This window comes from Micromonospora sp. NPDC000316 (genome assembly GCF_042898885.1).
GTDB lineage: Bacteria > Actinomycetota > Actinomycetes > Mycobacteriales > Micromonosporaceae > Micromonospora.
This window is the reverse complement of record NZ_JBIAZG010000016.1, coordinates 1-56146: the sequence shown is the minus strand read 5'-3', so window position 1 is coordinate 56146 and position 56146 is coordinate 1. Positions and strand designations below refer to the sequence as shown.

Here is a 56146-nt window from a genome sequence, read left to right as displayed (position 1 = left end):
CCCGGCCCGGACGCAGCGCCACGCCGATGACTGTCGAGTCGGCCGGTCTTCAGGCCCGCACCACCGGCAGATCCAGCACCTCGTCGATCCCGCGGCGCGGGGTGGGCCGGCCCGGCTGGCCGTACCCGATGCGCAGCACCATCTGCGGCGCGCCGAACCGCCCCAGCGACAGCCGCAACTGCTCCCGCGCGGTGGGCACCTCGATCGGCTGGGACAGCATCGACACGCTCAGCCCGGAGTCCGTGGCGGTGAGCAGTATCCGTTGCAGGGCCTGACCGGCGACCACCTGGTCGACGGCCGTGCTACCCACCGATCCGAGCACCCCCACCAGCGGCTCCGGCTCGAAGTCCCGCCCCGGGGCCCGGTCGCGCCCGCCGAAGCCCCGCGCCGGCAGCACGTCCTGTGGTTCGCTCTGCGGGCCGCCGGCCGAGGCGGGCACGCCGTCCGGCGCGGGCTCCCGGCGCAGCCAGGCCTCGCGTTCCGTCCGGTAGGCGGGGTCGCGTTCCAGCACCCGGTGTGCGCTGCGGGCGACCTCACCGAGGGCGGTCACCGCGCTCACCCCGATCAGCAGTTCCAGCCAGCACTGTTCGGCGCGGGCCGCCTCGACGAGCCGCCAGCGGACGTCGGACGGCACCGGGTCGGGCCAGAACGGCATCCGGTTGCTGAACCGGTGCGGGATGGCCGCGTGCAGGCTCTGCTCGGTGGGGGTGGGGCGACGCGGCAGGTCCGGCACCAGCCGGGCCAGCAGGTCCGGCTCGGACGGGTCGGGGCGCAGCCGCACCTGGGCCGGCATGCCGGCGACGGCCAACGCCAACCGCAGGTTGAACAGCGCCGCGCCGCAGGCGACCCGGGCGCCCCAGCCGCTCGGGTCGGTCGCCGGCAACCGCCGGGCCGGGTCGACAAGCACCTCGATGCCTCCGTCGCGCAGCCGCAGCCGCCACGGCTGGGTGTTGTGCAGCGACGGTGCCCGGACCGCGTCGACGGCGGCGGCCCGCAGGTGGTCCGCGGTGTAGCCGATGTCCATGGCGGTGCTCCCTTCCCGGTGGGCCGACGGCGGGGAGACGCCGCGACCGCTGACACCTCTACGGTCCGCCGTGGGGTGCCGGCCGAGCAGGGCCTTACGTCCCGATCCGGTGGGCCCGACCGACCCTGCCGGGGCCGTCCCACACGCCGCCGGGACGGGGGTACGGCGGGTCGGGACCTTCGGCCCGTGCAGCCGGCCCTCGACACCTGTAGAAACGAGGGATGATCCGCGTCTTCCTGCTCGACGACCACGAGGTCGTCCGTCGTGGCCTGGCCGACCTGCTGCAGAGCAGCGGCGACATCGAGGTGGTCGGCGAGTCCGGTTCGGCACAGGAGGCGGCGCGCCGCATTCCGGCGCTGCGGCCCGACGTGGCGATCCTCGACGCCCGCCTGCCCGACGGCAATGGCATCGACGTGTGCCGGGACGTCCGCGCCGTCGACTCGTCCATCAAGGGTCTGATCCTCACCTCGTACGAGGACGACGAGGCGCTGTTCGCGGCGATCATGGCGGGGGCCGCCGGGTACGTGCTCAAGCAGATCCGCGGCACCGACCTTGTCGACGCGGTGCGCCGGGTGGCGGCCGGGCAGTCGCTGCTCGACCCGGCGATCACCGCGCGGGTGCTGGAGCGCATCCGCAACGGCGTCGAGCAGCCCCGCGAGTTGAAGTCGCTCACCGAGCAGGAGCGGCGGATCCTGGAGTACGTGGCGCAGGGGCTGACCAACCGGGAGATCGCCGGGAAGATGTTCCTGGCGGAGAAGACGGTGAAGAACTACGTCTCCAGCGTGCTGGCCAAGTTGGGCCTGGAGCGCCGGACCCAGGCGGCCGTGCTGGCTACCCGCCTGCTCGGCAAGACGCCCTGACCTGACCTCCGGTGCCGGTCAGTCGCGTAGCGGCACCGACCAGCACAGCTCGGTGCCGTGCGGGTCGACCTGGCGGATCGTGAAGGTGCCGGCGAGGCGCTCGGCACGCTCCCGCAGGTTGACAAGCCCACCCCTGGCGGCTGCCGGGTCGCAGCCCACCCCGTTGTCGGTGACCGTGAGGGTGACCTGGCCGTCGGCGACGCGTATGGCCACGGCGACCTGGGTGGCCTGCGCGTGGCGGACCGCGTTGGACAACGCCTCGCGCAGCACGGCGGTGAGGTCGGGGCGGATCGCGTCCGGGACGGCGCTGTCCACCGGCCCGGTCAGCTCCAGGTGCGGTCGGTGGCCAAGTGACTCGGCGGCGGCCTCGATCGCCTCACGGATCTCGGTGCGCAGCGCCGCGGACATCGGCGTACGCAGCTCGAAGATGGTCCGGCGGATGTCGCGGATGGTCGCGTCGAGATCGTCGACGGCCGCGTTGATCCGGTTGGCCACCTCCGGGCGGCCCATCGGGGCGGCGCTCTGCAGTTGCAGGCCGGTGGCGAAGAGCCGCTGGATCACCACGTCGTGCAGGTCCCGAGCGATCCGCTCGCGGTCCTCCAGGACCACAAGCAGCTCCCGCTCCTCCTGACCGCGCGCTCGCTCCATGGCCAGCGCGGCCTGCCCGGCGAAGCTGCCCAGCAGGGCCACGTCCTCGGCGCTGGTGCCGCCGCCGCGCTCCGCCGCGTGGGCCACGATCAGCACACCGTGCAGCGTCTCGGCGGTGGCCAGCGGCGAGATCGTCGCCGGGCCGGTGCGCAGCAGCGCCGGCCACGGCGCGGCGTGCGCCAGGTCGTCCACCTGGTCGTGCCGGCCCTCGGCCACCGCCGTGCCGAAGCTGGTCTCGGCGGCCGGCAGGACGGCGCCGACAAGCGCCCGTGCCTGCTCGTCGGCGCCGTCGACCACCTCGACGGTGAACTGGTCGGTGTCGGTGTCGTGCAGCAGCACAAGCGCCAGCTCCGCCTCGGCGACCTCCCGGGCGCGGCGGGCGACGAGCGTCAACGCGTCGGTGCGGCGGACCTCACCGAGCAGCACCGTGGTGATCTCGGCGGTGGCGGCCAGCCAGCGTTCCCGCCGGTGCGCCAGGGCGTAGAGGCGGGCGTTCTCGATGGCCACGCCGGCGGCTGCGGCGAGCGCGACGACGATCTCCTCGTCGTCGTCGGTGAACTGCGCGCCGCCCTTCTTCTCGGCCAGGTAGAGGTTGCCGAACACCTGCTCCCGGATGAGCACCGGCACGCCCAGGAAGGTGTGCATGGGCGGGTGGTTGGCCGGGAAGCCGTAGGAGAGCGGGTGCTGGGTGATGTCCGGCATCCGCAACGGCCGGGGGTCGTCGATGAGCAGGCCGAGCACACCCCGCCCGTGCGGCAGGTCACCGATCTGCTCGTGCTGTTCGGCGGTGATGCCGTGCACGATGAAGTCGTGCAGCAGGCGGTCCGGGCCGACCACGCCCAGCGCGCCGTACCGGGCGCCGACCAGCTCGCAGGCCGCCTGCACGATGCGTTGCAGGGTGGTGCGCAGATCCAGGTTGGTGCCGATGCCGACCACCGCGTCGAGCAGCGCCCGCAGCCGTTCCCGGCTGGTCATCACCTCACCGACCCGGTCCAGCATCTCCTGGAGCAACTCGTCGAGGCGTACCCGGGACAGCGGGCTCAGCCCGAGCGACGGCGTCACCGGGAATTCCGGGCGGTGCGGCGGATCGATGCTGGTCACCGAATGATCATACGGGCGGTGTCGTCTTCGCTGTCGCGTGCTCAGCCCAGCTTGTCGCGCACGGCGGAGGTGTCGACCACCTGCTCGGTGGCCAGTCGCGGGGTGCGCGGTGGGCCGGCGACCGCCGGGTCCGCGATCCCCAACCGCAGCACGAGGTACGGGTAGCCCATCCCGGCGAGGGTCTGACGCAGGGTCTGTCGGGTGGCCGGAACCTCCACCACGGCGCTGAGCGGCACCACCGACACGCCGAGCCGGGTGGCCGTCAGCCAGGCGGCGGACAGTGCCTCGCCGGCGCGCAGCCAGCTGTCCGGCTCGTCCTCGTCGCCGTACAGCAGCCCGTACGCCGCCGCACGGTCGTGGCCGGGGCCGACCGGCAGGCTTCCGGGGCGGCCGAAGTCGCGGGCCGGCACGGTGGTCTGCGGCTGCTGCTCGGGCAGCACGTCGGCCGGCAGCCCGGTGCCGGTGCCGGCTTGGCTGGTCCAGTACGCCAGCTCGGCGCGCAGCTCCTGGTCTTCGGCCTCGACCGTGTCGGCGCGCCCGGCCGTGGCCGCCAGCTCCAGCACCTGGTCCTGGTTGAGGATCTGTAGCCGGCAGCCCTCGGCGGTGACCGCCCGGGTGATCTCGTCGAGCGCGGCCGGAGGCACGGGTTCGTTGCCGACCGGTCGTCGGTCGGTGTGCCGCACCGACATGCACTGCACCATCCGCATGGCGTCCGGATCGGCTGTGGTGTGGCTCAGGTCGGTCAGCCGGGCCATCAGCTCGTGGTCGCCCGGGTCGGGCATCCGATGTACCACCGCGCGCCAACCCTCCGCCTCCAGCGCCACCCGGGCGTGGTGCAGGGCGGTACCGCAGCTGATCGCGAGCAGCCGGCCCTCCGGGTCGGTGGCCGTCAGCCGCCGGTCCGCCACCGTACGCAGCTCCAGGGCGTCGGGCAGCACCCGCCAACGCCACGGCTGCGTGTTGTGCACCGAGGGCGCGTGCCCGGCGGTCGCGGCGGCCTCCGCGAGTGCGGTGGTCAGCTGACGTTCCTGACTCATTCTCACGACCTTTCGTCTTCTGCCATCGTGCCTCACCATGCGGTACCCGCGTGGCTCGCCGCTCCATCCTGTGACATGCGGCGGCGTCCCGCACGGGCCGCAGGTCCCGACCCCGCCGGGTCGTCACGCCCGCACTCGGGGCGGGTCTTGCTGCCCGCCGGTCGCCCCGCGCGTCGTTCCCCTGCCTGATCGCCGGGGTGCCGGCGGGCCCGCGAAATGCGCGGTGCCCGGTCCGGGACGGTCGTGGCCTGCGACGATGCGAAGGTGAGCGCGGAGTCAACGGAGTGTGTGCCGGAACAGCCGGCCCGACGCCGCATCCGACGCTGGTGGACGTGGACGCCGCTGGTTGGGCTCACCGCCGCCGTGCTGGCGGGTGCGGTGCTGCGGATCGCCGGTCGGGCCGGCGCGGCCGACCTGGTCTGGGCGGCTGTCACGGTTGCCGCGCTGCTGCCCGCGGCCTGGTCGATGCTGAGGGCGCTGTGGCACCGGCGCTTCGGCGTGGACGTGATCGCCGTGCTGGCCCTGGCCGGCGCGCTCGGGGTCGGGGAGTACCTGGCCGGGGCGGTGATCGCGGTGATGGTGGCGACCGGACGGTCGTTGGAGGCGTACGCGCAGCGTCGAGCCACCCGCGACCTGCGGGCCCTGCTGGAGCGTGCACCGCGTACCGCGCGTCGGCGTGGGCCGGGCGGCGCTATCGAGGTGGTGCCGCTGGACCGGGTGGTGGTGGGGGACTTGTTGCTCGTCGGCCCGGGGGACGTGGTGCCTGTCGACGGGACCATCGACGAGGCGGCCACCCTGGACGAGTCGGTGGTGACCGGGGAGTCGCGGCTGGTCCAGCGGACGGCCGGTGCGGCGGTGGCAAGTGGTGTGGTCAACGCGGGCGCCGGGTTCGGCATGCGGGCTACGAAGAGCGCGGCGCAGAGCACCTACGCCGGGATCGTCCGGCTGGCCGAGGAGGCGACCGCCCACCAGGCGCCGATGGTCCGACTGGCCGACCGGTACGCCGTCGCGTTCGTGCCGTTCACGCTCGTGCTGGCCGGGTTGGCGTGGCTGCTCTCCGGCGATCTCGTCCGGGCGGTGTCGGTGCTTGTGGTGGCCACGCCCTGCCCGCTGCTGCTGGCCACCCCGATCGCGATCGTGTCCGGGCTGTCACGGGTGGCCCGGCGCGGGGTGCTGGTCCGCGACGGCGGCGCGCTCGAACTGCTCGGGCGGGCTCGCACCCTGCTCGTGGACAAGACCGGCACGCTGACGGCGGGGCGTCCGCGCGCCGCCGAGACGGTTGTCGCGCCGGGCGGCGACCGGGACGAGGTGCTGCGGCTGGCCGCCTCGGTCGAGCAGCTCTCCCCGCACGTGCTGGCCGCCGCGCTGGTCCGGCAGGCCGGCGAGCGGGGGCTGACGCTTACCGAGCCGACCGAGGTGACCGAGGAGCCGGGCGTGGGGGTCAGCGGCCGGGTCGACGGGCGGCTGATCCGAGTGGGCCAGTTCACCGGCGAGCTGCCCGACTGGGCGGACCGGACGCGCGCCCGTACCGAGCTGACCGGCTGGTCCACCGTGTGGGTGAGCGACGACGACGGCCCGCTCGGCGCGATCCTGCTGGAGGATCCGGTGCGCCCCGACGCCCGCCGGACCGTCCGGCGGCTGCGCGCGGCGGGTCTGCGGCGCATCGTGATGGTCACCGGCGACTGGCCGGCCACCGCCGCCCGGGTCGCCGAGGTGGTGGGTGTCGACGACGTGCTCGCCCGCTGCACGCCGCAGGAGAAGGTGGACCGGGTCCGGGCCGAGGCCGACCGGGCGGTCACCGTGATGGTCGGCGACGGGGTGAACGACGCGCCGGCGCTGGCCCAGGCGCACGTGGGTGTGGCGATGGGCGCGACCGGTGCGACCGCCTCGGCGGACGTGGCCGACGCGGTGCTCACCGTTGACCGGTTGGACCGGCTCGCCGACGCGGTGGAGATCGCCAGGTACGCCCGCCGGATCGCCGTGCAGAGCGCCACAGTCGGAATGGGGCTCGCGGTGCTGGCGATGGTCGCGGCGGCGTTCGGCCGGCTGCCCCCGGTCGCCGGCGCGTTCCTCCAGGAGGGCATCGACGTGCTTGTCATCCTCAACGCGCTGCGCGCCCTCGGCGGCGGGTTGCGGCACCGGGACGTCCCGCCGCGTACCCGGGAGCTGCTCGCCCGCTTCGCCGCAGAACACCAGGGGGTACGCGACGTGCTGGCCGGGCTGCGCGACACCGCCGACCTGGTCGCCACCGACCCGGCCTCGCCGGCGTGCCTGCCGGCGGTACGGGAGACGCACCGCCGGCTGACCGACCAGGTGCTGCCGCACGAGGCTGCCGAGCAACGGCAGCTCTATCCGGCGCTGGCCGACCCGCTGGGCAGCGAGTCGGCGACCGCGACGATGAGTCGGGCGCACGTCGAGATCCGCCGCCAGGTCGACCTCCTCGGGGCCCAGCTCACCCAGACCGCCGACGGCCGGCTGCGACCGGACCAGGTGCCCGACCTGCTGGCCACCCTCTACGGGTTGGACGCCCTGCTCCGACTGCACCTGGCCCAGGAAGAGGAGGAGTTCTTCACGCTCGACCCGTCCGACCAGCCGGAGCACCGCTGATCGGCGCGCCCGGCCCCGCTCAGCGTTCCCGGACCACCGCGACCGGGCACTGGGCGTGCTGGATCACCTGTTGGCTTACCGAGCCGAGCAGCATCCCCGCCAGCCCGCCCCGGCCCCGGCTGCCGACAACTACCACCCGCGCGTCGCGACTCGCCTCGATCAGCATCGCCGCCGGGCTGCCCGGAACCAGGTCGACTGTCACGTCGAGTTCGGGGAACGTCTGTCGCCACGGCTCCAGCGCCGCCTCCACCGCCGCCCGCTCGTCGGGCACTCCGGCTGCGCCGCCGGGACCCGGGGTCCAGGCGTGCAGCACCCGCAGTGGCACCCGCCGCTGGGCCGCCCGTTCGGCCGCGAAGCCGAGCGCCACGAGCGACGGCTCCGAGCCGTCCACGCCGACCGCCACCAGGCCGTCCGGCCCGCTGGCGGTCCCGTCGCGGACCACCACGACCGGGCAGTGCGCGTGCGCGGCGACCGACACCGCAGTCGACCCGGCCAGCAACCCACCGAAACCGCCGTGGCCCCGGCTGCCGAGCACGAGCATTCCGGCGTCGGCCGAGCGCTCCTGCAACACCAGAGCCGGCGGCCCGTCGTACACCTGGCCGGTGATTGTCAGCCCGGGGTGCTTGGCGGCGGCGTCCGCCGCGGCCTTGTGCACCAGGTCGTCGACCTGCCGTCGAGCGGTGTCGTCAGGCCAGACGCCGGGCGCCACGCCCGGGCCGACCCAACTGGCCACTGTCAGCCATTCGAAGACGTACGCCAGCCGCACCGGTTGGCCGCTGTGCTCGGCCTCCGCCAGTGCCCAGTCCAGGGCCACCGACGCGTCGGTGGAGCCGTCGTAGCCGACCAGGATCTCCGCGTCACGCACGTCGTCCTCCTCAGCGATTTGTCGGATCGGTTTCACGGACCCAACGCCATTCCGCCACCTGCGGGTCGTCCTCGCCGTGCTCGCGGGTGTAGTCGCGGGCCGACTGCCGGGCGTCGACCATCCGCTGGCGCAGGTGCGCCGCGCGGGCGGCCAGCCCCGGCACCCGGTCGATGACGTCGATGACCAGGTGGAACCGGTCCAGGTCGTTGAGCATCACCATGTCGAACGGGGTGGTGGTGGTGCCCTCCTCCTTGTAGCCGCGCACGTGCAGGTTGTCGTGGTTGGTACGCCGGTAGGTGAGCCGGTGGATCAGCCACGGGTAGCCGTGGTAGGCGAAGATGATCGGCCGGTCGGCGGTGAAGATGGTGTCGAACTCGTTGTCCGGCAGGCCGTGCGGGTGTTCGGTGTCCGGTTGCAGGCGCATCAGGTCGACCACGTTGACCAGCCGCACCTTCAGCTCCGGCAGGTGCTGGCGGAGCAACTCGGCGGCGGCAAGCGTCTCCAGCGTCGGCACGTCGCCGCAGCAGGCGAGCACGACGTCCGGCACGCTGCCGCTGTCGCTGCTGGCCCATTCCCAGATGCCCAGGCCGCGGCGGGTGTGCTGGATCGCCTCGTCCAGGGTGAGCCAGTTCGGTGCCTGCTGCTTGCCGGCCACCACCACGTTTATGTAGTGCCGGCTGCGCAGGCAGTGGTCCATGGTGGCGAGCAGGGTGTTCGCGTCCGGCGGCAGATACACCCGCACCACTTCGGCCTTCTTGTTGACCACGTGGTCGATGAAGCCCGGGTCCTGGTGGGAGAAGCCGTTGTGGTCCTGCCGCCACACGTGGCTGGAGAGCAGGTAGTTGAGCGAGGCGAGCGGCTGCCGCCAGGGGATCGCCCGGGTCACCTTCAACCACTTGGCGTGCTGGTTGAGCATCGAGTCGACGATGTGGATGAACGCCTCGTAGCTGGTGAACACCCCGTGCCTGCCGGTCAGCAGGTAACCCTCCAGCCAGCCCTGGCACAGGTGCTCGGAGAGCACCTCCATCACCCGGCCGTCGGGGGACAGGTGGTCGTCGCCGGGCAGCGTGCCGGCCATCCAGGCCCGGTCGGTGACCTCGAAGGCGGCGCCCAGCCGGTTGGAGGCGACCTCGTCCGGGCCGAACAGCCGGAACGTCTCCGGGTTGGCGGCGATGACGTCGCGGATCCACGGGCCGAGCACTCCGGTCGCGCCGGCCATCGGCGCGCCGGGCTCGTCGACCTCGACACCGTACGGTCGGAAGTCCGGCAGGGTCAGGTCGCGCAGCACCAGGCCGCCGTTGGTGACCGGGTTGGCGCTCATCCGCCGGTCGCCGCGCGGCGGCAGCGCCCGCAACTCGTCCACAGGCGCGCCGGTGGCGTCGAACAACTCCTCGGGCCGGTAGCTGCGGAGCCACCGCTCCAACTCGGCGAGGTGCGCCGGGTTGTCGCGAACCTGCGACAGCGGCACCTGGTGGGCGCGGTAGGTGCCCTCCACCTGGATGCCGTCGACCTCGCTCGGCCCGGTCCAGCCCTTCGGCGTCCGCAGAATGATCATCGGCCAGCGGGGGCGTTCGAATGCACCGCCGGAGCGCGCCTGGCGCTGGATCGCGGCGATCTCGTCCAGTGCCTGGTCCATTGTGGCGGCGAGCGTGCGGTGCACCACTGCCGGGTCGTCGCCGGCCACCACGTACGGCTGGTAGCCCGAGCCGCGCAGGAGGGCCAGCAGGTCCTCCTCGGGGATCCGGGACAGCACTGTCGGGTTGGCGATCTTGTAGCCGTTGAGGTGCAGGATCGGCAGGACCGCGCCGTCGCGCGCCGGGTTGAGGAACGCGCTGGACAGCCAACTGCCGGCAAGCGGCCCGGTCTCGGCCTCGCCGTCGCCGACCACGCAGGCCACCACGAGATCCGGGTTGTCGAACGCGGCGCCGTAGGCGTGACTCAGGGCGTACCCCAGCTCACCGCCCTCATGGATCGAACCCGGCACGTCCGCCGCGACATGGCTGGGGATGCCGCCGGGAAAGGAGAACTGCCGGAACAGCCGGGCCATCCCTGCCTCGTCGTACGCCACGTCGTGGTAACGCTCGGACCAGGTGCCCTCCAGCCACGTGTTGGCCACGATGGCGGGGCCGCCGTGCCCGGGGCCGGTGATCAGCATGGCGTTCAAATCACGCTCGACGATCACCCGGTTGAGGTGCGCGTAGATCAGGTTGAGCCCGGGGCTGGTGCCCCAGTGGCCGAGCAGCCGCGGCTTGATGTCCTCGGGGGTCAGCGGCTCCCGCAGCAGCGGGTTGCCCAGCAGATAGATCTGCCCGACGGTGAGGTAGTTCGCGGCGCGCCAGTAGGCGTCCAGTCGGCGCAGTTCGTCGTCGGCGAGGGGGCGGTGGGCGTCGAGAGCGGTGTCCATGATGCTGCCTCTCGCGGTAGGGGTGGGCGTCCGGCCTTCAGCCTCGCCGTTGTCGATGCCCCAGGGTCAGGGCCGATGGTCCCGGGCCGGGTGGGCGTCGGTCCCGGCGAGCGGTATTTCGGCCAGGCCGCGGACGATGACCACGGGGGCGGGGGAGTGGTAGAGCAGGGACTGGGCGACCGCGCCCAGCATGGCGCGGCCGGGTTCGTCGCCCCGGGCGGCGACAAGCGCCATCTGCGCCGATCGGGACATGTCGATCAGCACGCGTCCGGGGTCGCCGCGGACGACGCGACACTCGGTGGGCACTCTGGGGTGGTGGCCGGCATGGCGGTCCATGGCGTCGCTGAGCTCCTCGGCGACCGCGTCGGTGTCCTCGTCGCTCTCCACCACGCGCAGCGCCAGCAGGCGTGTGTTGCGCCGGGACGCGCACTCCAGCGCCCAGCGCAGGGCGAGGTGGGAGCTGGGCGAGCCGTCCACGCCGACCAGGACCGGCCCCTCCGGTGGGGGTTCGCGGCGGACCACCAGCAGTGGGCAGCCGGCCCGGGCGGCCAACTGCACGGCGGACGTCTCGGCCGGGATGTTCTGCCCGCTGCCGGCCATCCCGCTGTCACCGACCGCCAGCAGGAAGGCCGTCTCGGAGCGGCGGATGAGGGTGGGCAGCATGGCGCTCTCGACGATCTCGGCGCGGACGGTAAGGCCCGGCTCGACCTGGTGGGCGAGCTGGGCGGCCTGGGTGATCAGGCTTTCGGCCCGCTGCCGGGGAGTGGCGACGGTGTCCGCCGAGAAGGCCGCGTTCCAGTCGAAGGTGTGCAGCAGGTGCAGTGGCCGGCCGTGTCCGGCGGCCTCCTGTGCGGCCTGCTCGACGACCGGCAGGTCGCGGTCCGAGCCGAGGCCGACGAGCACCTCCGCGTCGGCGGATGCCGCCATCCGATATCACCTCCCGGGCGTCGCGCCCGGCACGACCACGCTGTCTTTCACCGAGGGTAGTCGGATGGTCGTGGTAGCGGGCCGGATCGCTGTCGTTGCCGAGCGCATCGTCAACCGGGGTTGACAGAGGTGGTGGTGTCAACGTACGTTGACGGCATGAGCCAGGCGACAGAACTCGCGGCAGCGGCAGGCAGCACCGACCCACGGGTCGGGCTCCGCGCCGTCCGCGCGCTGCGCCGGCTGCTCGAGCGGCTTGAGGTCGTCCAGGTGGACAACGCCCGTCGACAGGGCTGGTCCTGGCAGGAGATCGCCGACGCGCTCGAGGTCAGCCGGCAGGCGGTGCACAAGAAGCACGCCGGACGACCGGCGGTCAACTCATCCTGGGAGGCGTGATGTTCGAACGATTCACCGACCGGGCGCGGAGCGTGGTGCGGCGGGCAGTGGAGGAGGCGCGGGACGAGGGCCAACGGCCGGTCGGCACAGAGCACCTGCTGCTCGCCCTGCTCGCCGACGACGCCGGCCTCGCCAGCCGGGTGCTCGCCGACGCGGGCGTACGCGCCGACGACCTCCGCGATCGGATCCGGCGGCACACCGCCACAGGTGGCGCCGGCCTCGGCGACGCGGACGCCGCAGCCTTGCGGGAGATCGGCATCGACCTGGCCGCGATCGTCGCCCGCATCGAGCAGTCCTTCGGCCCGGACGCGCTGCGCGAGGCCGTGCCGGCGCCACGCCGACGCTGGGGGCGCAAGGTGCACCTCGGTGGGCCGTTCTCGCCCCGGTCCAAGAAGGCGCTGGAGCTGTCGCTGCGCGAGGCGCTGCGGCTGCGCCACCGACACATCGGCACCGAGCACATCCTGCTCGGGGTGCTCCGCGAGGGCAACGGGCTGGGCGCCCTGGTGCTCACCGAGTCCGGGGTGGACCTCGACGACCTGCGCCGACGGGTGGAGACCGCGCTGCGGGCAGCGGCCTGACCGGGGCGGCGTTTGAAACCTGTCTGTGGCACTTCCGACGCCGCCGCGTCTGCGGGTCGCTGACACCGCCCCGGTGCTGCACACTGACGCCGTGGATGCTGGACAGGACAGGCGCCCCGCAGGCGGCGACGGCGGGCTGCGCTCGGCCGTGGTGGTCAACCCGGTGAAGGTCGACGATCTCGACGAGCTGCGCCGCACCGTCAACGACGCCCTGGCGGCCGCCGGCTGGCCCGAGCCGCAGTGGTTCGAGACCACCGTCGACGACCCGGGTCGGGGGCAGACCGAGCAGGCCGTCAAGGCCGGCGTGGACCTCGTCTTCGCCTGCGGCGGCGACGGCACGGTGATGTCCTGCGTCAGCGCCCTTGTCGGCACCGACGTGGCCCTCGCCGTGCTGCCGCAGGGCACGGGCAACCTGCTCGCCGCCAACCTCGGCCTCTCCACCGACCTCGCGGCCGGGCTGGAGGTCGCCATCGAGCGGGGTCGGCGACTGCTCGACGTCGGCGCGGTCGAGGACCGCTACTTCACAGTGATGGCCGGCATGGGCTTCGACGCCCAGATGCTCGCCGCCACCAACGAGACCACAAAGGCCCGCATCGGCTGGCCCGCGTACGTGGTGGGCGCCGCCCGGCACCTGCGCGACCGGCCGATGCGGGTGCAGATCCGCATCGACGACCGTCCGCCGCTGCGCCGCCGGGCCCGCTCGGTCCTGATCGCCAACGTGGGCCGCCTCCAGGGCGGGGTACGCCTGCTCACCGAGGCCGAGCCCGACGACGGCTGGCTCGACGTCGCCGTGCTCACCCCGCGCAACCTGCGGCACTGGCTGGCGCTCGGCTGGGCGGTGATCCGCCGCAGCGGCGAGGTGCCGCGGATGGAGGTGTTCCGCGCCCGGCGGGTGGTGGTCACCAGCAACCGGGACCAGCCCCGGGAGCTGGACGGCGACCTCATCTCGCCCGGCCGGCAACTACGGGCCGACGTCCGGCCGCAGGCGCTGTGGCTCTGCGTCCCGCAGCCCGAGGACGCCCCCGACCTGGCCGTCGACGTCGAGGGCGCCGGGGAGCGGGGCGAGCAGCTGATCGAGGAAGCGCGCCGTGAGTAGCACCCGGATCGTGCCGGAGACCCGGCTGATGGCAGACGAGGAGCTGTCCGCCGACGACGCCTGGCACACACTGCGCCGCCAGGGCGGCTGGCACCTGCTGCGGGACGCCTTCATCCGGTTCCGCTACGGCGACGGGTTCAGCCACGCGCGGGCCTTCGCGTTGCAGCTCTGCCTCGCCGTGGTGCCGTTCCTGATCGCCCTCACCGGCCTGATCAGCGAGCTGGGCGTCGAGGAGGGCGGCCGGGTGGTGGCCGACACCGTGCTGGCCCTCACCCCCGGCCAGAGCGAGCAGATGGTCGCCGAGCTGCTCGGCGAGGGCGAGCGTGTCGAGGACGCCGGGGAGTTGGCCCTCACCCTCGGTCTGCTCACCGGGCTGGTCGCGCTGACCACCACGATGGCCCAGATCGAACGCGGCGCCAACCGCATCTACGGTGTGGAACGAGACCGCCCGGCGCTGCGCAAGTACGTCCGCGCCGCCGTGCTCGCCGTCACCGCCGGCCTGCCCGCGTTGGCCGGCTTCCTGATCCTGGTCGGCGGCGGCGCGATGGGCGATTCGGTGCGCACGCACTACGAGTGGGGCGCGGTCGCCAACGCCATCTGGGACGTGGTCCGCTTTCCGCTGAGCCTCGGGCTGACCGTGCTCGCCGTGGCCGTGCTGTTCCGGCACGCGCCGCGCCGTAACCAACCCGGCCTGTCCTGGCTGTTCTTCGGCGCCGGCATCGCCACGGTCCTGTGGTGGCTGGCCAGCCTGCTGCTCGCCGCGTACGTGCGGTTCAGTGACGACTTCGGGCAGACCTACGGCGCGTTGACGGGCATGATGGCGCTGCTGCTCTGGGCCAACCTGACCGGCATGGCGCTCTTCGGCGGGCTGTCCTTCGCCGCCCAACTGGAGGCGGTGCGCATCGGCGCGCAGGAACCCGCCCAACCCGACCTGTGGGAGCCCGAGGCGGACCGCGCCGAGCTGCTCGACACCGGCGACATGACCGCCCTCTAGCCCGCCCCGACCCCACCCCACGTGTACGCGTGGCGCGGATCGGGTAAAGCGCCTCGCCAGAGACGACAAGGGAGGTGCGGGGTGACCGCGGTCAAAGAGGTGGCGCGGCGTCCGATCGGTCATTTCGCCGAGCGGAGCATCGCTGGCCTGGTGGCGGTCACCGGCGCCGGGGTGGCCTTCGGGCTGCTGTTGTTGCTCGTGCGGGTGCGCTGGAGCCCGTTGCAGGACGCCGACCACGCCGTCGCCGAGTGGTTCAACTCGCTCGTGGCCCCGCACCACCCGCTTGTCACAGTGCTCCAGGCGGTGACCGACCTGGGCGGCCGGCCGATCCTCATCTGGTTCGTCACCATCGCCGTGGTCGGGCTGCTGATCCGGCGGCAGCCCCGGCTGGCCGTCTATCTGATCATCACCGGCGTCGGCGGCCTGATCCTCGACCCGTCGCTCAAGGCGCTTGTCGGCCGGCTCCGCCCGGTGGTGGACGTGCCGATCGCCAGTGCTCCCGGCAACAGTTTCCCGAGCGGGCACGCGCTCGGCTCGTTCGTCGCGTACGGGGCGCTGCTGTTGGTGTTCCTGCCGGCGATGGCGCCCCGCTGGCGTAAGCCGGCGATCGTCGGCGTCGGCGTGCTCGTGGCGCTGATCGGGCTCACCCGGATCGCGCTGGGCGTGCACTTCGTGTCCGACGTGCTCGCCGGCTGGCTGCTGGCCGCCGCCTGGCTCGGCGTGACCGCGTACGCCTTCCGGCTGTGGCGCCGCGAGCGTGGCCGGCCGGTGGCGCCGCTGACCGAAGGGCTGGAGCCGGAGGCCGGGCACGACATCGCACCCGCCCCGGCCGAGGAGCACGTGCTGGCCCACCCCCGCTCGGCGGTGGCCGAACTGCTTGTCGGCTGGGTGCTCGTGTTCGGCGCGCTGTACGCCTTCGGCACGTACGTCAGCTACCACGCCAAGGGCACCTTCTTCGACACCCTCGACACGGAGGTGCCGCGCTGGTTCGCCGACCACCACACCGAGATGCTCACCGAGGTGAGCTGGTGGTGGAGCAAGTTCGGTGACACCCACGCGATCCTGCTCATCTCGCTCGTGTTCTGTCCGCTGGTGCTGGCGGTGTGGCGGCGCTGGCGTCCCGTGCTGTTCGTGGCGCTGGCGATGATCGGCGAGCTGACCCTCTTCCTCGCCTCGGCCCGCGTTGTCGACAGGCCGCGCCCGGCCGTGGAGAACCTGGACGGGCCGATGCCCACCTCGTCGTTCCCGTCCGGGCACATCGCGGCCACGATCTGCGTGTGGCTGGCGATCACCGTCATCGTGTTTCCGCGTACCGACCGCTGGTGGCGTTGGATCTTCGTGGCGCTGGCCGTGATCATGCCGGTCGGGGTGGCCACCTCCCGGATGTACCGGGGCATGCACCACCCCACCGACTTCATGGGCGCGATAGTGCTCTCCGCGCTCTGGATCGGGCTGCTCTATCTCGTCATCCGCCCGAACGCCGACCTGAAGGAAGGCAACACGCCCGCCATCGAGTCGGAGGACGTCGACACCCTCGACGACGAGCTGGCCCGAGCCGGCCGGCCCGACTGAGCGTCGCCGTGCTGCGGGTGCTGACCTGGAACATCCGCACCGGCGGTCGGGACGGTGGCGACCCCGGCCGGCTGGATCGGGTGATCGAGGTCGTCGAGGAGCAGGCGCCGGATGTGCTGGCGCTTCAGGAGCTGCGTGGCTTCGACCGGGGCGGGCTCATGGCCGAGGTGGCCGGCCGACTGGGCATGACACCCCACCTGGCCCGCTCCTGCTTTGGCCAGCCCGTGGCGGTGCTGGTCCGGCCACCGCTGCACGTCCTCGACGCGGGCACGCTGCGCCGGCCGTTCCACCACGCCGCCGCCCGCGTCGTGGTGTCGACAGCGGCAGGCCCGCTGACAGTGCTCGGCACCCACCTCTACCCGTACTCCGGGGGACGCCGACGGATGGAGGTCGACTGGCTGGTGGCGGCGGCACGCCGTGCACCGGGGCCTCTGGCGCTGCTCGCCGGTGACCTAAACTCGCTCGACCCGGGCGTCGACCACACCGCCCGCCTGGCCGGGATGCCCGACCTCTACCGGCGGCGGCACCTGCGGCGGCGCGGCGGCGCCGTCGACACCCGCGCGATCGGCCGATTGCTGGACGCCGGGCTTGTCGACCTCTGGCCCGCGGCCGCCAACGGCGCACCGGAGGCCGACGGTCTCACCGTGCCCACCCGGTTCGGCGGGGACGAGTTCGCCGGGATGCGACTGGACTACCTGTTCGGCACCCCGGCGCTGGCCGGGCGGATCCGGGGCTGCCGGGTGATCCGGGGCGGGGCGGCCGACACCGCCTCCGACCACTATCCGCTGCTTGCCGAGCTGGCCCTGGACCCGGCGCCCCACTGATCGGCGACACGACCCGGATTCGGACCGTGGCGCGGCCCGGTTACCGTGCCCACCGTGAACGACCGCCGCATTGATCCGTCGCCCGACCACGGGGGACCGTACACAGTGGGTGGTCCGGCAGCCCGCCCGCCGGCTCCCGTCGAGGTGGAGCCGACAGTCGTCGCGCTCTCGTGGGTAGTGGCCGTCGCGCGGGGTGTGGCGCTGGTCGTGGTTCTTCCGGTACGCCTGCTCTGGGAGCTGATCGCGACCTCCGGCCGGCTGCTGCAACGCCACGTTCTCGACCCGACCGGTCGGTTCCTGCGCCGCTGGCTGCTGGCGCCGCTGGCCTGGGCGCTGCGTACCCTGCTCTGGCTTCCGTTGGTCTGGGCGGCGCGCACCCTGCTCTGGCTTCCGTTGGTCTGGCTGGGACGGGGTTTCGCGTGGGGTGCCCGCGTGCTGGTCTGGGTGCCGCTTGTCGCGCTTGGCGGCCTGCTGGCGGCGCTGGCGTTGGCGGCGGCACGGGCGGCGCGCTGGCTGGTGTGGGATCCGCTTGTCTGGCTGGGGCGTGTGGTGTTCCGCCCGCCGCTTGTCTGGCTGGGGCGCGCGGTGCACTGGCTCGTCGATCGGGGCGTGGTCCGGCCGCTGCGGTGGCTGGGCGCAGTGCTCACGCCCCTCGGCAGGCACGTGTGGCAGGGGCTCGTCCTGATCGCCGGTGCGCTGGTTGCCGCGTTGGCGTGGCTGGGCCGGTGGTGTTGGTGGGCGGTCCGGGGCGTCGGTCTGCTTGTCGTCGCCGCCGTGCTCGGTGCGTGGCGGACGGCCGGGTGGCTGCTGGGGCTCGTCTACCGGCTGCTGCTGCGCCCGGTCGGCCGAGGGCTGCGCTGGGTGTGGCGACACACAGTCCAGCCGCTGCTGCGGGGCGTGCGGTGGATCTGGTCGGTGACTGTCGCGCCGGTGGCGCGCTGGATCCGTCGGTCGATCCTCGACCCGGCCCGGCTGGTCACCCGTGAGGTGTTCAGCGCCCTGGGCCTGCGCCGCTGACCACCTGCCGGGACGGTGCCGCTCAGAGCACCACGTTGAGCAGCACGGTGAGCACCACCGAGGCGAGGATCGAGAAGAGGATCATCAGCAGGCAGCCGAGGCCGCCGCCGAGCGGACGGATCTCCGTGTTGCCGAAGCGCATCGGTTCACCTTTTCGTCAGAGTGGGGGTTGCGTCGTCAGAGCGGGGGCGAGCAGGTGGCGGATCGCGTCGGCGACCGCAGTCGGGGCGGTGGTGGCCACGTTGTGGGCGGCGCCGGGGACGACCACCAGGTCGGCGCCGGCCAGCCGGGCCGCCTGAGCCCGCCACCCCGCCGGTACCACCGGATCCCGGGCACCGGCGACGACGAGGGTCGGCGCGGTGACCCGGACCAGGTCGGCCTCGACGGCGTTGCGGGTCGAGTGCGACAGCGACGCGAAGACCCGCCAGGGCCGGGCGTTCCACACGTCGCGTACCAGGAGTGGCGCCTGTAGTGGCGCCTCGCGCGGGGTGTCAACCAACCACCTCCCGAACAGCGCCCGGCGGGACCGTGCCGCAGGGTCACTTGTCGGCGCGGCGAGCACCAGCGCGCGTACGGACCCGGGGTGGCTCGCGGCGAGCGCGGCGGCCACCTCAGCGCCGAAGGAGTGCCCGAGCAGGCAGACCGCCGGCAGCCGGTACGTGGCCAACCAGGAGGCCAGGTGCTCGGCGTGCCGGCGTACGTCGTAGGCGTGCCGGGGGCGTTCGCTGAGCCCGAATCCGGGCAGGTCCGGCACGTACACCGGATGGGTGGCGGCGAGCGTGACGGCCAGCGGGGTGAGGTAGCGGTGCGAGACCGCCAGCCCGTGCACCAGCACCACTGGCGGCGCGCCGGTGCCCGGGTCGCCGCCGCGCCTTGTGTGCGTGCGTAACCCGTCGACGAGCCGCCATTCGCTTGTCAGCCCGGCGGCGGGCCGGGGCGCGGCGAGCGCCAGCCGGAGTTCCGCCCGACCGAACCGACAGGTGGGGGTCGTCCTCACAGCGCCCGCAGGCGGGGCAGCAACTGTTCCTGCGCCCAGTCCAGGAACATCGGCTGGGTCTCGCCGCCGACCTGGATGATCGCCACGTGGGTGAAGCCCGCGTCGACGAACTTGCGGAACGCCTCGACGTGCGCGTCGACGTCCGGGCCGCAGGGGACGCCCTCGGCGACGTCCTCCTCCCTGACGAACTGGGTGGCGGCGGCGAAGGACTCCGGCCCCGGCAGGTCGGCGTTGACCTTCCAACCCAGCCCGAACCAGCGGAACTGGTCGTGCACGATCTTGCGGCACTCCGCCTCGTCCGGGCCGTAGCAGATGGCCACCTGTCCGTAGCGGGGCTGGCCCGCGCCACCGGCGTCGTCGTACATCTCGATGAGGTGCCGGTCGGGTTCGGTGGAGACCAGGCCGTTGCCGTACTCGGCGGCCAGGGTGGCGGACTGCCGGCCGGAGGCGGCGATGGCCATCGGCACGGGCCGCTCCGGGCGATCCCAGACGTAGGCGTCGGGTACGTCGAAGTGGTTGCCGGAGAAGGTGAGCGTCTCGCCGTTGAGCAGCGGCCGGATGATCTGCAACGCCTCCTCGAACATCTCGTGCCGCTGCTGCACGTGCGGCCAGCCGCCCACGACATGCTCGTTGAGGTTCTCCCCGGCACCCAGACCAAGTGTGAACCGGCCGTCCGAGAGCGCCCCGATGGTGCTTGCCTTCTGCGCGACCACGGCCGGGTGGTAGCGGCGGATCGGGCAGGTCACGAACGACATCAACTCCGCTCGGGAGGTGGCGTGGGCGACCGCGCCGAGCACCGACCAGGCGTACGGGGAGTGGCCCTGGGCGTCCAGCCAGGGGTAGTAGTGGTCGGAGATCACCAGTTGGTCGAAGCCGGCGGCCTCGGCCCGCACCGCATGATCGACCAGTTGCTTCGGACCGGCCTGCTCGCACATCAGGGTGTAGCCGACGCTGACCATCCTGGTATCCCCTTTCCACCGCCTGGATCGTCCGGGGATACCCAGGGCGGCAAGGCTCAACCCTCCCGTCCGGTTCGCGCGGATAACGCTTGACGGATGGTGGAGACCTGCCTAGCGTCCTCTTAACCGGTTAAGACATCCGGCGTGGCGCACATCCTGTGGTGGGGATGACCGCCCCGTGACGGCCCGCGCCCGCGTGGGCCGTCACGGCTGTCCGGCCTCCTGGCCAGCCCACTGAACCGGTTGCGGGCATCGATACATCGCCCTACGCTGATGCGAGCGTCGACGCGAGCCGGGCGGCGGCTGCCGGGCTGCAGCTGCCATCCCCCTGTCACGTCCCACCCCTGCTGGGCACCGGGGGTCCTCCCTGAGGAAGGCCATGAAAACTCGATTCTCCGCCGCCGGTGCGGCAGTGCTCGCGCTGCTCGTCGCCGTGTTGGCGTTCGGCCAGCCGGCGCACGCCGCGACCGGGTTCTCCGTCGCGGGCGGCAAGCTGTACGACGCCAACGGCACCGAATTCGTCATGCGCGGGGTCAACCACGCGCACACCTGGTATCCACAGCAGACCCGGGCGTTCGCCGACGTCAAGGCGCTCGGCGCGAACACCGTGCGGGTGGTGCTCTCCAGCGGTGACCGGTGGACCCGCAACACAAACGCCGACGTCGCCAACGTCATCTCGCTGTGCAAGGCCAACCGCCTGATCTGTGTGCTGGAGGTGCACGACACCACCGGGTACGGCGAGCAGAGCGGCGCGATCACCCTCGACCGCGCTGTCGACTACTGGCTCAGCATCGCCGACGTCCTCGCCGGCCAGGAGAAGTACGTCATCGTCAACATCGGCAACGAGCCGTACGGCAACCAGAACTACGCGTCCTGGGCCACCGACAACGCCAACGCGATCAAGCGGTTGCGCACCGGCGGGCTGACCCACACGATCATGGTGGACGCACCGAACTGGGGGCAGGACTGGTCGTTCACCATGCGCGACAACGCCGCGTCGGTCTTCGCCGCCGACCCGGCCCGCAACACGGTCTTCTCCATCCACATGTACGGCGTCTTCGACACCGCCGCGGAGATCACCGACTACCTGGGCCGGTTCCGTGCTGCCGGGCTGCCCATCGTGGTCGGCGAGTTCGGCTTCAACCACTCCGACGGCGACCCCGACGAGGACACGATCCTCGCGTACAGCCAGGCCAACAGGATCGGTTGGCTGGGCTGGTCGTGGAGCGGCAACGGCGGCGGCGTGGAATATCTCGACATGGCCACCTCCTTCAACCCGGCCAGCCTGACCAGTTGGGGCCAGCGGATCTTCAACGGCGCCAACGGCATCCGGCAGACCTCCCGGCAGGCAAGCATCTACGACAGCACGCCTCCGCCGACGACTCCGCCGCCCACCACGCCACCGCCCACGACTCCGCCGCCGACCACTCCGCCGCCCACGACGCCCCCGCCCGCCGGTGGCTGCACGGCGACGTACACGGTGACCAACCAGTGGCAGGGCGGCTTCCAGGGTGAGGTACGCGTGACCGCCGGCGCTACGGCGATCACCGGCTGGACCACCCGGTGGACGTTCGCCAACGGGCAGAGCGTCACCCAGTCCTGGAACACGACGCTGACCAGCAGCGGAGCCGCGGTGACCGCGCGCAACGTGGACTACAACGGCCGGCTCGCCGCCGGTGCCAGCACCAGCTTCGGCTTCATCGGCGGCTGGACCGGCACCAACGGCACGCCGCAGGTGACCTGCACCGCGAGCTGACCGACGGCGGTGGTCGGGTCTCGCGACGGACCCGGCCACCGAGCCGGCTCGCGGTCAGTGCTCGCCGGCCAGGTTCACGATGACCACCCCCGCGATGATCAGCCCGATGCCGGCGAGCTTGGCCAGCCCGACCGGCTCGTCAAGGAACACCGCCCCGATCGCCACGATGGTGGCGGTGCCCAGACCCGACCAGAGGGCGTACGCGACGCCGACCGGGATCTGTTTGACCGCCTGCGCCAGCAGGAGAAACGCCAGCAGGTAGCCACCGACGCAGGCCACTGTGGGCCAGAGCCGGCTGAACCCGGCGGTGGACTTGAGCAGGCTGGTCGCCATCACCTCGGCGGCAATGGCGATCCCCAGCAGCACGTACGCCATGCGGCCCTCAGTCCTGATACTCGGCGGAAAGTCCTCGATGGTCAGGCTAGCGTCGTAGCCGTCCCGGATCCGTCGTCCCGGATCCGTCGTCCCGGATCCGTCGTCCCGGATCCGTCGTCCCGGATCCGTCGTCCCGGATCCGTCGTCCCGTGCCGCCCCGCCCCGCGCCGCTCGCGATGGGCCGGGCCGCGATATCCGCCCACGTGCGGTGTGGCTCGGGCGCCGGTGTGCCGCCCGCGCTCACCGGGGCATATGCCATGCGGCCCCTTTGGAGCTGATGTCGTAAACGATTCAGATCCGCGCTGGGCACCTTGACGACGCACAGTTACGCAAGGAGTTCGGCGACAAGCTGTTCCATCTCGGCGGCCTGGACGTGCGACCCTACTGCCCGTTGATCCGAAGACCCGCTCGTAGACCCGCTCGTAGACCCGCTCGTAGGCCGGCTCGTGGGTCGGGGTGTAGGTCGGCTCGTGGGATCGGCTCGTGGGGCCGGGTCGGGGTCGGCTCGTCGGGCCGGGTCGGGGTCGGCTCGTGGGGCCAGGTCGGGGTCGGCTCGTGGGATCGGCTCGTGGGATCTGTTCGTGGGTCTGTTCGTGGGTCCGCTGGCGGGCTCGTTCGGGGGATCGGGTTGCTGGTGTCCGGCTGCCTGTCCGTCCGGCACCCCGCGATCTTGGGAGACGCGTCGGTGATTCGTTTACGACATCAACTCCAAAGGCAGTCTCGGGCACACTCCCCGGGTACCGAGTAAAGCTGCCCATCCGGCCGGGTGAACTCGCCCTGGGCCCATCGGACACCACCGCGCGTCCCGCAGGCACGGGACCACGCGTCGGCGCCGCCGCGACGATCAGCAGGGAATCAGTCGACGGCGGTGACCTCCAGCACGAGGCTCTGCTCCGGGTGCAGCGCGGGCAGCTGCACACCGACCCGGGCCAGCGCTGCGCCGGTGAGTGTGGCACCGTCGCCCAGCCATCCCGACGGGGACCGTTCGATGGTGGCCGGGGGCGACACGTCCGACACCGGCCGCACCAGGTAACGCCGGTCCGGGTCCAGGCCGGGCAGCCGGACCGCGCCCGGTACCTGCGTGACCGAGGTGGCCAGCCGCGCCACCGCGTACACCGCCTGGGTTGTGTCGTGGGCGACCACGCCGTGCGCCCAGACGGCCGGGTCCGGGTGGTCGACCCGGACCACCCGGCCGGTGTGCAGCAGCGGACGCAGCCGTTTGTGCAGCGCCACCCAGGCGGCCAGTTCGGTCTGCTCGGCGGCGCTGATCGAGGCGATGTCCCACTCGATGCCGTGGTGGCCGAACAGCGCGGTGGCGGCCCGGAACCCCAGGTCGTGCACCCGGTGGGTGGTGTGTGAGCGTTCCGGGCCGATGTGCGTGCCGACCAGTTCCGGTGGCAGCAACAACCCCGTCCAGCGTTGGATGCTGAGTCGTTCCAGGGCGTCGTTGCAGTCGCTGGCCCAGACGCGGTCGGTGCGGGACAGGATGGCCAGGTCCACCCGGGCGCCCCCGGACGAGCAGCTCTCGATCTCCACGCCGGGGTGCCGGCGGCGCAGCTCGTCGAGGAGCCGGTAGACGGCCACGGTCTGCCCGTGCACCCCGGGCCGGCCGTCGTGCCCGGCCTCGGTGAGGTCCCGGTTGTGATCCCACTTGAGGTAGCTGATGCCGGGATACGCGGTGAGCAGCGCGTCGAGGCGTTCCAACAGATAGGTGTACGCCTTGGGGCGGCCCAGGTCGAGCACCTGCTGGTTGCGCCAGGCCGGCGGCAGCCGCCCGGGCACGGCCAGCAGCCAGTCGGCGTGCGCGCGGAACAGGTCCGAGTCGGGGTTGACCATCTCGGGTTCCACCCACAGGCCGAACTGCATTCCCCGGCCGGTCACGTGGTCGATCAACGGTTGCAGGCCGTCCGGCCAGACGTCCTCGTCGACGTACCAGTCGCCGAGCCCGGCGGTGTCGTCACGCCGCCCCCGGAACCAGCCGTCGTCGAGCACGAACCGCTCCACCCCGATCTGCGCGGCCCGGTCGGCGAGCGCCCGCAACCGGTCCAGGTCGTGGTCGAAGTAGACGGCCTCCCAGACGTTCAGGGTGACCGGGCGGGGGGAGCGGGGGTGCCCGGGCCGGGCCCGCAGGTGGGTGTGCAGCACGTGGCTGAGGCCGTCCAACCCGGCGTCGGACCACACCGCGTAGAGCAGGGGAGTGGCGTACGAGTCGCCGGGATCGAGCCGGATCTCGCCGGGGGCCAGCAGTTCACCGCCGCCGAGCGTCGACTCGCCGGTCGGGTGTCGCTCGGCGAATGTGACGTGGTCGCCGCTCCACGCGGTGTGCACCGCCCACACCTCGCCGTGGCCGAAACCGAACCCGGCGGTGCCGGCCACCAACAGCAGGGTGGCGTCGTGCCCGGTACGCCCGTGCCGACCCTCGCGGACCCAGCTGCCGTGCTGCCACGGGTGCCGCTGCGGGGACCGTTCCCGGCACCACCGGCCGGTCAGGTCGAGCAGTTCGGTGGCGACCGCCGGCACCGGCAGCACCGGCGTCAGCTCCCGCAGCTCGTACGCGCCGTCGCCGTCGTTGCGCAGCCGGTGGCGGACGGTCAGCAGGCCGTACGGGTCCAGCGTGATCTCGATGGTCAGGGACAGCGCGGAGGCGGCATCCGAGGCCCGCACGGTCAGCTCCGCCGCGCTCGACCCGTCGTCGTGCACGTCCACCCCGTCGAGGCGGAACGCGGTGGACCAGTCCCGTCCGTCGCGGTGCCCGGCCAGCCCGGGTCGGCCGCTCCAGCCGGCGCTCGGCTCTGGCAGCAGCGACAGCACGGTGGGCTCGTCGAAGCTGCTCGGCACCACGGGCGGTACTGTCGCGTCCACGAGCTGGCGCAGGTCGTCGTCGTCGAGGTCGCCGATGTCGCCGCCCCAGTGCACGACCCGGGGCAGCCTCGGGTTGCGCGCGTCGAGCACCAGGCTGGTCCGCGCGCGGCGCAGGTGCAGGATCGTCATCCTTTGGAAGCTCCCAGGGTCAGGCCCCGGACGAAGTGTCGCTGGAGCATGAAGAAGATGACAAGGGTGGGGATCGCGACGAGCACGCTGCCCGCCGAGACCAGGTTGTTGTCGGTGAAGAACTGGCCGCGCAGGTTGTTGAGCGAACTGGTGACCGGGAACTTGTCGCCGGTACGCATCAGGACTGTGGCCCAGAAGAACTCGTTGTAGATCCAGGTCACCTCGAGCGTCGCCAGCGCGGCCAGGGCCGGTCGGCACAGCGGCATGGTGACCTGCCAGTACTGCCGCCAGATGCTCGCACCGTCGACCATCGCCGCCTCGTACAGGTCGCGGGGCAGCGCCTTCATGTAGTTGCTGAGCACGAAGACGCAGAACCCGCACTGGAAGGCCACGTTGATCAGGATCAGGCCCCAGTAGCTGTCGTAGAGCAGCTCCGAGTCGCTCATGAACTCCGGCAGCGGCACCTCGGTGAACAGCCGGAACAGCGGGATGAGCAGCGCCTGCTGGGGCAGCAGGTTGGCGGCGGTGAACAGCCCGAGCAGGACGAGGTTGAGTTTCCAACTGAACCGGGCGATGACGAACGCCACGCAGGAGGCGAGGAAGAGGGTGAGCAGCACCGCCGGCACGGTGATGTACACCGAGTTGAGGAAGTGCTGGCCGAACTCCGCTGTCCGCCACGCGGTGACGTAGTTGTCGAAGGTCCAGCCGCCGAACGAGACGTAGCCGTTCGTGGCGGTGTACTCGTAGGAGCGCAGCGACGTCAGCACCGCCCAGGCGATCGGGAAGAGCCAGATCAGCGAGACGACGATGAGGAAGCTGTGCAGCAGCATCCGCAGCGGCGTCATTGGGCGGCGGCGGACCGGGGTGTCGACGCTCATTGCCGGTTCTCCCTCATCACGGTCGCCAGGTAGATGGTGATGAAGACAAGCGAGACGACGAGCATGATGGTCGCCAGCGCGGAGCCGAAGCCGATCCGGCTCGCCTCACCCACCACGTTCTGGGTGACCAGCGCGGAGATCAGCTCCAACCCGTTGCGGCCCTTGTTGACCACCCAGACCAGGTCGAACGCGCGCAGCGACTCGATCACCGTCACCACCAGCACGATGACATTGATCGGCCGCAGCACCGGGAACACCACCCGGAAGAAGGTGCGGCTCTCCGATGCGCCGTCGACCGCGGCGGCCTCCCGCAGCGACGGGTCGACGCCCTTCAGGCCGGCCAGGTACAGCAGCATGATGTAGCCGACGTGCCGCCAGCCGGAGGCGACCATGACGGCCCAGATGTTGACGTTCGAGTCGCCGTACCAGTCGACGCTGCTGCCGAAGACCGCGTTGATCAGCCCCTGGTCGCGGGAGTAGATGAGCTGCCAGACGAAGCCGATAAGGGCAAGCGAGAGCACCACCGGCAGGTAGAGCGCCGTCTGGTAGAACCGGCTGCCCTTCAGCTCCTTGTCGAGCAGGACGGCCAGGAACATGCCGAACGGGGTGGCCACCAGGAACAGCACCGCGAGCCAGAGCAGGTTGTTCTGGATCGCCGGCACGAACGGCGGATAGATGTTCACCACGTCGCTGTAGTTGCGTGCGCCGACGAAATCGATTTCGTTGAGGGGGCCGATGCCGTCCCAGTCGGTGCCGGAGAGCACCACGGTGGCCGCCGCGGGCAGCCAGATCAACCCGGTGACGAGCAGCAGCGGGACGAGCACCATAAGCGTGATGACCACGCGGTCGGTGCGGGACAGGAGCCGTAGCCGCCGGCGACGACCACCCGTGGAGGTGGTCGCGGCCGGCGGCGGCACGGCGCGATCCGCTTGGATCAGGGGCAGGTCGGACATCTGTCCTCCCCTTTCCGCCGTCAGTCGGTGAAGATCGACTTCTTCTGGTTCTCGATGGACGACGTGAGCCCGCCGATGTCCTTGGGGTTCTTGATGAACTGCTGGATCGCCGGGATGATCACCGTGGAGGCGAAGTCCGGCCGGGTGTCCCGGTCGAGGAACTGGGCGATCTCGGTGGCGGAGCCGACAAGCTCGGCGGCCTTCTTCTGCAGCGCGGTATAGCCGCTGACGTCCGCGCCGGTGTTGGCGACAAGCGTGGCCGGGTCGTTCTTGACGGTGATGTCCGCCGGGTCCTTGCTGCCGAGGTACTCCAGCAGCTTGCGGGCGTTGTCCTCGTTCTTGGGCTTGCGGGCCATCATGTAGCCGTCGATCGGGGCGTCCAGCGCCTTGGCGCCGATCGCCGGGTCGATCTCGGGGAAGGTGAAGAAGTCGAGGTCGTCCTGCTCCTCGTTGCTGAACTGCTGGCCGACGAAGAGGCCGAGCAGGTACATGCCGCTCTTCTTCTGCTGCAACGACTGCGCGGCCTCCTGCCAGGTGCGGCCGAGGCTGTCCGGCTGGTGCAGGGGGAGCAGGCCGGCCCAGGTGTCGAAGACCTTCTTGACCTTGTCGGAGGTCCAGGCCTCCTTGCCGGCCATCAGGTCGATGTGGAACTGGTAGCCGTTGATGCGCAGGTTGAGGATGTCGAAGGTGCCCATCGCCGGCCAGCCGTCCTTGTCGGCGAAGGCGATCGGGGTCAGGCCGTCGCCCTTCATCCGCGCGCCGAGTGCGGTGAACTGGTCAAGGGTCGTGGGCACCTCGTAGCCGTACTGCTTCCAGACCGACTTGCGGTAGAAGACCGCCCACGGGTAGTACGTCGCCGGGACGAAGTACTGCTTGCCGTCGTCCCCGGTGGACGCCTTCTTGAAGGCGTCGGAGTAGCCGGAGAGCTTGCCCCACACGTCGCTGATGTCGCCCGCCAGGCCCTTGGCCGCGAAGAAGCGCATCCGGTAGCCGGCGAACCAGGTGAAGACGTCGTCCGGCTTGCCCTGCAGGTAGTTGTTGATGTTCTCCTGGAACGTGTTGTGGTCGACCGTGTTCACCGCGACCTGGACGCCGGACGAGGTCTTGAACCCGTCGGCGACCTTGGCGACGACGTCCTTGGGCTTCGGGTCGGACTGGTTCGAGCCGAGCGACACGTCAGTGGTGGACCCGCCGGAGCCGGAGTCGTCGCCGCAGCCGGCGAGCAGGCCGGTGCCGAGCAACGCGCCGGTGCCGGCCGCGCCGGCCAGCAGCGACCGTCGGTTGATGCCGGCGACGGAAGGCGGTACGAGCCGAGCGAGGTACTCGGCTTGGGATCGGGGACGGGACATCTGTGCCTCCTGCTGATGAAGAGGTGCCTTGCCCAAGGGCCGTCAGGTGGTGAGCGGTCCGGCCTCGTGAATACACATCGGGATCCACCGAGAATCCACATTGACGAACACGATCGGCCAGTGGGGCATCAAGCTACCCCTCCGTCAGGTGCTGTCAAGGTCCCCGTTCGCCTTCGATAACCGAGTTGTGACATGGCCGTTACCTGGTAAGCGTTGGAAAGATTGTCGATGTTGGAACTTGTTGACTTACCCGGGCCGTCAGGTGCACCCTCAGCTGTCATGCGGCGATGGCAGGGTGACGGCATCTATTTCGGCGGCGACTACAACCCCGAGCAGTGGCCCGAGCAGACGTGGCCGGAGGACGTCGAGCTGATGCGGCGGGCCGGGGTCAACCTGGTGTCCGTCGGCATCTTCTCCTGGGCCCTGCTGGAGCCCGCCCCGGGCAGGTTCGAGTTCGGCTGGCTCGACCGCGTGCTGGACCTCCTGCACGACGGCGGCATCCAGGTCGACCTGGCCACCGCCACCGCCAGCCCGCCGCCCTGGCTGGCCCGCGCCCACCCGGAGATACTGCCGCGCCGCGCCGACGGCACCATCCTCTGGCCGGGCGGACGGCAGGCGTACTGCCCCAGCTCCCCGGTGTTCCGTGAGCGGTCCCTGGAGTTGGTGCGGGCCGTCGCCGACAGGTACGCCGAGCATCCCGCCGTGGTGATGTGGCACGTGTCCAACGAGTTGGGCTGCCACAACGTGCACTGTTACTGCGACGTCACCGCCGAGGCGTTCCGCGGGTGGCTGCGCGAGCGCTACGGCGACCTGGGCCGGCTCAACGACGCCTGGGGCACCGCGTTCTGGAGCCAGCGGTACGGCGACTGGGCCGAGATCAACCCGCCGCGCACCGCCCCCACGTTCGCCAACCCCACCCAGCAACTCGACTTCCTGCGCTTCTCCTCCGACGAGCAGCGTGCCCAACTGCGCGCCGAACGCGCGCTGCTCACGACGCTGGTCCGGCAGCCGGTCACCACCAACTTCATGATCGGCACCGGGATCAAGCACATGGACTACCACTCCTGGGCCGACGATGTGGACCTGGTCGCCAACGACCACTACCTGACCGCCGCCGACAGGCAGGCGCACCTCGGGTTGGCGCTCGCGGCCGACCACACCCGCGGTGTGGCCGGCGGTGACCCGTGGCTGTTGATGGAACACTCCACAAGCGCTGTCAACTGGCAGCCCCGCAACGTGGCCAAGCTGCCCGGGCAACTGCGCCGTAACAGCCTGGCGCACGTCGCCCGGGGCGCCGACGGGGTCCTCTTCTTCCAGTGGCGCGCCTCCCGCGCCGGCGCCGAGAAGTTCCACTCCGCGCTCGTGCCGCACGCCGGCCCCGAGACGAAGGTGTTCCGCGAGGTCTGCCAGCTCGGCGCGGACCTCAAGGCCCTTGCCGAGGTACGCGGCAGCCGGGTGGACGCCGACGTGGCGATCCTGTTCGACTGGGAGGCGTGGTGGGGTGTCGAGTTGGATTCGCACCCCAGCGTCGACGTCACCTACGCCGACCGGCTGAACGCCCTGTACGGCGCGCTGTGGCGGGCCGGCGTGACAGCCGACATCGTCCACCCCTCGGCGGATCTCAGCGCCTACCGCCTGGTGCTGGTGCCCACCCTCTACCTGGTCCGCGACGCCGACACCGACGCGCTGCGCCGCTTCGTCGAGGCCGGTGGCACCGCCGCCATCACCTACTTCAGCGGCATCGTCGACGAGAACGACCACATCCGCCTGGGCGGCTATCCCGGCGCGTTCCGTGACCTGCTGGGCGTACGCACCGAGGAGTTCTTCCCACTGCGCGAGGGCGAGCAGGTCCGGCTCGACGACGGCAGCACGGCCGATGTGTGGACCGAGTGGCTGCACGCCGACGGCGCCGAGGTGCTGGCGTCGTACACCGATGGGCCCTTGCCGGGTGTGCCGGCGCTGACCCGGCACCGGGTCGGCGACGGCGCGGCCTGGTACGTCGGCACCCGGCTGGACGAGCCGGCCACCGACCGACTTGTCGCCCGGCTGCTCGACGAGGCAGGCGTCCGCGCGGCGGCACCGGCCCCGACCGGCGTGGAGGTGGTACGTCGACGCGACGGGGAGCGGACCTGGCTGTTCGTCATCAACCACACAGGGGCCGAGATCCGGCTCCCGGTGGCCGGCGTCGAGTTGTTGACCGGCACGCGGTGTGCCGGTGAGCTGGCCGTGCCGGCCGGTGAGGTGGCTGTCATCCGTGAGGACAGGTCCTGATCCCCACGACGGCCCACGGCGCGAAGGAGGTTCCCCAGATGCTCGCCCAGCAGCGGCAGACCGCAATCCTCGATCTGATCCGCCAGCGCGGCGGTGTGCGGGTGAGTCACCTGGTCAGCCGGTTCGGCGTGTCCGACATGACGATCCGCCGTGACCTGGAGGCGCTTGCCGAGCGTGGCCTTGTCGACAAGGTGCACGGCGGCGCGACGCTCGCCGGGCCGGGGTCGGCCGAGGAGCCGGGCTTCGCCGCGAAGTCGATCCGCCAGCAGGCCGAGAAGCGGGCCATCGCCGAGCGGGCCGCGCGGATGGTGGAGCCGGGGATGGCCATCGCGCTGTCCGCCGGCACCACCACCGCCGCGTTGGCGACGCTGCTCTCCGACGTACGCGGCCTGACGGTGGTGACCAACTCGATCCCGGTGGCCGACGCGCTCTACCAGAACCCGCGCGCCGACCAGACTGTCGTGTTGACCGGCGGCATCCGTACGCCGTCGGACGCGTTGACCGGGCCGGTGGCCGAGGCGGCGATCAGCGCCCTCAACGTCGACCTGCTCTTCCTCGGCGTGCACGGGCTCAGCCCGCGCACCGGCTTCACCACGCCCAACCTGCTGGAGGCCGGCGTCAACCGCTGCCTGATCGGCGCGGCCCGCCGGCTCGTGGTGCTGGCCGACCACACCAAGTGGGAGACCATCGGCATCGCCACGATCGCCCCGCTGGAGGCCGCCGACGTGCTGATCACCGACGCCGGGCTGCCGGCCGAGGCGCGCACCACGATCGGCGAACAGGTAGGCGAGTTGGTGGTCGTGGAGCCCGAGTAGGCGGCTTCACAGCCACCTCACAGGGCTTCTGGATAGGGTCCGCGTTGAGTGAACGTCCGACTCCATCCTGGATCGGTCGGCTGTCGCACAGGAGTTCCGATGGTCTTCAAGAAGATGTTGAGCGCGTTCGGCGTCGGCGGTCCGAGTGTGGACACCGTGCTGACCAACCCCAACACCCGGCCCGGTCTGACCCTCGACGGGCACGTCAACCTCATCGGCGGCGACGCCGCGGCGGCCATCGAGCAGGTGGTGATCGGCCTGGTGACGCGTGTCGAGGTCGAGGGACACGACGCGGAGTACACGGGCACCATGGAGTTCCACCGCATGGTGGTCAGTGGCCCGCTCCAGCTCGCGCCCAAGCAGCAGCTCTCCATCCCGTTTCAGCTGCCGGTGCCGTGGGAGACCCCGATCACCGACGTGTACGGCCATCGCCTGCACGGCATGACGATGGGTCTGCGCACCGAGCTGGCCATCGCCCGCGCGGTCGACAAGAGCGACCTGGACCAGGTTGCGGTGCACCCGCTGCCGGTGCACGAGCGCATCCTGGAGGCGTTCCAGCGGCTCGGTTTCCAGTTCAAGAAGGCCGACCTGGAGCGCGGTCACATCCGGGGGGTCCAGCAGACGCTGCCGTTCTACCAGGAGATCGAGTTCTACTCCGCACCGCAGTACGCCAGCACCATCAAGGAGGTCGAGCTGACCTTCGTGACCAGTCAGCACGGCGTCGAGGTGATCCTGGAGTGCGACAAGCGCGGCGGCTTCCTCAGCGCCGGGCACGACGCGTTCGGCCGCTACCAGGTGTCACACGCCGACGCCGACGGGGTCGACTGGGCGCAGGTCGTCGACGGCTGGCTGCGTGAGACCACCTCCCGCTACGGCAGCCTCCGCTCGCAGGGCTACGGGCACCAGGGCTACGGACCGGGCAAGGGTCACGGGCACGGCCACGGCCGGGGGATGGGTGTGGGCGGCATGGTGGCCGGTGCGGCGCTCGGCGTCGCGGGCGGCATGATCGCCGGCGAGATGATCGGCGACGCCTTCGAGGGCGACGCCGGTGAGGACTTCGGCGGGGACTTCGGCGGTTTCGAAGAGTAGGCGTCGACGCACGACAGTGGCCTCCGGGAGATTCTCCCGGAGGCCACTGTTCACCTACGACACTCAGCGCTTGCTGCGCTCCCGGCCGGACCGGCGCGCGGAGCCGGCCTTGGACAGACCGCGGCTGACCAGGTAACCACCCGTCAAGATGGTCAGGAACCACCACGCCTGGTTCGGGTTGTTGATGTTCAACCCGTTGGCGGTCGTGCCCTTCCAGAACGCCGAGATCGCCACGAGCGCGACCGCGGCAGCGTAGATCCAGAATTCCGTCGTCAGGAACGCCTGCTTGGTCTCCGTACCCGGCGACGGCATCTGTTCCCGGTGCCCGTCGTGCATCGCCGGCATCTGCTGGGTCGGCGTGTTCCGCATCGACGCGGGGTTCTGCGGGTCGTTCATCGGCCGGTTCATGGGCCTTGTGGAAGCAGCCTGCGTGCTCATCTGGTCCTCCTCAGGATGCGATGAGTCGTACCTGCGTTCCCTCGCCCCGCTACCGCGTTTCGGTCACGGCACGGTTCGCGTTCACGGCGGGGACACCCCCCGACTACCCGAGGCCCCGGAGCAGGTAACACCGACCGCCGGCCGGAAATCTCCGGCCGGCGGTGGCGTGACCAGCGTCAGCGCAGGCCGTTGCGGATCGCGACGCTCACCAACAGGTCCGGGTCGTCGGTGATGAGGTCGTCCACACCGAGGTCGATCACCCGCTGCATGACCGTCGCGTCATCGACGGTGTACGGGATCACCTTCAGGCCGTCGCGCGTCTGCAGGGTGCGTACGTCCGGTCCGTGGAAGTACGTCGGGTTCTCCCGCAGATACCTGCGGGCCGGTGAACCGGTGTGGACGACCTCCGGCCGGTCGCCGCGGGTTTGCCGGGCCGGTGGTCGGGCACGCAGTCAGTTCCACAGCTTCTGCGAGGTGATGGATGTGCGTGAGGATGACTTGCGGCAGGAAGCGGCCCGCGAGGCCGAGGACCGGATCGCCGGTGGCATCTACGGCAAGGGCGCCGTCGACGAGGTGACGCTGCCCCGCACCGATGTGGAGCGCGTGATCCAGGACGTCGACCCGTACGACCCGGCGCACCAGCCGATCGACCCGACGGTGCTGCGCGACGGTGGCCCCACCCGGGGTCAGGGCGCGGTCACCACAACGGGCGGCACGGCCGGTCCGGCGAGCGTACGGCGTGTGGCCCGGCAGCCCGAGCGGCATCGGGGCAAGGTGGCCCCGACGACGACAGGCGACGCCACCACCGGCGGCCTGAGCACCCCGATGGGTGGCGGCACCAGCGACCAGTCGACATCCGCGACCGGACCAGGAAAGTCCATAAACGACTAGCGTCCCACTCCGGGCGTGATCATGAGGTTGGCGTGGCTGTGGAGATCACAGTCCACGTCAACCTCATGATCGTCCACCGGGTCAGGCTGCATTGGGGCGCAGGACGCCCAGGCGTTGGGTGGCGCGGGTGAGCGCCACGTAGAGGTCGCTGCACCCGCGCGGCGACTCGGCCACCATCAGGTCCGGGTCGACCACCAGCACCGAGTCGAATTCCAGCCCCTTGGCCTGCGCGACGGTGAGCACCACCACCCGGCTCTCCAACTCCGGGTGCTCGCCCACGGCGGCCTCCGGCAGCGCGGCGATCAGCGCGGCCCCGAGCGTGTCCACCCGGCTGGCCGGCACGATCACACCGAGTCGGCCCTCGGCCAGGTCGGTCGCCTCGCGGGTGGCCGCCCGCACCAACTCCTCCGGCAGTTGCTCGTCGGGGACCGTCCGGTCCCACGGCGGTACGCCGCTCTCCCGCACCGAGCGCGGCGGTCGCAGCGCCGGGTCGATCTCGGCGAGCACCTCCGCGGCGACCGCCATGATCTCGGCCGGCGTGCGGTAGCTCACGGTCAACTCGGTAAGCCGCCACCGCTGCGCCACGTACGGGGCGAGGGCCTCGGCCCAGGACGGCGTGCCACTGAGTGCCCCGGTCTGCGCCACGTCCCCGACGATCGTCATCGACCGGCTCGGGCAGCGGCGCATCAGCAGTCGCCAGGCCATAGGGCTCAATTCCTGCGCCTCGTCCACGATCACATGGCCGAACGCCCACCTCCGGTCGGCTGCGGCGCGCTGCGCGGTGGTGAGCCGGTCGGCCTCCTCCTGCCGTTCCAGCAGCCGATCCGCGTCGATCAGGTCGGTCACGCCGAGGATCTCACCGCCCTCGGCCTCGTCCTCGACGTCGATCGAGCGGGAGCCCTTGGCGATCTCCAGCACGCCCTCGGCGTACTCCCGTTCCATCCGGCGGATGCGATCCCGCCGGGCGGCGGCGGCCCGCTCGTCCTCGCCGAGCAGTTCGGCGGCCTCGTCCAGCAGCGGCACGTCGGCAGGCGTCCAGCCACCCGGCTCGCGGTGCAGCAGCGCCCGCTCGTCGTCGGTGAGCATCGGCGCGGCGGCGGCGATCCGGTCCGGGTCGGCGTACAGGTCGGCGAGCAGGCGCTGCGGGGTGAGCACCGGCCACAGTTGGTCCAGGGTGGCGCGGACCTCGGGGTCGTCACGCAACTCCCGGCGGATCTCGGCCCGGTCGGCCTCGTCGAGCAGGTTGTCCCCGCCCAGCGGGTCGGCGCCGATCCGCTCGGCCACCTGGTCGGCGAGGGCGTGCACGATCTCCACGTCGAAGAGCGCCCGCGCCAGGTTGTGCGGACGGTCAACGCGGCGGACCCGGTCCCGCGCGGTGCGCACGGTCTCCGGGTCGAGGGTCAGCGCCTCCCGCTCCACCTCGATCTCCAACGGCTCGTCCGGCACCCACTGCCGGTCCTGGACGGCAAGCGCCAACACGTCGGCCAGCACCGCACGGCCCTTGAGCGCGGCCGTCTCGGCCGTCTCGGTCCGCTGCGCGCTCACCCCGGGAAAAAGATCAGCCTGGGTACGCAGCAGCACGCCGGTCTCGGCAAGCGTCGGCAGGACCTGGGAGATATAGCGCAGGAACGTCGCGTTCGGGCCGACAAGCAGCACGCCCCGGCTGGATAGCTCCCGGCGGTGTGTGTAGAGCAGGTACGCCGCCCGGTGCAGCGCGACAGCGGTCTTGCCGGTGCCGGGGCCGCCCTGGACCACCATCACCCCTGGCAGTTCCGCGCGGATGATGGTGTCCTGCTCGGCCTGGATCGTCTCCACGATGTCGCGCATCCGGCCGGTCCGGCCGGCGTTCAGCGCGGCGAGCAGCGATGCCTCGCCCGTCAACTCCTCGTGCGCGCCGGGAGAGGCGCTGTCGATGTCGAGCACCTCGTCGTTGAGCCCGATCACCTTGCGCTGTCGGGTCCGCAGGTGCCGACGCCGGCGTACGCCCTGCGGGTTGGCGGCTGTCGCGAGATAGAAGGGGCGGGCGGCGGGGGCCCGCCAGTCCATCAGCAGCGGGTCGTAGTCACCGCTGGTGTCGAAGATTCCGATCCGGCCGATGTAGCGACGGGAATCGTCGTCGCCGTCGAGCCGGCCGAAGCAGAGGCCATTCTCCACGGCCGAGAACTGCTCGACCTGGTCGGCGTACATCGCAACCGAGCTGTCGCGCTGGGAGCGGTCCTGCAGAGTGCCACCGGTGCTGCGCAGCTCGTCGGTGAGCCGGTGGGCGGCCTGCTCACGCAGCCCGTCCAGCCGCCCGTAGAGCATGGAGACGTACTCCTGCTCGCGGCCGATCTCGTCGTCGAGCGGCAATTCACCGGTACCGCCGGAGTGCCTTGACAAGCCGTCTCCCTAGAGATTAGAATAACTTGCAGAACGGCTTTTCAGCCGTTCTTTTTTGTGCCCTCGAATTGTTGAAGATAGCGCGTTCCGTCCGCCCTCACCAAGCCGGACGTGCCGGTGCGATCCACGCAACGAGGCGCCGGGCCGACCGTTGGGTCGACCCGGCGCGAGAACACCGTTGAATCAGCCGCGCGCGACCTGGTAGAGCCGCTCCGGCGTGACCGCTCCGGCGAGCACCCGCCCGTCGTCGGTGAGCAGCACAGTGATCAGCCTGCTGGTGAACAGCCGACCGCTGCCCCAGTCCCCACTGACCGCCGGCAGACCGCCGAGCAACTTCGACACGTCCGGCGCGCCGGCCGGCGGCGTGGCGGCCGATGTGGCGCCGCTGCTCTTGCCCGCGGCCTCGTCGAGGTGGGCGACAAGCACTGTGGTCCAGCCGGAGCCCTCGGTGCGTACCTGCGGGTCACCGGTCGGCGCGGTGTGGTCAGGGCGGCCGGCGGCCGGCCGCTCGCCGGTCTCCTCCGTCACGCTCACCCCGGGCGGCGGGTTGAAGGTGAACTGGTCGGCGTCGGGGCGCCGGTAGTCGACCTGGGTGAAGGCCACCTCGAACGCCGGCTGGTCGCTGCCCTTGGCGAGCACCTCGAAGCGCAGCGGCACGTGCTGCTTGGCGTCGATGGCGATCCGTAGCTGATGCACAAGAGAGTCGCGGTCACGCGGCTGGAGCACCAACTCGTAGGCGTCCCGGCCGGCGACGGTGGCCGAGCGGCCGACGCTTACCTCAGTGCTCGGGTCGATCGCGCCCAAGGCCAGGTCGGCGGCCTGCTGCGGGGTCGCCGGCATGCTCGGCCCCGCCTCGATTGCCGGCGCTCCGGCGGTCGCGGCGTCGCCAAGGGTGTGGTGGCGTGCGGTGTTGCCGCGGCTCTCCCAGGTCCACAGGTCGCGGCCGTTGCGGATCACGTCCCGTTCGCCGAGGGTGTCCAGCAGCGCGACCCGCTGCCGATCCGGCCCGGAATACCAGACCCGCAGGGTGTGCGTACCGGTCAGCAGGGTGGTCAGGTCGTTGCCGGGGGCCAGCCCGACAAGCGGCGGCAGGCCGAGGTCGGCGCGCTGCACGACAGTGCCCGACAACCCTTCGAGTCGCGAGGTCTGCAGGTCGACAAGGAGTTGGGCGGCGGTACGTGGCGGCAGGCTCGGCTCGGCCTCGGCGGCCAACGTGCCGACGGCCGCGCCACCGCCGATGACGGCGACGGCGGCGGCCGCCGGGACCAGCCAGCGCAGAACGGGACGACTTCTCAGGACGGACATGTGGGCACCTCCTGCGCACCATCCTGCCCGCTCACCCCTGTGAACGCGCTGAGGACGCCGGCATTGACCCAGGTGGCACCCTTGAGCGGTGCGATTGTTGGTGGTGGAGGACGAGGCCCGGCTGGCGGCCGCCCTGCAACGCGGTCTCCAGGCGGAGGGGTTCGCCGTCGACGTGGCCGCGACCGGCCCGGCCGGCCTGGACGCAGCCCGGCACGGCGGGTACGACGCGATGATCCTCGACGTGATGCTGCCCGGCCTCTCCGGCTACGAGCTGGTCCGTCGGCTGCGCGCCGAGCAGCACTGGCTGCCGGTGCTGATGCTGTCGGCCAAGGACGGCGAATACGACCAGGCCGACGGCCTGGACTGTGGTGCCGACGACTACCTCACCAAGCCCTTCTCGTACGTCGTGCTGCTGGCTCGCCTGCGGGCGCTGCTGCGCCGGGGCGCGCCGGAACGCCCTGTGGTGCTGACTGTCGGCGATCTGCGACTGGATCCGGCCGGGCGTCGGGTCACGCGCGCCGACGACGAGGTGACGTTGACCGCGCGGGAGTTCGCGCTGCTGGACTACCTGATGCGCAGGCCCGGTCAGGTGGTCTCCAAGATCGAGCTGCTGGACCACGTCTGGGACGCCAGCCCGGAGACGGCGCCGAACGTTGTCGAGGTGTACGTCGGCTACCTGCGCCGCAAGCTCGGCCGGGACCGGCTGGAGACCGTCCGGGGCGCCGGCTACCGGCTGGCGACGTGACCCACACCGAGCAGCCGGGCACCAGTCGGTTCGGGAGCCTGCGTCTGCCCGCGCTGGGGCTGCGGGGGCGACTCATGGCACTCGGTGTGTTCGGCCTCACCGTGGGGCTGGCCCTCGGCGGGGCGGTGCTGCTCGGCGCACTCGGGTACGTGCTCCAGCGCACCGTCGACACTGAGGCGTTCCGGACCGCCGACGCGGTAGCCCTGCTCGCCGCCGAGGACGCGCTGCCCGATCCGCTGCCGGTGGCCGGCGGGCAGGTCCGGGTGCAGGTGATCGACACGCAGGGCCGGATCCGGGCCGCCTCGATCGACGCGGACCGGCTGGTCCCCATGGTCCGCCCGGAGCGGCTGGACACCGGCCACCGGCAACGGCTGGAGGCACCCGCCGAACGGGTCGGTCTCGCCGGTCCGGTGCGGGTGGTCGCCGTACCCGCCGGCACCGCGGCCGACCCGCTCACCGTGCTTGTCGCCCGCTCCATGGCCGACGTCCGGCACAGCACGCACGTGGCGCGGGTCATCCTGCTTGTGGCGTTCCCGCTGCTTGTGGCGGTGCTGGCAGTGGTGGCGTGGCGGGTGGTCGGCGCGACGCTGCGGCCTGTGGAGGCGCTTCGTCGAGGCGCCGAGGAGATCACCGGGCGGGCAGGTGCCGGCCGGCTGCCGGTGCCCGCCTCCGCCGACGAGATCCACCGGCTGGCGGTCACCCTCAACGGCATGCTCGACCGTTTGGAGACAGCCCGGGCACGGCAGCGGGCATTCGTCTCCGACGCGGCGCACGAGCTGCGCAGCCCGCTGACGAACATCCGGACGGAGCTGGAGGTGGCGCAGCGACTCGCCGACCGGACGGACTGGACGGCGGTGACGGCCAACCTGCTCGCCGACACCGAGCGGCTGAGCCGGCTCGTCGACGACCTGTTGCTGCTGGCCCGCTTGGACGAGACGCCGATAGCCCGGGGGACCGGCCCGGTGGAGCTGGGCGCGCTGCTGACCGAGGTGGCCGCCCGGTATCCGTCGCCGCCGGTGCGGGTCGCGCCACCACCCGACCCGCTCTGGACGATCGGGAACGTCGACGAGCTGCGTCGTGTGCTGTCCAACCTGGTCGACAACGCGGTCCGGCACGCGCACGGCAGCGTCCTGCTCGCGGCCGAGCCGAGCGGGGAGGCGGCGTACCACCTGGTGACGGTGACCGACGACGGCCCGGGCATTCCGGCGGACGACCGGAGACGGGTCTTCGACCGATTCACCAGGCTGGACGACGGGCGGGGCCGCGACGACGGCGGGGCCGGTCTGGGCCTGGCCATCGTTCGAGAGCTGGTCCGTCGCGCTGGCGGCACGATCACCCTGACCGACGCCGACGGTCGTGTTGATGCTCAGTCGGGGCTGCGGGTGTGTCTGCTGCTACCTGCGTCGTCGATCGAGGACGGCCTCGGCCAAACTTGACGGACCGTGACGAACGGCGGTAGCCCCTCCGAGGCGTGCGGCCCCTTTGCTCTGCTTCAACCGACGCAACACGCACAGATGGTCACCGGTGACAGCGGCTGCTGCTACCCGCCGCCGAGACGTTATCGCAGGTCAGGATCCGTGTTGCGTGGAGTGAAGCAGAGCAAAGGTGGGCAGCGGGATATCGGCGATCAGCAGGGCTTCGGCGGTGCGTAACTAAAGCGGCGTCGGCGTGACGCTCACGCTCGGTGAGGACTTGGTGCCGACGTTCGCCGTCCGGCACGCGGCCATGCGCGCGGTGGTAGAGGCGCGGGTGTCACGTTGCGGAGGGTTCAGCGGCGGCTCGTGCAGACCTGGTCGGCGCTGGCGACCGAGTCGGTGGACCAGACGACGGCCACCGTGAAGCAGTAGTCGTTGGCGCGGTTCAACGCGTAGACGATGTAGGTGTCGGTGCCGGCCGGCAGCGTGGCGATGGCGGTCTTGTCCTGCCCGGCCCGACCGGCGGAGATGATCACCGGCCCCTCGCCGCCCGCCGGGTACGTCCAGCGCAGGGTGATGTTGTCCCGGTTGTCGCGCAGGGCCACCGAGCCCGGCGGGGTGCCGGGCACGGCCGCGGGCGGCGGCGTGCCGGTGGGTGCGGCACCGGTGGGCGCCGCGCTGGTGCCCGGACTGGTCGGGCCGGCACTGGGGGACCCGTTGTCCGGTGTGGGCTGCTGGCCGTCGCCGTCGCCGACCCGGGCTACGCCGGCGATCACCGCCGCCGTGCCCAGCAACACCACGACCACGCCGGCCACCAGCACCGGCACGAGCCGGTTGCGCGGGGGTGCCGGCGCCCGGTGCACGGGCACCGGCAACAGGCGGGACGGCGTGTACGGCTCGACCGGCGTGTACGGCTCCGATGGGTGGTACGGCTCGTCTGCGAGATATCGCTCCGACGGCTCCTCGGTCGGCGCGTCCGGTTGGTGCAGCCGGTAGACGCCCGCGGCCTCTTCGGCGCTTCCGGTGAAGCCGACCACCGACGGCGGCACCGGTGTGCCCGTCGACTGTGGTGTGGGCTCGTCCGACCACTCCGGTGGCCACTGGAAGCCCGCCGATCCGACTGGCTCGTCGGCGGGCACCCGGGGATTCGGCACCGGACCGCCGCCGGCGTGGGCGTCGGGAAACTCGTGACCGTGGCCGAAGCTCGGGTCGGCCGGGGTGCTGTCGGCCACGTCAGCCTCGGGCGGCTCCGGCGCGGCGAGCGGGGGCGCGGACGGGTGGTGGCCGGACCCGGTCGGCCCGTCGTGCGGTGGGTTGCGGGCGGCCGGCACCAGCGGGGCGTCCCGACCGGCGGGTGCGTCGTCGGCGCAGACATGATCGGGGTTGGCCGCCGCCCGGGCCAGGGCCGCGACCTGCTGCGCCAGCGGATCGTCGGCGGGCAGGTGCTGCCGGGACAGCTCGCGGGCCAGCGCCAGGTTGTCGTGCGCCTCGGTGAACTGCCCGCAGTCGCGCTGCATCGCGCCGAGCCGCGCCAGCATCTTGATGCCACTGGGGTGCCCGTCGCCGTACACCTCGCGGTGTAGTTCCCAGGCGTCCTGGAGCCGGTCGCGGGCCACCCTGCACTGGCCGCGGGCGTACTCGACGGTGGCCAGGTCGGCGTGCGCGGCGAGCACCCGCAGTGACTCCGGCCCGTCCTGCGCGGTCAGTTCGATGATGACTTCCTGATAGAGCCGGGCGGCCCGGGAGTGGCTGCCGACCCGGTGCAGCACCGCGGCAAGGGTGGCCGCGGCGGACACGGTGCGCGGGTCGGAGCGGCCGTGCAACCGGGTGGCGGCGGCGTACGTGAAGGCGGCCCACCCTCGCGCGGAGTGTGGCTCACCGAGGGCGATGAGCACCCGCGCCTGGAGGCTTGCCGCCTCGGCCAACTCGGGGGTGGCGTTGGCGGGGCGGGGATCGGCGTCGGTGAGCGCGTCGGCGAGCAGCCGTTGGGCGCCGGCGAGGTCGCCAGCGGACACGAGGTGGTGCGCCTGATCAGTCAGTTCGCCGAAGCCGGAGGGCACGCCCCATCGTGCTCATCCGACGACGGTAAGTACAAGACCCGCGCCGGTGTCGATCGGTCAGGATCTTGTCAGGTGCTCGGCCAGCGTCTCGCTGATCCGGCGCAACTGGTCGACCTGGGCCGGGCTCAGCGCGTCGAACAGGTGGCTGCGTACCCCCTCGACATGGCCGGGGGCGGCGGCGCTGAGGGTGGCGTAGCCGGCGTCGGTGAGCAGCGCGACCTGCCCGCGCCGGTCGGTGGGGCAGTCCTCGCGGCGTACCCACCCGGCCGTCTCCAGTCGGGCCACAGCGTGCGAGAGCCGGCTGCGCGACGATCCGGTCACCTCGGCCAGGTCGCTCATCCGCAGTTGACGGCCCGGCGCCTCGGAGAGCCGGACCAGAATTTCGTAGTACGCGTGCGGCATGCCCGCGTCGCGTTGCAGCTCGCGGTCGAGCGTGTCCATGAGCGCCCGGGAGGCGGCCAGGAACGCCCGCCAGGTGCGCTGCTCGTCAGGGTCCAGCCAGCGGGTCATGACCGTCATCATACCCGTTCTGGTTGAACGTTCAACTAAATCGCGCTAGCCTCGGGCCATGGGTATTCACCGGCTCAACCACGCGGTCCTCTACGTCAGTGACCTCGCCCGCAGCGTCGCGTTCTACAGCGACGTGCTGGGCTTCCGCCCGGTGGCGATGACCCCGGACGGTTTCCGGGGCGCCACCTTCCTCCAGGCCCCCGACTCCACGAACGACCACGACCTCGGCCTGTTCGAGATCGGCGCGGGCGCCGGCCGGTCGACGGCCGGCCGGGCCACCGTCGGGCTCTACCACCTGGCGTGGGAGGTGGACACCCTCGACGAGTTGGCCGCCACCGCCGAGCGGCTCGCCGCCGCCGGGGCGCTTGTCGGCACGTCCGATCACGGCACCACCAAGAGCCTCTACGGGCAGGACCCGGACGGGCTGGAGTTCGAGGTGGTCTGGCTGGTCCCGGCCGACCGGCTCGACGACGCCACACTTGCCGCCCGCAAGAGCATCGGCCGGCTCGACCTGGCCGCCGAGCGGCAGCGCTACGGTGGGCAGACCCGGGGCGGCGTGGGGATCTCCGTCCCAGCCTGACCGGCCGTAGGGTAGAACGGACCGATGCCGACCGACCGGACCACCGTTTTCCTCCGCGAGCTGCTGGTCCGCCAGTTGACGACCTGGCTGCCCGCGGCCCTGCAACGCTCCCGACGGGCCACCATCGCGCTGGCCTGGACCGGCACCGACGGCGGTGGCGCCCAGGCCGCGCTGCGGGTGGTCGCCGCCCACGCCGACCAGGTGCGCGGCAGGCGGGTGACGGTGCTGGTGCTGGCCGACGGCGCGTCCGATCTGCCGACCCGGCTCGGCCCGGTCGAGGCGGAGTTGCCCGCCGAGGTCACCGTGCACCTGCTGCCCGGTGCCCCGCAGCAACTGCCGGTCGCGGTGAAGGCGGCCGGGGCGGCGGGCTCACCCCTGTTCACGTTCCTGGACCTGCCCGACGCCGTGACCCCGCAGTTGCTCGCTGCCGCCGCCAACGGCCGCGCCGGCGAGGTGCTGCTGCACACCGGCAGCAGTGCCCGCGATGCTCTAGGCGCCGCCGGATTCCCGCTTGTCGCCGAGGTGACGCATGTGTTCGGGGCCGATGACGCGGCGGGCGTGATCGCGTTCGGCAGCCGCTCGGACCGGAGTCTGGAGGCGGTCCGTGACGCCCTCTGGGCCGTCGGCGCGGACCTCGACGTGCGCTACCGCAACCCGGCCGACCCGGCGGGCGAGACGGTCGACGTGACAGGCGACCCCGACCTCGCGCCGCTGACCCGCGAGTTGCTTGCCGAGCTGCGCCGAAACGGACCGCGCCCCGTCACGGAGCTACGCCGGCACACACTAACCGCGACGGTCTACCGAGCCGCCGACACCAACCAGGCGCTACAAGACCTGCTAAGTGCCGGCGCCCTACAACGCGACCGCGAGTCGGGCCGCCTAGCCGGCGACGAAAAAATAACCCTGCCCCGCTAGAACCCCGAACCCCCGAACCCCCGAACCCCAAACCCCGAACCCCCGCGCGATCTTGCACTTTGTGTCGCGGCATAAGGCGTAATCCGCGCAAAGCGGCGACCGAAAGTGCAAGATCGCGGGGGGAGTGGGGGTTGGGGGAGTGGGTTCTTACGACCGGGACTTGTCCTGCTTCCAGGACAGTGGACCCGGCAGGTCGACCCGGTGCGCCTTGGCCCGCGAGTTCCAGGACCAGCGGCCGATCTTGATGCTCCACGAGGAGAAGCCGTTCTCGGTGAAGTTCAGGATGATCGGACCGTACTTCTTGCGCTTGCGAAACATGAGGCCCATCGGAGAGCTCCCCTCGTCACCGTTCCCTGCCGTGTCGAGATCGAACATTCCCGAACCGATGAATTCCGAAACCCTCTCAACGTCCGGGGTGGACGGTGCTGCGGCGGCGCATCTTCGCCGCGTACCCGGATTGGACGCCGGGGCCGTTCGGCGTGCCGCTGCTGGGCGGTGTCCTGGCCCGGCTGCTCTGCCGGGTGGTGCACCGCGTCCCCGCCGGTGACCACACGCTTGTGATCGCCGAACCGCTCGCCCTCGGCGACGGCGGGGACGGCGCGCCGCTTGTGCACCACCAGGGCGGCTACACCACCGCGGTCCCGCCGGTGCTGGCGTGAGCCTGCCCGCCTACCCGACGGGACTGCACGGCCATCGTGGAGTTTAGGGCTGCCGCCGTCTGACGTCAGCGCGGCTCCCAGGCATCGGGCAGGGCTGTGAGTTTGCGGACGTGGGCGGGCAGCCGACCGCTGACGATCTCGGCGAGGCTCACCTCGTCGACCACCCGCCGGACGGCGGCGCGCACCGCCACCCACAGGCCGGGCAGGTTCTCCGCCGAGCCCTCGTACCGGGTCTCCTCCGGCCGCAGCCCGCGTACCCCCGCGAGGGGGCCCTCCACGGCGCGCAGCACCGCGCCGACTGTCACCTCGCGCGGCGGACGTGCCAGGGTGTAGCCGCCCTCGGCGCCGCGCTGGGCGCGGACGATGCCGGCCCGACGCAGATCCGCCAGGACGGCCTCCAGGAACTTGCGGGGCATGTCCTGCTCGGCGGCGATGGCCTGGGTGGACAGCAGCGAAGGGTACGCGGTGGCGAGGCTCAGCGCCGCCCGTACCGCGTAGTCGCCACGCGCGGAGATCTGCACCCCGTCATCATGCCCGCCCGGTGGTGCCGCCACCCGGCCCGGTGGGCGACCAGAGCCGCGCGGATTGTCCACCGTTTGCCGGTTCGGCGCGGGCGCCGGTGCGGAACCACCCACCGTTGGCGCCCGACGGGTCGGCCGGCGGTCGGGGCCGTACGATCCGGCCGGCCGCCGACTGGTCGCGGGCTGCCCGGAATGCGCCCGGACTCGTCCCGGTTTCCCGGGTGAAGAAGCGGCCGAAGTTGGTGGGCTCCGAGAAGCCGAGCTGACGGCCGATCTGGGCGATCGGCTCGTCGGTCGCCGCGAGCAGGCGGGCGGCCTGCAACGCGACCCGCTCGTCGATTACCTGTTTGGCGCTGCGTCCGGTGATGGCAAGGCAGGCCCGGGTCAGGGTACGCACCGAGCAGCCGAGCGCGACGGCGTAGTCCTCGACCCGCCGGGTGCCCTGGTAACGGTGCTCCACCTCCCGGCGGAACCGTTGGAACGTCTCCACCTCGGGTCGCGGGGGTGACCGGTCCACGCCGGGCAGGGCCAGCCGCAGCAGCAGCACGGCGAGCTGGTGGCGCAGCAGCGCTCGGGCGGCGGCCGTGCCGTCGCCGTGCCGCTGACAGTCCACGGCCAACTGGCTCACCTCGCTGATCACCGCGTCCTCGTCCTCGCCGGCCAGTTGCCGCCACGACGGTGGCGCGTCGGGGTCGACGGCGAGACCGCGCAGCGCCGCCGGGTCCCAGGCGACCACCGTGCCGTCGAACTGCGGCCCGGGACAGCGCAGCACCTGACCGGCGTTGACCCGCAGCAACGTGCCGGGTCGGCAGGGCAGCAGGTGGAAGTCGAGCTCGGCGTCGCCGTGCCCCCGGGTGGTGAGGATCAGCAACTCGGGCCCGACGATCACGGGCCGATGCCAGCCCGGATCGCCGGCGAGGTCGGCCAACGCGAACGTGGAAATCTCGTCGGCTACGGGTGACGCCGTTCCGAGTGATGGCGCGGGGGAGGGATCGGTAGAGACCATCGCCTGCGACGGTAGCCCGAACCGCAGGTCATTGCATCCCGGTCGGCGTGTACGGCGTCCCGGGCGCGCGTCCCGGGCTTGTCCGGTTCCCGGAGACCGGGCTACGTTACCCGGCGGTAGTGCCGTCCGGGCCGCGGTCCGCCCGGCGCCCCGCCGGCCGTCCAACCGGTCGGCGACCGCCGACACGCGATGGGATGGGCATGACGCAGCTGTTCTCGGTCGAAGGCAAGACGGTTCTGGTCACCGGCGGGTCGCGGGGGATCGGCCTGATGATCGCCCAGGGTTTCGTCCGGGCCGGCGCACAGGTGGTCATCTCCTCCCGCAAGGCCGAGGTCTGCGAGGCGGTCGCCAAGGAACTCTCCGCCGAGGGTCGCTGCGAGGCCATCCCCGCCGACCTGGGCAGCGACGCTGGTGCCGAGGCCCTCGCCGCCGCCGTACGGGAACGCTTCGACCGCCTCGACGTGCTTGTCAACAACGCCGGCGCCACCTGGGGCGCGCCGCTGGAGAACTACCCAGAGGCCGCGTTCGACAAGCTCTGGGCGGTAAACGTCAAGGCCGTCTTCCGGCTCACCACCGCGCTGCTGCCGGCGCTGCGCGCCGCAGCCAGCGCCGACGACCCCGCCCGGGTGATCAACATCGGGTCCATCGACGGCGTCCGCGTGCCGTGGATGGAGGTGTACGCCTACTCGGCCACAAAAGCGGCGGTGCACATGCTCACCCGCAGCCTCGCCCACCAACTGGCCGGCGAGCAGATCACCGTCAACGCGATCGCGCCCGGCCCGTTCGAGAGCAAGATGATGGCGTTTGCCCTGGACGATCCGGCGAGCCGGGCCAGCATCGAGCAGCAGGTGCCCCTGGGCCGCATCGGCCGCCCCGACGACATGGCCGGCACGGCGATCTACCTCTCCTCGCGGGCCGGCGCGTACCTCACAGGCGCGGTCATCCCCGTCGACGGCGGCATCACCACCCACGGCTGAGCACCGGCCGACCCAGGGGCGGGCGAACACGCGTACACCCTGGGTGTGCCGGGGCCGCGCGGACTCGGCAGATCCGCGCGGCCCCGTCTGGCCGGTGTTGCCCGTTTCGGGCGGTGGTCAGCGACCGGCGAGCAGCCGGTTCACCGCCGTGTCGACGTCCAGGTGCTCAGCCTCCCGGCCGCGCGGGACGACGACGTAGGTCCGTCGAAGGAAACGCACCAGAACGCTGCGCGGCACCTCGAAGAGGGCGTTGCCGTCCGGTGACGAGAGGGCCAGCGCGACGAAGTCGCCGCGCGGGGTGGCCCACGGCCAGACCCGCACATCGCCGATCCCGGCTGGCTCGTCCAGGCCGGTGACCAGCAGTTCGCGGGCGAAGGACCAGCTCACCGCCTCGCCGCCGGCAGATTCGGCGTGGAACAGGACATGGACCGCATACGGGTCAGCAGGGTCGTAACGCAGACTGGCACGCACCGGCAAGGCGGTGGCGTCAGGTGCGACGAGCCTTAGCGACGTCTCGACCTCTACGGTCGTCGGTCGGATGACACTCATGGACGTTCTCCCCCCGGCACCGCTGCGGAACGCGCGTGTCCCGCTTTTCCCATACTCAGGTGCTATTCCTGGCTACGCTCCGCCATACGCTGACTTCACCCAGTGGTGGGAAGGGGGACGGAAAGGCCGCGTGAATGTGAGGATTCATGTAGGATTTCCGGTTCTGCCCAGTGCGTGATCCCGCCCGGCATCGGGTGGTTCAGTCGTCGACTTACTCCGGTAACGTCCAGTCGGCCGTTGCAGTGACGGGCCCGAGCGACACTGGGGGGTGAAATGCTCACGAACCGATCCTCAGTGGATCCGGCGGCCGTGCCCGGTCCGCCGAACGTCGCGGTCCGATCAGCCGAAAAGCGGGGGTGTGAAGTGTCGATGGAGCAGCCGGATCGGCCCGGTCGGACGCCGTCCGACGCTGGACGCCCCAGCCCTGGCCATGGGGTCCTCGTGGTGGCCGACCGACCGCGACGCCCCCGTTGGCGGCAGCGCATCTCCACCACCCTCGACCTGATCCGCGCCAACCCCACCGGCCGCATCACCCTCAAGGTCGTCATTGCGATCGTCGGTGCGCTGGTGGTGACCCTCGGCATCGCACTCATCCCGCTGCCAGGGCCCGGCTGGCTGCTGGTCATCGCCGGGCTCGGCATCTGGGCCGTCGAGTACCACTGGGCCCGCCGGCTGCTCGACTTCACCCGCCGACACGTGTACGCGTGGACCAACTGGGCCAAACGACAGTCCCTGCCGCTGCGCTTCGTGCTCGGCTCCGTGGGGCTGCTCTTCGTGGGAACTGTGGTCTGGCTCTCCCTCAAGTACAGCTTCGACATCGACCTGGTCGCCATCGCGCTGGACTACCTCGGGGCGCGCTGACCCCGGATTTCCGGTCCGGCTCCACGATCGGGTAGAGTCAACGGCGCTGAGGGCGATTAGCTCAGTGGGAGAGCGCTTCGTTCACACCGAAGAGGTCGCTGGTTCGATACCAGCATCGCCCACTCTCAGTTTGCACAGGTCAAAGGTCATTCCCATTCATTGGGGGTGGCCTTTTTGCTGCCTGTACAGCAGCTAAGTACAGCAACCGGGGGTCGTTGGGTCTGTGTGTGGCGCTGCCGGGAGGGCGGTGAACGTGACGGACGTGCTGAAGGTTCAAGAGCTTCGCCGGGTGTGCGGCGTGCTGCTGGACGTGGTGGAGGAGCGGTTCGGCGCGGAGATCGATCTTTCGGGCGTTGGTGTCGATCTCTACTGGAACGTCGACCTGGGGACCGCGTTCGAGCTGAGGGACGATCCTGAATCGGGGATCGACGTCGGGCAGAGTAGTGACGACGTGGCAGAGCTACATGCACTGCTGCGCCGTCCGGCAGACGACGTGCCGGTGCTCTGGCACGACCTGCAACACCTCGCCGGTGTTCTGAGGCTGCTGGCCTATCTCGACCTGCCAGCCGTCAATGCTAGCGAGAGCTGAAGGAGCACCAGTGTCACCGCTGCCGGGCCTGGCCGACTGGTGTGTCAGCAGCCGAGAGAATCACCGAGCCGCTTGAGGGCGTCGCGGGTCGCCTTCGACGAGACCTGGGTGTAGATCTCCATCGTCACCGAGAAGCGGGCGTGCCGGAGCACCTGCATGGCGACTCGGGGGTGGACGTCCAGGTCTGCCAGCAGCGTGGCGCAGGTGCGGCGTGCGTCGTGGACGGTGATAGGGCGGACCTTTGCTTTGTCGCACCGGGCTTGCCAGGAGCGCTGGAAGTTGCGCGGCTCGATGGGTGTGCCATAGCGCGTGGTGAATATCAGGTCGTTCTCGTGCCATGCGTTGCCTGCGGATGCTTCTGTCTCTTTGCGTTGATCGCTCCGCAGCTTTAGTGCGGTCAGGCAGATGTCGGGAAGGGGGAGTGTGGCGTCGGATGCCTGGGTCTTGGTGTCGCGGTGCAGGAGCTGCAACTTGATCCACTTGTCGTGCACTGCTTCGCGGGTCTTGCCGTAGACGTACTTCCGAATGCGCCTGCCGTCCGGCTTGGTGACCCAGAGGTAGGCGGCGAAGCCGTTGCGGTAGGGGAAGATGGAGCCTTCGCCGTTGGCTCGTGTGCGTCCGGGCATCAGGCGGCCCCCTGGCGCTCGACCTGTTCGCGGATGTAGTCGTCGACCCACTCCGGGAGGATGCGGCGGTACTTGCCGTCCTTGATAGAGCGCAGCTCGCGGGTAGCGATCTTCATCTTGACTTTGGAGATGCCGAAGCCGAGAAGGACGGCGACCTCGGCAGGGGAGTACCAGCGGGGGCGGAGGTCGTGGTTCATGCTGCGGCTCCGGTGAGCCAGGCTTCGTGGGCGAGTTCTTCCCGGCCGATGCGTCTGCTCTCGCGTCGCTGACTTGCGGCGGTGTTGGCGAGCAGGGCGTCACCTTCGGTGAGCCAGCCGGACCCGCTGTAGGTGAGGGTGCCGACGGTGATCGTGTCTGGCGGGTCGTCGTCCTCTTCGCGCCGGTAGGTGGCGCGGGTGTCGCGGAGCATGCCGAAGGTGACGGAGTAGCGGCGGGCCTTGGTGAGGAAGTGGCCGCCAAAGCCGAGCATGTGCGCCCAGCGGCGCAGTCTGGCGTAGGCGTTCGGTCGGGCGTCAAGGCTGCCTTGACGGTGGTCCGCCGTTGTGGCGCCGCTGGCGGTGTCGGTGCCGGTGGGCCTGCCGAGGTGCCAGCAGGCGTCGATGAGGCGGGCGAGATGGTCGCCTTCCGGATCGGCGTAGTCGTCGACGGTGGCAGGGGTGAGTCGGGTGGATTGATGGCCGGTGGCTTCGGTGGCCTTGGTGGCGTACTTGGCCAGGTAGGCGGCCACCTTGCCGTCGCTGCTGTTGATACGTCGGACGTCGACCTGCTCGCCCCAGGCGATCAGCCACCCGTCGGGCTGGTCGGGGTGCGGTGGAGTGGTGACGGTGATCTGCCGGGCGGCGGCGTGGACGGCCGGCGTCGAAGTCCTCGATGGTGATGGCGGCCGGCGGCGAAACAAGTGCATCCGGGTCAGGGCCAACACCGTCGAGGCGCAGCAGGGCGTGGAGGTGCACGGCGGCCCTTCTCTGCATCTCGGCGACCTTGCCGTGCGACACCCGCACCGGCGACAACCGGCGCACATTGCCGGAACCGGTGACGACCTGGACGAAGGGGATGCCGCGTCGGCGGCAGAGGGCGGCGAGGTGCCGTTCGATGGCCTGCTTGGTGCGGCGCCACAGCTCGCCGGAGAAGTAGTTCCAGACGATTTGGTGGCCGTGGTCGTAGCAGTCCAGGCACACCGGCTGACCGAGCTGCGGATCGTCGGTGTCGTGGCGGGCGAAGCACGCCGCGGGCTGTCCGTGCTGGCAGGTGCCGGCGGCACTTCGGGCGTGGCAGGGAGCGGGCCGGCAGTCGCAGCGCTGCTGGGTAGTGCAGGTGTGGCGGGCGACGTGCCGGTGGTGAACCGCGCCGAAGGATGGAGCGGTGAAGGTGGCAAAGACGACCGGGTGTCGACCGACCGAGTCGGGTACACCCTTGCCGCCGGTCAGACCGCAGCGGACGACCTGGTAGGCGTCCCCGGCGTAGACCCAGGCGCAGTCTCGGCACTGCGATTCGCGGCGGTTGCGCACGCCTTGTACAGCGCTTGGTCGGGCAGCTCGTCTGTGCGGAGTTGGCCGGTGATGCGGCCGGTGGTCGTTTCGACGGCAGCGATGGTGCCGGTGAGGCGGATTGGCCGGGCACAGCCGCCCGCAGCGGCGGTGTGCTCAAGCCAGCCGGAGAACTCCGGCGTGGCAGCGCGGTGCAGGGCTTGGGCGTTCCGGCCGACCGCGGGGTCGGGCCGGTACAGGGTGAGCGGGGTGGACACGGTCTTCTCCTCTGGGGGTGGCAGGGACAAGAGACGAAGCACCACCAGCCGTGGACGTTGGTCCTCTGGTGGTGTTCGTCGTGTCTCCTGGCACCGCCGGGAGGGCGGCTGACGCCGGAGGGCGGGTTCGTGGTGGTGCCACGTCCCGCCGATTGTCGTGTCCTCTCGCGCTCGTCGAGCTGATGACGAAGGCCGGCGCAGGTGGGGAGCCCGGGATGTCGGCACCCGAGCGGTCGCCGCAAGCTGTCCCCACCCGTGTGGGTGTGCGAATCCGGGCCATCGTGGACGGCGGTGAAGCCGTGCTGGGCCGTTCAGCGGATTCGGAGAACCGGCGCGGTGGCCGGTGCGATCGGGAGCCGGCGGGACGTGACCCGCATCGGCGGCAGGAAGGCCGCTCGGCATCTCCGAAGTCGAGTCCAGCGATCCGTCAGGAAGGCCGCACTGGCGTGCTCGACGAGCGCCAGAGTAGCACCGCGTACCGACACGTCAACCCGCCGTGATGTCGCCGGATGGAGGTGGGGCGGCCGGCTGCCAGCGGTGTGGGAGGACTTTCTGTACGTCTATCAAGGCGGCCCTGAACGGGCCGCACGCGCCGCCGCCTGGGCTCGCGTCCGTCGCTGCGCTGGCGCTCCGACTCCGGCCACGCAACACGCCCGGCGGCTGGCGCGGAGAGCGGAAAGCCCGGAGGGGCCGCCGCAGACGGAGTGGCGAAGAGAGTGGTGGAGGTCCGTCGCCGGCAGCCGGCCGCGCCGCGCCCGAACAGCGCGGCGCAGGGAGGGCGCGTGCCGGGTCCGCGCGGCAAGCCCCAAGCATGGGGGCGGTGTCCGCGAGGCGGCATGCCGGTCGCCCAGGAGCCGGCTCCGCAGTCGCTCAGGGTCAGGTCAACCGCTTACCTGGGAGGGGGAGGGGTGGCCGCCGGTGGCCAGCTCCGCGCCCGGGAGCCGGGTCCGTGCCGAACGAGGTTAGGTCAACTGCGCCACTGTGGCGGTGTCCGCCGGGGCGCGGTCCGTGACACGAGAGCCGACACCGACGCAGGCTGTTTCGGCAGCGTCCGTACGTGCGTCAAGGTCCGCTTGACGTGCCGCCGGCCGGATTCAGTTGAAGGGCAGGTCTGGCGAGAGGGATCGATACCAGAGGCAGGGAGCGCAGCACAGGAGAACAACGAGTGCCACGATGGCGACCAGAGCGATGCCGCTGAGGCTGCCGATCGCCAACAGGCTCGTGAACGCGTTCCGTGTGTCGCCCGCTTCATCTTCGGCTCTGGCCATGACACTCCCGTGATTAGCAGGACTGGTTGATCAATATTCTGCCGAAGGCGGCCTCGGCGGCGTGCAGGGGGTCTGGCGCTCCGGCTTATCGAGCATGGCCGTGGGCGACCAACTGAGTGACTATCTGGGTGACGATCGCGACGGACGCCGGTGGACGAGGACGTACGGCGGGGGACCGCCACAGGAGATGGGAGCATGTGAAGCAGCAGGTGGCGGGGCCGGGTTGGTTGCCTGGGGGTCAAGGGGTCGCTGTTGACGTCTATAGGAGCAGCGGGATAGCAGGCGAGCCGTGTGTTGGCTAGAGGCCGCGCAGGGCCTCGTAAAGGTCGTCGCCGTAGTACGCCCAATAGGACAGAGAACCGCACGCCAGCCGCGTTGGCGAGCTGGCGGCGGTAGCGGGGTTGCGGTTAGGACGCCTCCGGCGGGGGCGCTCCGGCTCCAGGATGGCCGGGGCTCCGTCGGCGGCTCACGGTTCGTGGGTGGTTGCGGTGAGCCATCCCGCCTGCCATCGACCCGGGCGAGCCGAGCAGACCGCCACCCGACCCGCCAGCGTCCGAACTTGCGTCAAGGTCCGCTTGACGTGGCGGGCCGGGCGGCGGCCCGCTCCCCGGGAGGGCCGGTCGATGGCAGACAGTGATCAGCTCTTCGGTTGCGCTGTGATCTCTGCCAGTATCGATCGAATGACGGTCGGGGAGCCACTACGGACGACGGATCCAGTGGCGGTGTCCCGCCCAGCCCTGGACCGACTGGGGGCCCGTTATTGGCGGTTATGGTCGTCATCGGCAGTCTCGAATCTCGCCGACGGGATCGTGAAGCTCGGTCTGCCGTTGGTCGCCATCGGCTACGCCAGCTCGCCGGCGTTGATTGCCGGGGTGGCGGTTGCGTTCAGCCTGCCGTGGTTGTTGTTCGCGCTGCCGGCCGGCGCGCTCGTCGATCGGCTCGACCGACGCCGGGTGATGCTCGCCGCGAACTCCCTGCGCGCGGCCCTGGTTGGCGCGCTGGCGCTGGTCGTGGCGCTCGACGCCGGCTCGATTTGGCTGCTCTATGTGGCGGCGTTCAGTGCGGGTGTCGCCGAGACCCTGTACGACACCTCGGCTCAGTCGATTCTGCCGCAGCTCGTCCCGCGCGAATTGCTGCCTCGAGCTAACGGGTGGCTGAACGCCGCCGAGCGGACCGCAAACCAGTTCATCGGCCCGCCGCTGGCCGGCTTTCTGGTGGCCGGGGGCGCGGCCGTAGGGCTGGCCGGGCCGGCGGGGCTCTGGGCGGTCGCGGTCGGGGCGCTCTTCCTGGTGGGTGGCCGGTTCCGAGTCGAACGGGAGAGCCGTACCAGCCTGCGCGCCGACATCGCCGAGGGGCTGCGCTTCCTCTGGCACCACCGGCTGCTGCGCACCCTGGCCGTGATGGTGGGCGGAAGCAACTTCACCACGAGCGCGATCTTCGCGGTGCTGGTGCTCTACGCGGTTGGCCCGGGCTCCGCGATCGGGCTCACCGAGCCGGGGTACGGGCTCCTGCTGACTGCCCTCGCCGCCGGCATCGTGCTCGGGTCGCTGGTCGCCGCGCGGATCGAGAGCTGGATCGGCCAGGCCCGCGCGCTCGGGGTGTCTGTGGTCGCCTGCGCGGGGATTGTCGGCGTACCGGCGGTGAGCGCCAACCCGTTCGTGATCGGCGCGGTCTTCTTCGTCGGCGGGATCCTGCTCGCCACCTGGGACGTGATCACGGTGTCGCTGCGCCAGCGGGTTACCCCGGACCGTCTCCTCGGCCGAGTGAACAGTGGCTACCGGCTGCTCGCCTGGGGCAGTCTGCCGCTAGGCGCCGCCGCCGGTGGCCTGCTGGCCGAATTGTTCGGCCTCCGCATGGTCTTCGCAATCATGGGTGCTCTGGCGCTCACCCTGCTGGCCGGAATGCTTTGGGTTACCGATAGCGCCATCCACGCCGCCGAACGCGAAGCCGCCAGCTGACCGCTCGCATGCCGGATGATGTGGTGGGCCGGCAGTCGGCCGGGTTGAGTGGGGGGTCAGGGAGTCTCCCGGGGCACATACGGGGCACAAGGCAGCGTGAAACGTCGGCAACCAACCGTCAACGACGTGAACCTAGGAGCAAGCGTGGCCGGCGTGCCGACCAGGTCGCCGCAGGTCACGAACGTGGCCGACGAAGTTCCGCTTCAACGTCTATCCGGCGGACCGGCTGCTCGACCGGCTGGTCTGCCCCGCCGCACTGATGGCTGAGTCAGGCATGCTCGGCGGGATCGCTCTGCTTCACCTCCTCGGCTGGCAGCGTCAAGCCAGCTTCGTGCCAGTGACGAATAAGCCTGACCCACCATTCGGGGTGTTCGTACGCGACATGGCGTAGCACTGGACTGTGCTCATGGAGAAAGGTTGCGAAATCATGCCAGCCCTCGTACTCCTTAACCGGGGGCATCAGATCCACAACCATGAGGCCGTAATCGAGCACGTCCCCAAAGACTTCCGCCAATAGCAGCAGTCGGGTACCTTCTTCAGAACTAGAATCAGGTGGCACCTTGTTGGAATAAAAGTATGGGCGAAAGCTTGGATTTTCGATGAGAATATTCTGGAGTTGGTGAAGGCGTTCAAGCCCGTTGTACATGGCACCCAAAGCGGCCATGCCGTTGCTAATTTTCGTTTGCTTCGTCAGTTGGCGTGTCTGAAACGCTACGAAGCCCAGCGATGCGATGATGCCTAAGGATGCTATGACGTCAGCTACGGCAGAGATCACGTGCCCTCCTTTTCGCCCAGTAGTTGCGAGGATAGGGCTGCTGCGCTACTAATCTGGACGATCCCGTCTGCGGTGACGAGTAGACCGCGCAGATCCCCGCTCGACCTGGTCTCACGCCCCCTTCGACCTGAGCGCGACGGCTCCGGGTGACTATCTGGGTGACGACGGGTACGAACGGCGGCGGACGTCCACGGACCAAGACGGAAGGTCGTAGCAGCTAGAGCCCCATCGGGAGGCAGGTCAGCGAACCGGGTTGGTTGCCTGGGGCTCAAGGAGTCGGCGGCTCTTGTGATGAGTCGCACCTAGCCATCCGTGGGAAAGCCCGCCGCCGGCTGGCTCGGTAGCTAGGAAGGGGTGTCGGCCCCTTGTAACTCAGAACGCATTTGAGCAGCGATGAGTTCAAGTCGCGCTGGCTCCCCCAGTATTCTGGCCACACGCTCAAGTGAATGGGCTGTACCGACAAGATTGTGTATCTCGGGTGATCCGAAGGCTGTGAGTTGAGCCAGCGCTGCTGAGAGAGTAGCCCTTTGCTCGACCTTGAGCACGGCAGCGCCTCCAAGCTTGCCCGCCTTAAGGTTGAGAGCCGCATCAAGGCCTATTTCTGAGGTCAACGTCATCCATTTGAGGTATGCTTCCGCCCTCTTCTCCCACGAGCGCTTCTCCTTGTCGGCATCGCGCTGAAACAGCAACTGAGTGACGAGGCTCTTGGCGCTACGTCGCACGCTGTACCAGGCCATGCTGGTCGAAAGCAGCGCGGACAGGACGGCCACACCTGTCGAGAGCAACGCGGCGGTGCCAGGCGTAAACCTCACTGCGGAAGGCTACCGAATGAGTTGGGGTCGAGGGCGACCGTAGGTCAGATCGCCGACAGCGAGCAGAAGCATGGCAAAGCGGCGCTTCCCTAAGGGACGTCTCGTAACCCCGGTGTCTGTCTAGTCAGGACGGTCGGTCAGGATCCCTGGGTGCAGGTGATCACCGCAGCCAACCCTGACTGG

Annotated in this window: 50 protein-coding genes, 1 tRNA gene and 1 pseudogene; 24 read left to right on the top strand and 28 right to left on the bottom strand. The window is 71.1% G+C overall.

What is annotated here, in order from left to right:
* Window positions 1–49 precede the first annotated feature (49 nt).
* A complete protein-coding gene (locus tag ACFY2Q_RS24760; protein ID WP_387133954.1) occupies window positions 50–1024 on the bottom strand; it encodes an Acg family FMN-binding oxidoreductase in 975 nt (324 codons plus the stop codon).
* 221 nt (window positions 1025–1245) lie between these two features.
* Between ACFY2Q_RS24760 and ACFY2Q_RS24755 the strand changes: the two genes are divergently transcribed.
* Window positions 1246–1884 carry a response regulator gene (locus ACFY2Q_RS24755; RefSeq protein WP_387133952.1) on the top strand — a complete coding sequence of 213 codons (639 nt, stop codon included), beginning with the start codon at window positions 1246–1248 and terminating at the stop codon, window positions 1882–1884.
* Between the two features lie 18 nt (window positions 1885–1902).
* On the opposite strand, the gene ACFY2Q_RS24750 is transcribed toward ACFY2Q_RS24755, so the two are convergent.
* Together ACFY2Q_RS24750 and ACFY2Q_RS24745 are read right to left on the bottom strand one after the other, a co-directional pair.
* Window positions 1903–3576 carry a GAF domain-containing protein gene (locus tag ACFY2Q_RS24750; protein ID WP_387134077.1) on the bottom strand — a complete coding sequence of 558 codons (1674 nt, stop codon included), beginning with the start codon at window positions 3574–3576 and terminating at the stop codon, window positions 1903–1905.
* Window positions 3577–3674: 98 nt separating this feature from the next.
* The gene (locus tag ACFY2Q_RS24745) at window positions 3675–4670 is read right to left on the bottom strand and encodes an Acg family FMN-binding oxidoreductase (RefSeq protein ID WP_387133950.1); all 996 of its coding nucleotides are present in this window, start codon (window positions 4668–4670) and stop codon (window positions 3675–3677) included.
* 264 nt (window positions 4671–4934) lie between these two features.
* On the opposite strand from ACFY2Q_RS24745, the gene ACFY2Q_RS24740 reads away from it, so the two are divergent.
* Window positions 4935–7277 (top strand): heavy metal translocating P-type ATPase, encoded by a 2343-nt coding sequence (locus tag ACFY2Q_RS24740; RefSeq protein WP_387133949.1) that lies wholly within the window; start codon window positions 4935–4937, stop codon window positions 7275–7277.
* Between the two features lie 19 nt (window positions 7278–7296).
* Here the strand turns inward: ACFY2Q_RS24740 and ACFY2Q_RS24735 are convergent, their stop codons facing one another.
* The 3 genes from ACFY2Q_RS24735 to ACFY2Q_RS24725 form a co-directional block, all read right to left on the bottom strand.
* A complete protein-coding gene (locus ACFY2Q_RS24735) occupies window positions 7297–8142 on the bottom strand; it encodes a universal stress protein (RefSeq protein ID WP_387133948.1) in 846 nt (281 codons plus the stop codon).
* 10 nt (window positions 8143–8152) lie between these two features.
* Entirely contained in the window at window positions 8153–10546 is a 2394-nt protein-coding gene (locus ACFY2Q_RS24730) for a phosphoketolase (RefSeq protein ID WP_387133947.1), read from the bottom strand.
* 66 nt (window positions 10547–10612) lie between these two features.
* Entirely contained in the window at window positions 10613–11473 is an 861-nt protein-coding gene (locus ACFY2Q_RS24725) for a universal stress protein (protein WP_387133945.1), read from the bottom strand.
* 156 nt (window positions 11474–11629) lie between these two features.
* Here ACFY2Q_RS24725 and ACFY2Q_RS24720 point away from each other — a divergent pair, with 156 nt between their 5' ends.
* The 7 genes from ACFY2Q_RS24720 (at window position 11630) to ACFY2Q_RS24690 (ending at window position 17947) form a co-directional block, all read left to right on the top strand.
* The gene (locus ACFY2Q_RS24720) at window positions 11630–11866 is read left to right on the top strand and encodes an HTH domain-containing protein (protein ID WP_007457155.1); all 237 of its coding nucleotides are present in this window, start codon (window positions 11630–11632) and stop codon (window positions 11864–11866) included.
* Entirely contained in the window at window positions 11866–12444 is a 579-nt protein-coding gene (locus tag ACFY2Q_RS24715) for a Clp protease N-terminal domain-containing protein (RefSeq protein ID WP_387134076.1), read from the top strand. The genes ACFY2Q_RS24720 and ACFY2Q_RS24715 overlap by 1 nt, the downstream gene beginning before the upstream one ends.
* A gap of 91 nt (window positions 12445–12535) precedes the next feature.
* Window positions 12536–13540, top strand: coding sequence for a diacylglycerol/lipid kinase family protein (locus ACFY2Q_RS24710; protein ID WP_387133944.1), 1005 nt, complete (start codon window positions 12536–12538; stop codon window positions 13538–13540).
* A complete protein-coding gene (locus ACFY2Q_RS24705) occupies window positions 13533–14534 on the top strand; it encodes a YihY/virulence factor BrkB family protein (protein ID WP_387133942.1) in 1002 nt (333 codons plus the stop codon). Before ACFY2Q_RS24710 ends, ACFY2Q_RS24705 begins: the two co-directional genes overlap by 8 nt.
* Before the next feature lie 81 nt (window positions 14535–14615).
* The gene (locus ACFY2Q_RS24700) at window positions 14616–16106 is read left to right on the top strand and encodes a phosphatase PAP2 family protein (RefSeq protein ID WP_387133940.1); all 1491 of its coding nucleotides are present in this window, start codon (window positions 14616–14618) and stop codon (window positions 16104–16106) included.
* Window positions 16107–16114: 8 nt separating this feature from the next.
* The gene (locus tag ACFY2Q_RS24695; RefSeq protein WP_387133938.1) at window positions 16115–16930 is read left to right on the top strand and encodes an endonuclease/exonuclease/phosphatase family protein; all 816 of its coding nucleotides are present in this window, start codon (window positions 16115–16117) and stop codon (window positions 16928–16930) included.
* Between the two features lie 54 nt (window positions 16931–16984).
* A complete protein-coding gene (locus ACFY2Q_RS24690) occupies window positions 16985–17947 on the top strand; it encodes a hypothetical protein (RefSeq protein WP_387133937.1) in 963 nt (320 codons plus the stop codon).
* Between the two features lie 157 nt (window positions 17948–18104).
* On the opposite strand, the gene ACFY2Q_RS24685 is transcribed toward ACFY2Q_RS24690, so the two are convergent.
* On the bottom strand, window positions 18105–18944 hold the full coding sequence (locus ACFY2Q_RS24685) for an alpha/beta fold hydrolase (RefSeq protein ID WP_387133935.1): 840 nt from the start codon (window positions 18942–18944) through the stop codon (window positions 18105–18107).
* Entirely contained in the window at window positions 18941–19903 is a 963-nt protein-coding gene (locus ACFY2Q_RS24680) for a TIGR03557 family F420-dependent LLM class oxidoreductase (protein ID WP_387133934.1), read from the bottom strand. The genes ACFY2Q_RS24685 and ACFY2Q_RS24680 overlap by 4 nt, the downstream gene beginning before the upstream one ends.
* A gap of 379 nt (window positions 19904–20282) precedes the next feature.
* Between ACFY2Q_RS24680 and ACFY2Q_RS24675 the strand changes: the two genes are divergently transcribed.
* Window positions 20283–21659, top strand: a complete 1377-nt coding sequence (locus ACFY2Q_RS24675; RefSeq protein WP_387133933.1) for a cellulase family glycosylhydrolase — start codon at window positions 20283–20285, stop codon at window positions 21657–21659.
* Between the two features lie 54 nt (window positions 21660–21713).
* On the opposite strand, the gene ACFY2Q_RS24670 is transcribed toward ACFY2Q_RS24675, so the two are convergent.
* The 5 genes from ACFY2Q_RS24670 to ACFY2Q_RS24650 form a co-directional block, all read right to left on the bottom strand.
* A complete protein-coding gene (locus ACFY2Q_RS24670) occupies window positions 21714–22034 on the bottom strand; it encodes a DMT family transporter (RefSeq protein ID WP_387133931.1) in 321 nt (106 codons plus the stop codon).
* A gap of 855 nt (window positions 22035–22889) precedes the next feature.
* Window positions 22890–25025 (bottom strand): alpha-galactosidase, encoded by a 2136-nt coding sequence (locus ACFY2Q_RS24665; RefSeq protein WP_387133929.1) that lies wholly within the window; start codon window positions 25023–25025, stop codon window positions 22890–22892.
* Window positions 25022–25903, bottom strand: a complete 882-nt coding sequence (locus tag ACFY2Q_RS24660; protein WP_387133927.1) for a carbohydrate ABC transporter permease — start codon at window positions 25901–25903, stop codon at window positions 25022–25024. Before ACFY2Q_RS24660 ends, ACFY2Q_RS24665 begins: the two co-directional genes overlap by 4 nt.
* Window positions 25900–26856, bottom strand: a complete 957-nt coding sequence (locus ACFY2Q_RS24655) for a carbohydrate ABC transporter permease (protein WP_387133926.1) — start codon at window positions 26854–26856, stop codon at window positions 25900–25902. The genes ACFY2Q_RS24660 and ACFY2Q_RS24655 overlap by 4 nt, the downstream gene beginning before the upstream one ends.
* 20 nt (window positions 26857–26876) lie before the next feature.
* Window positions 26877–28205 carry an ABC transporter substrate-binding protein gene (locus ACFY2Q_RS24650; protein WP_387133924.1) on the bottom strand — a complete coding sequence of 443 codons (1329 nt, stop codon included), beginning with the start codon at window positions 28203–28205 and terminating at the stop codon, window positions 26877–26879.
* A gap of 279 nt (window positions 28206–28484) precedes the next feature.
* Between ACFY2Q_RS24650 and ACFY2Q_RS24645 the strand changes: the two genes are divergently transcribed.
* The 3 genes from ACFY2Q_RS24645 to ACFY2Q_RS24635 all read left to right on the top strand — a co-directional run bounded on the left by ACFY2Q_RS24645 (window position 28485) and on the right by ACFY2Q_RS24635 (window position 32380).
* Entirely contained in the window at window positions 28485–30476 is a 1992-nt protein-coding gene (locus tag ACFY2Q_RS24645; protein ID WP_387133923.1) for a beta-galactosidase, read from the top strand.
* Window positions 30477–30514: 38 nt separating this feature from the next.
* Window positions 30515–31291 carry a DeoR/GlpR family DNA-binding transcription regulator gene (locus ACFY2Q_RS24640; RefSeq protein ID WP_387133922.1) on the top strand — a complete coding sequence of 259 codons (777 nt, stop codon included), beginning with the start codon at window positions 30515–30517 and terminating at the stop codon, window positions 31289–31291.
* Between the two features lie 99 nt (window positions 31292–31390).
* Complete coding sequence (locus ACFY2Q_RS24635) at window positions 31391–32380, top strand: sporulation protein (protein WP_387133920.1); 990 nt, start codon at window positions 31391–31393, stop codon at window positions 32378–32380.
* A 63-nt stretch (window positions 32381–32443) separates the two neighbouring features.
* Here the strand turns inward: ACFY2Q_RS24635 and ACFY2Q_RS24630 are convergent, their stop codons facing one another.
* Window positions 32444–32776, bottom strand: a complete 333-nt coding sequence (locus ACFY2Q_RS24630; protein WP_387134074.1) for a hypothetical protein — start codon at window positions 32774–32776, stop codon at window positions 32444–32446.
* Between the two features lie 218 nt (window positions 32777–32994).
* Window positions 32995–33189: a glycerophosphodiester phosphodiesterase family protein gene (locus ACFY2Q_RS24625; RefSeq protein ID WP_387134073.1), complete on the bottom strand. Its 195-nt coding sequence runs from the start codon at window positions 33187–33189 to the stop codon at window positions 32995–32997.
* 112 nt (window positions 33190–33301) lie between these two features.
* On the opposite strand from ACFY2Q_RS24625, the gene ACFY2Q_RS24620 reads away from it, so the two are divergent.
* Window positions 33302–33709 (top strand): hypothetical protein, encoded by a 408-nt coding sequence (locus ACFY2Q_RS24620; protein ID WP_387133918.1) that lies wholly within the window; start codon window positions 33302–33304, stop codon window positions 33707–33709.
* Between the two features lie 81 nt (window positions 33710–33790).
* Here the strand turns inward: ACFY2Q_RS24620 and ACFY2Q_RS24615 are convergent, their stop codons facing one another.
* Window positions 33791–36013 carry a HelD family protein gene (locus tag ACFY2Q_RS24615; protein ID WP_387134071.1) on the bottom strand — a complete coding sequence of 741 codons (2223 nt, stop codon included), beginning with the start codon at window positions 36011–36013 and terminating at the stop codon, window positions 33791–33793.
* Window positions 36014–36271: 258 nt separating this feature from the next.
* On the bottom strand, window positions 36272–37393 hold the full coding sequence (locus ACFY2Q_RS24610) for an outer membrane lipoprotein carrier protein LolA (protein WP_387133916.1): 1122 nt from the start codon (window positions 37391–37393) through the stop codon (window positions 36272–36274).
* A gap of 88 nt (window positions 37394–37481) precedes the next feature.
* Here ACFY2Q_RS24610 and ACFY2Q_RS24605 point away from each other — a divergent pair, with 88 nt between their 5' ends.
* Together ACFY2Q_RS24605 and ACFY2Q_RS24600 are read left to right on the top strand one after the other, a co-directional pair.
* Entirely contained in the window at window positions 37482–38138 is a 657-nt protein-coding gene (locus ACFY2Q_RS24605; protein ID WP_387133914.1) for a response regulator transcription factor, read from the top strand.
* A gap of 74 nt (window positions 38139–38212) precedes the next feature.
* Entirely contained in the window at window positions 38213–39574 is a 1362-nt protein-coding gene (locus tag ACFY2Q_RS24600) for a sensor histidine kinase (RefSeq protein WP_387134070.1), read from the top strand.
* A gap of 332 nt (window positions 39575–39906) precedes the next feature.
* On the opposite strand, the gene ACFY2Q_RS24595 is transcribed toward ACFY2Q_RS24600, so the two are convergent.
* Both ACFY2Q_RS24595 and ACFY2Q_RS24590 read right to left on the bottom strand, forming a co-directional pair.
* Entirely contained in the window at window positions 39907–41613 is a 1707-nt protein-coding gene (locus tag ACFY2Q_RS24595) for a tetratricopeptide repeat protein (protein WP_387133912.1), read from the bottom strand.
* A gap of 57 nt (window positions 41614–41670) precedes the next feature.
* Complete coding sequence (locus tag ACFY2Q_RS24590) at window positions 41671–42132, bottom strand: MarR family winged helix-turn-helix transcriptional regulator (protein ID WP_387133911.1); 462 nt, start codon at window positions 42130–42132, stop codon at window positions 41671–41673.
* Between the two features lie 49 nt (window positions 42133–42181).
* Here ACFY2Q_RS24590 and ACFY2Q_RS24585 point away from each other — a divergent pair, with 49 nt between their 5' ends.
* Window positions 42182–42703 (top strand): VOC family protein, encoded by a 522-nt coding sequence (locus tag ACFY2Q_RS24585; protein ID WP_387133909.1) that lies wholly within the window; start codon window positions 42182–42184, stop codon window positions 42701–42703.
* A gap of 24 nt (window positions 42704–42727) precedes the next feature.
* Window positions 42728–43618 carry a hypothetical protein gene (locus ACFY2Q_RS24580; protein WP_387133908.1) on the top strand — a complete coding sequence of 297 codons (891 nt, stop codon included), beginning with the start codon at window positions 42728–42730 and terminating at the stop codon, window positions 43616–43618.
* A gap of 147 nt (window positions 43619–43765) precedes the next feature.
* Here ACFY2Q_RS24580 and ACFY2Q_RS24575 read toward each other — a convergent pair whose 3' ends face one another.
* Window positions 43766–43945 (bottom strand): DUF4236 domain-containing protein, encoded by a 180-nt coding sequence (locus ACFY2Q_RS24575; RefSeq protein WP_320064829.1) that lies wholly within the window; start codon window positions 43943–43945, stop codon window positions 43766–43768.
* Window positions 43946–44040: 95 nt separating this feature from the next.
* Between ACFY2Q_RS24575 and ACFY2Q_RS24570 the strand changes: the two genes are divergently transcribed.
* Complete coding sequence (locus tag ACFY2Q_RS24570) at window positions 44041–44277, top strand: flavin reductase (RefSeq protein ID WP_387133905.1); 237 nt, start codon at window positions 44041–44043, stop codon at window positions 44275–44277.
* A gap of 65 nt (window positions 44278–44342) precedes the next feature.
* On the opposite strand, the gene ACFY2Q_RS24565 is transcribed toward ACFY2Q_RS24570, so the two are convergent.
* Entirely contained in the window at window positions 44343–44798 is a 456-nt protein-coding gene (locus tag ACFY2Q_RS24565; RefSeq protein WP_030333674.1) for an Rrf2 family transcriptional regulator, read from the bottom strand.
* 7 nt (window positions 44799–44805) lie between these two features.
* Window positions 44806–45804, bottom strand: coding sequence for a helix-turn-helix domain-containing protein (locus ACFY2Q_RS24560; RefSeq protein ID WP_387133904.1), 999 nt, complete (start codon window positions 45802–45804; stop codon window positions 44806–44808).
* Between the two features lie 200 nt (window positions 45805–46004).
* Here ACFY2Q_RS24560 and ACFY2Q_RS24555 point away from each other — a divergent pair, with 200 nt between their 5' ends.
* Window positions 46005–46781: a glucose 1-dehydrogenase gene (locus ACFY2Q_RS24555; RefSeq protein WP_387133902.1), complete on the top strand. Its 777-nt coding sequence runs from the start codon at window positions 46005–46007 to the stop codon at window positions 46779–46781.
* Between the two features lie 117 nt (window positions 46782–46898).
* Here the strand turns inward: ACFY2Q_RS24555 and ACFY2Q_RS24550 are convergent, their stop codons facing one another.
* Window positions 46899–47330, bottom strand: coding sequence for an SsgA family sporulation/cell division regulator (locus tag ACFY2Q_RS24550; protein WP_007457244.1), 432 nt, complete (start codon window positions 47328–47330; stop codon window positions 46899–46901).
* A 273-nt stretch (window positions 47331–47603) separates the two neighbouring features.
* On the opposite strand from ACFY2Q_RS24550, the gene ACFY2Q_RS24545 reads away from it, so the two are divergent.
* The 3 genes from ACFY2Q_RS24545 to ACFY2Q_RS24535 all read left to right on the top strand — a co-directional run bounded on the left by ACFY2Q_RS24545 (window position 47604) and on the right by ACFY2Q_RS24535 (window position 48780).
* Window positions 47604–48191: a TIGR02611 family protein gene (locus ACFY2Q_RS24545; RefSeq protein WP_387133900.1), complete on the top strand. Its 588-nt coding sequence runs from the start codon at window positions 47604–47606 to the stop codon at window positions 48189–48191.
* Between the two features lie 50 nt (window positions 48192–48241).
* A tRNA-Val gene (locus ACFY2Q_RS24540) sits at window positions 48242–48313 on the top strand.
* 125 nt (window positions 48314–48438) lie between these two features.
* Window positions 48439–48780 carry a hypothetical protein gene (locus tag ACFY2Q_RS24535; protein ID WP_387133898.1) on the top strand — a complete coding sequence of 114 codons (342 nt, stop codon included), beginning with the start codon at window positions 48439–48441 and terminating at the stop codon, window positions 48778–48780.
* Between the two features lie 44 nt (window positions 48781–48824).
* Here ACFY2Q_RS24535 and ACFY2Q_RS24530 read toward each other — a convergent pair whose 3' ends face one another.
* The 3 genes and pseudogenes from ACFY2Q_RS24530 to ACFY2Q_RS24520 form a co-directional block, all read right to left on the bottom strand.
* Complete coding sequence (locus tag ACFY2Q_RS24530) at window positions 48825–49406, bottom strand: tyrosine-type recombinase/integrase (protein WP_387133897.1); 582 nt, start codon at window positions 49404–49406, stop codon at window positions 48825–48827.
* Entirely contained in the window at window positions 49406–49603 is a 198-nt protein-coding gene (locus tag ACFY2Q_RS24525) for an excisionase family DNA-binding protein (RefSeq protein ID WP_387133895.1), read from the bottom strand. The genes ACFY2Q_RS24530 and ACFY2Q_RS24525 overlap by 1 nt, the downstream gene beginning before the upstream one ends.
* Window positions 49600–51150: pseudogene (locus ACFY2Q_RS24520) on the bottom strand (replication initiator). Before ACFY2Q_RS24520 ends, ACFY2Q_RS24525 begins: the two are co-directional and overlap by 4 nt.
* 1948 nt (window positions 51151–53098) lie before the next feature.
* Between ACFY2Q_RS24520 and ACFY2Q_RS24515 the strand changes: the two are divergent.
* The gene (locus ACFY2Q_RS24515; protein ID WP_387133893.1) at window positions 53099–54376 is read left to right on the top strand and encodes an MFS transporter; all 1278 of its coding nucleotides are present in this window, start codon (window positions 53099–53101) and stop codon (window positions 54374–54376) included.
* Window positions 54377–54644: 268 nt separating this feature from the next.
* Here ACFY2Q_RS24515 and ACFY2Q_RS24510 read toward each other — a convergent pair whose 3' ends face one another.
* Entirely contained in the window at window positions 54645–55151 is a 507-nt protein-coding gene (locus ACFY2Q_RS24510) for a hypothetical protein (RefSeq protein WP_387133891.1), read from the bottom strand.
* A gap of 344 nt (window positions 55152–55495) precedes the next feature.
* Window positions 55496–55963: a hypothetical protein gene (locus tag ACFY2Q_RS24505; RefSeq protein ID WP_387133889.1), complete on the bottom strand. Its 468-nt coding sequence runs from the start codon at window positions 55961–55963 to the stop codon at window positions 55496–55498.
* Window positions 55964–56146: the final 183 nt, after the last annotated feature.

Coding starts and splice junctions, on each gene's coding strand:
- ACFY2Q_RS24655 (WP_387133926.1), bottom strand. CDS start 26,856: ATGTCCGACCTGCCCCTGATCCAAGCGGATCGCGCCGTGCCGCCGCCG.
- ACFY2Q_RS24585 (WP_387133909.1), top strand. CDS start 42,182: ATGGGTATTCACCGGCTCAACCACGCGGTCCTCTACGTCAGTGACCTC.
- ACFY2Q_RS24635 (WP_387133920.1), top strand. CDS start 31,391: ATGGTCTTCAAGAAGATGTTGAGCGCGTTCGGCGTCGGCGGTCCGAGT.
- ACFY2Q_RS24515 (WP_387133893.1), top strand. CDS start 53,099: ATGACGGTCGGGGAGCCACTACGGACGACGGATCCAGTGGCGGTGTCC.
- ACFY2Q_RS24555 (WP_387133902.1), top strand. CDS start 46,005: ATGACGCAGCTGTTCTCGGTCGAAGGCAAGACGGTTCTGGTCACCGGC.
- ACFY2Q_RS24630 (WP_387134074.1), bottom strand. CDS start 32,776: ATGAACGACCCGCAGAACCCCGCGTCGATGCGGAACACGCCGACCCAG.
- ACFY2Q_RS24650 (WP_387133924.1), bottom strand. CDS start 28,205: ATGTCCCGTCCCCGATCCCAAGCCGAGTACCTCGCTCGGCTCGTACCG.
- ACFY2Q_RS24545 (WP_387133900.1), top strand. CDS start 47,604: ATGCTCACGAACCGATCCTCAGTGGATCCGGCGGCCGTGCCCGGTCCG.
- ACFY2Q_RS24680 (WP_387133934.1), bottom strand. CDS start 19,903: ATGGTCAGCGTCGGCTACACCCTGATGTGCGAGCAGGCCGGTCCGAAG.
- ACFY2Q_RS24530 (WP_387133897.1), bottom strand. CDS start 49,406: ATGCCCGGACGCACACGAGCCAACGGCGAAGGCTCCATCTTCCCCTAC.
- ACFY2Q_RS24720 (WP_007457155.1), top strand. CDS start 11,630: ATGAGCCAGGCGACAGAACTCGCGGCAGCGGCAGGCAGCACCGACCCA.
- ACFY2Q_RS24640 (WP_387133922.1), top strand. CDS start 30,515: ATGCTCGCCCAGCAGCGGCAGACCGCAATCCTCGATCTGATCCGCCAG.
- ACFY2Q_RS24550 (WP_007457244.1), bottom strand. CDS start 47,330: ATGAGTGTCATCCGACCGACGACCGTAGAGGTCGAGACGTCGCTAAGG.
- ACFY2Q_RS24575 (WP_320064829.1), bottom strand. CDS start 43,945: ATGGGCCTCATGTTTCGCAAGCGCAAGAAGTACGGTCCGATCATCCTG.
- ACFY2Q_RS24525 (WP_387133895.1), bottom strand. CDS start 49,603: ATGAACCACGACCTCCGCCCCCGCTGGTACTCCCCTGCCGAGGTCGCC.
- ACFY2Q_RS24590 (WP_387133911.1), bottom strand. CDS start 42,132: ATGACGGTCATGACCCGCTGGCTGGACCCTGACGAGCAGCGCACCTGG.
- ACFY2Q_RS24675 (WP_387133933.1), top strand. CDS start 20,283: ATGAAAACTCGATTCTCCGCCGCCGGTGCGGCAGTGCTCGCGCTGCTC.
- ACFY2Q_RS24660 (WP_387133927.1), bottom strand. CDS start 25,903: ATGAGCGTCGACACCCCGGTCCGCCGCCGCCCAATGACGCCGCTGCGG.
- ACFY2Q_RS24715 (WP_387134076.1), top strand. CDS start 11,866: ATGTTCGAACGATTCACCGACCGGGCGCGGAGCGTGGTGCGGCGGGCA.
- ACFY2Q_RS24745 (WP_387133950.1), bottom strand. CDS start 4,670: ATGAGTCAGGAACGTCAGCTGACCACCGCACTCGCGGAGGCCGCCGCG.
- ACFY2Q_RS24725 (WP_387133945.1), bottom strand. CDS start 11,473: ATGGCGGCATCCGCCGACGCGGAGGTGCTCGTCGGCCTCGGCTCGGAC.
- ACFY2Q_RS24760 (WP_387133954.1), bottom strand. CDS start 1,024: ATGGACATCGGCTACACCGCGGACCACCTGCGGGCCGCCGCCGTCGAC.
- ACFY2Q_RS24645 (WP_387133923.1), top strand. CDS start 28,485: ATGCGGCGATGGCAGGGTGACGGCATCTATTTCGGCGGCGACTACAAC.
- ACFY2Q_RS24730 (WP_387133947.1), bottom strand. CDS start 10,546: ATGGACACCGCTCTCGACGCCCACCGCCCCCTCGCCGACGACGAACTG.
- ACFY2Q_RS24600 (WP_387134070.1), top strand. CDS start 38,213: ATGGCACTCGGTGTGTTCGGCCTCACCGTGGGGCTGGCCCTCGGCGGG.
- ACFY2Q_RS24560 (WP_387133904.1), bottom strand. CDS start 45,804: ATGGTCTCTACCGATCCCTCCCCCGCGCCATCACTCGGAACGGCGTCA.
- ACFY2Q_RS24580 (WP_387133908.1), top strand. CDS start 42,728: ATGCCGACCGACCGGACCACCGTTTTCCTCCGCGAGCTGCTGGTCCGC.
- ACFY2Q_RS24615 (WP_387134071.1), bottom strand. CDS start 36,013: ATGCTCTACGGGCGGCTGGACGGGCTGCGTGAGCAGGCCGCCCACCGG.
- ACFY2Q_RS24670 (WP_387133931.1), bottom strand. CDS start 22,034: ATGGCGTACGTGCTGCTGGGGATCGCCATTGCCGCCGAGGTGATGGCG.
- ACFY2Q_RS24610 (WP_387133916.1), bottom strand. CDS start 37,393: ATGTCCGTCCTGAGAAGTCGTCCCGTTCTGCGCTGGCTGGTCCCGGCG.
- ACFY2Q_RS24755 (WP_387133952.1), top strand. CDS start 1,246: ATGATCCGCGTCTTCCTGCTCGACGACCACGAGGTCGTCCGTCGTGGC.
- ACFY2Q_RS24665 (WP_387133929.1), bottom strand. CDS start 25,025: ATGACGATCCTGCACCTGCGCCGCGCGCGGACCAGCCTGGTGCTCGAC.